Raw genomic sequence first — 57,671 nt, forward strand, 5'->3', positions numbered from 1 at the left:
ATAGTCTCTAGGTCAAAGAGATGAAACTTTTTGGCGGAGGCACGTGGACGCAAATGATCAATCGCAGAACACTCATCGGCGGGGGAGCGGGACTGGTCCTCGGCGGCCTGGCCATCCCCCTCTTCCTGGGCCCGGGACCACACCATGACCAGTCTCCGGGGACCGTGGGTCCCGGGTGCACCCCCACGGGCCAGGGCTTGCGAGCCCAAGCCGTGCCGCGCCAAGAGTGGGTGCCCGCCCTGGAGGCCGCGGCGCGGGTGGCGGGGATCCCGGCCCAGTTCCTCGCCGCACAGATCGAGGCCGAATCCGGCTGGAACCCCGAGGCGGTCAGTGCCGCCGGCGCCCGCGGGCTGGCCCAGTTCATGCCCGGCACCTGGGACCAGTACGGCAACGGGGCCGATCCCTTTGACCCCGTCGCCGGCATCCGGGCCCAGGGCCGTTACCTGCACGACCTGCGCGGGAGAATCGCGGGGATCACGGGGCAGGACCCGCAGCGTTTGGTGTTCGCCGCCTACAACGCCGGCCCGGGCACGGTGCTCAAGTATGCGGGGATCCCGCCATTCCGGGAAACCCAAAGCTACGTGGCCAAGATCCTTGACCTTGCCCAGCGCGTCTACAGCGCCGAGTGCGCCGGCACCGGGCCCCTGGAGTTGCGGCCCGGGAAGGGAGCATGGGTCCACCCGCTGCCGCACAGCCGGCTCACCAGCGGATACGGGCCCCGGCCCTGCCCGGCCGGGGCGGCCTGCAATCCGTGGACCACCTTCCACTTCGGCCTGGATTTCTCCACCGGCCGCGGAAGGGCCACGGGCCGGGGAGCGATGGTGGTTGCGCCCACCGCGCTGCGCATCACCCTCGTCCAGGAGCTGGCCGGAGGCTACGGGTCGCGCATCATGGCCCGCTGCCTGCTGGAGCCCGGCTACATCTTCGACTTCCACCACTTCGCCCTCGGCTCCATGCTCGTGCACCCGCAGCAGGAGATCGAGGCCGGAACGGGGCTGGGGATCGAGGGGAACACCGGGAACTCGACGGCGGCACACTTGCATTTCCAGGTGATCAAGCCCGAATCGAACGACCGGCAGATGATCCACGCCGACACCATTGACCCGACCCCGATACTCGTTGAAAAGGGCATCTTGTGAACCTCACCCGCCGCGCACTGCTTAGCGCCACGACCCTTGCCTTCCTGGCAGGCTGTGCACGAGAGCCGGACCCGCCACCGGCAGCACGACAGCCACCCGGAACCCCGATGCCGACTCACGGCGCCTCTCCAACCGGGCTGCAGGTTCCGGCCCAGCGGCAGGCCGCCCTCGAGGCCCTGGAAATCATGACGACCTGGCACACCGAAACGGACGCCACCCAGACGGAGGCGGATCTGCGGGCGCGCGCCTATTTCACCCGGGACCTGGCCGCCACGATCACCGCCCCGGAGCGCAACGGCGCCGGCGGGGAATGGTTCGCCCACCCACGCAGCGTGTCCGTGCCGCAGGTCATCGACGTGGAAGGAACCGATTCCCTCCAGCCAGGACTTCTGGCCTTCGAGGTCACCTGGGACTGGATGGATGCGGCAGGGAACACCACCCCCGGTGCCTCGGTCCGTCTCTACAGCCTCGCCATGGCCAACACTCCGCGGGGGTGGAAGATCAGCGACTACACCTATGAGGAATACCCCCGGCACGGCTGAAACCGTACTGAGGGAAGAGGCCCTCGAGCCCAAGATTTCGGCGAGAATGGGGGAACCCGCCCTGGCTTCATCCCAGCCGGCTACACACCAGCGGCGGCGCAACCTTTACCTGCCAACAGGAAGAGCCCGGATCGTGCCACCACCGACGACACACCTGCTGCCACGACTGGTGTCCCATGTCCTGGCCCCCACCGTCCTGGTTACCATCCTGCTGGCCCTGGCCCCGCTGCGGTTTCCCGAGGTTTCTTGGGGGCAGGCGTTGTTGGCCACCACCTTCACCACGCTGATTCCGTGGGCCGTCCTGGTGTGGGCGCGGGGCAGGGGCCGGGTCACAGATGTCCATGTGACCCGGCGCGAACAACGCTGGCCGCTGTTGCTGGTCGCGCTGGCCTCCATCCTGGCCGGCCTGGTGTTGCTGGTGGCAATGCAGGCCGAGCCGGTCATGATCCGCGAGGTCCTATTGATCCTGGCCGGGCTGCTGGTCACCGGTGCCATTACGCTGGCGTGGAAGATTTCCATCCACGTGGCCGTGGCCGCCTTCGTCTTCCTCCATGCCTTCGCCGAGCAACCCTACGGGCCCTACCTGGCGGTGGCCATGGTCGCGACCACCAGCTGGGCCCGGGTCCAGTTGAGCCATCACACCAGCAGCCAGGTCTTCGCCGGTGCCGTCATTGGCGCGCTAGTCGGGATGCTCGGCTTGCTGCCGGTGCTCCGGTGAGACATCCCCGTGGATTTGCCGGCGGGCGACAAAGGCCAGCGTGACGCCCGTGGCGACCAGGATGATCGCCGGATACAAGACCAGGTCAACAACCATCGCATAGCCGGGATCGAGTAGCTCACCCAGATGGGCCACGGGGACCAGGGGCACCAGCATGAACCCGATCGCCATGAACCGCTTTGCCGATCCCAGCAAGCCGGGACTTTCCACGGAGGCACGGAGCATCGGCCTTGCCAGCACGGCAGCGACAAACCCGGGGTAGAGGTAGCTCAAGACCTTGTACAGCACGATCAGGGGATCGTCCCGGAAGGGATTCAACCCCATGGCCGAGTATGCCGGAGCGGCGGCGATGAAGGTGGCCGTCATGGCCGCCGCTCCCGCGCCCAGGACCATCGCCCCGACGGTGCCGTGAAGCAGCCGGTGCAAGTCGCGGCGCCCCAGACCCAACGCGACCTCGGCCCCGCCGAGCCAGAAGATCACCAAGAAGCCGACGTGCGACAGAAGGTTGGCGATGTTCCTGCCGCCCAGCAGCGCATCGACCGAGAGGTAGACAACGGCGACGCTCAGCCACAGCACCAGGGCCATCACCACGTGGGCCAGCCACATCCGCACCCTGGCCGCCTCGCGCAGCGCGCCAGGGGCCCTGATGACGGCCAGGATACTGAACACCACGGCCAGAATGCCGGCGACCAGGTCACCCATGTTTATCACCCCAGGTGGTTGATAAAGTCCTGCGTCCGTTGTTCCCGCACGATGGCGGCATGGATTCGTGTCTCCACGAGTTGGAGGCGTTCGACCTTCCCCAACCCCTGGAGCCACTGCACACGTTCATCGGCCACCCATCCCGCCTCCGCAGGGGTCAGCAGGTGGGCTGCCGTGAACGCCGAAACCCTCGGAACATCAGCGTACTGCGCAGCGAGCAGCGCCAGGTCCAACCGCAACGGGCCATTGAGCATTTTCGAGAGCCCGGGGTTGCTGATCGGGCCGGCTGCCTGCAGGTGCTTGCGCAGCCCGCCGTCCGGGTCGATGCTGTCGATCCATTGCCGGCTGGTCTCCCCGAAATGGGTGGGACCCAGCGAGGACTCGCTGACCGGTTCGCCGAGTTCGAGCGCGGCACTGGCGCGCAGCAGGTGCTCCCACTGGATGAAGGCACCGACCTCGCGCCGGTCCGGGCGGGACGGTTCGAGATCTTCGTGGCCCTTGAAGGAGCGCAGCTGCTCGAGGGGGTTGAGGTCCAGGGCACGGGCGACCTTGATGATCGTCACGGCTTGGACCCGGTCACCGGCCAGTTGCTGGATGATGCGGATCCGCGAAAAGCCGGCTTGCCTGGATAGCACCGTCAGACCGATGCCGGGCGCGACCGAGTCGAGCCAGTGCACGACATCGGTCTTAGTCAGGATCACAATTGCTTCCCCTCGAGGAGCTTTTTCCTCTAATCTAGCCGATGGCATGCCCTTGCCGCGATACGGGAAGGGAGCCTTTCCGCGAGTGGTTTCCATGGCAGTAGTCTTGAAGCATTTGGCTCTCCGTCCCGGGCCGAACAGACAGAAGTAGCTGGTTCGCGGGAACCCATTCCAAAAGGAAGAAGAGGATACATCGGCGCCACACCGGTGCCCAGCAGGTAGCTGACCGGCAATTGGGACGCGGCGGACTCATGGTCCTGCAATCCGGGGCTGTGGCCAGATCTGTCCGATTCGTCGTGCCTCAGATAGGAATAGCCGTGTGGCGGCGCGTGTTTCTGGTGTTGTCTCATTGTCGTGGACATCGGTTCAAGTCGCTTCCTGGGCATCGGTGGTGTGCTGCTGATCAAGGGCTACCTGCGATATCTGCCCGAGGGGGATGTCGACGGGCCGAAGGTGTGGATCAGCGGATCCCCCCGGATCCGGGGTATTTCGACACTGTTCACCTGCCCGAAGGCACACAAGTCCCCCCCGGCGCATGCTGAGGGGGCAATCCAGCCACTGGCCTTTCCGTTGTTCCGGAGTATTTTCAGTCATTCACTGGTTCATCCCCGGGCAAGTCGGATCGATCTTTTTATCGGATGCGCAGCCCAACTGTTAAGACGTTGACCCTGGCCCGCCGCTGGTCTAGCGTGGCGTGAATCAGCTGCCCGTCCCGGGCACCGGAGGAAGAGAGGCCCAGCCATGACAACACCGACACAGACCATCAGCCCATGGCCGAGCACCCGAAAAGGGGATACCGCCCATCCGGTGCGGACCCTGCAGTGGCTGCTGCGCCAACACGGGCACCCGCTGCTGGTGGATGGAGACTTCGGTCCCATCACCGACGCCGCCGTCCGGGCGTTCCAGAGCAGCAAGGGACTGTATGTGGACGGGATCGTGGGCCCCAAGACATGGCCGGTGGTAGTGGTCACCGTCCGGCAGGGAAGCACCGGAGATGCCGTCAAGGGGGTGCAGGAGGAATTCCAGTTCCGCAATCTCTCGAGTGATCCGAACAAGGGACTGAAGATCGACGGCATTTTCGGGCCCAAGACGGACGGGGCTGTGCGCGGCTTCCAGTCGGCGCTGGAGTTGGTGGTGGATGGCATTGTGGGACCGATTACCTGGCGGGCACTGGTCAGTGGAATGCTGGCCGGCTGACGGCCGGCTCGGAATTCGATACTCATCCGGGTACTGCCCGGCGTGCGGGGTTTAACCCGGAGCAGGTCAAGGTCGCTTGAGTTCTCGTGATCGCTGCAACGCCCCGTCCCCAAAATCCGACGGTTAGACTGAAGTTACGTCAGGGATTTGCCTCGGAACCGCAAGGTTCCGGGGCAAATCCCCATTTTGGGCCGAAAAATGTAGCCACTAAAATATTCATGAAAAGCCTTCCAATCTCCACGCATAAGATGTAATTTGTTGTCATGGAACAAGGCACCAAGGCCATGCATGTAGCCATCAATACCTCCCGCAGGGTCAACAAGGCCGGCGTGGAGGTCGAATACCGGTCCGCCCTGGTGCGCCGGACCTACCGCGAAGGCGGCAAGGTCAAGCACGAGACCCTGGGCAACATCTCCTACCTGCCCGAACGCGCCATCCTGGACCTGAAGGCGTCCCTGAACGGCAAGAGAATGGTGGACGCCGAGACCCGGATGCAGATCCTGCGCACCCTGCCCCACGGACACATCGACGCGATCCACGCCATGGCCCGCGGCCTGCGCTTCGAATCCCTCCTGGGTCCCGCCTCCCGGAACCGCGACCTCATCATGGCCCTGCTCGCCGCCCGCATCTGCAAGCCGACCTCCAAGCTCGCCACCCTGAACTGGTTCGCCGACACCACCCTGGGCACCGACCTCGGCCCGGTCAGCTCCGATGAGCTCTACGCCGCCATGGACTGGCTCCTGGAACAGCAGCCCCGCATCGAAAAGCAGCTCGCCCGCACCCACCTCGGACCCGAACACAACCCCGAGGGCTTGGCCCTCTTTGACCTGTCCTCCTCCTGGGTCACCGGAACCCACAACCCCCTGGCAAGGTTCGGGTACTCACGCGACAGGAAACGCGGCTGCGAACAGATCGAATACGGCATGCTCGCCACCCGCGCCGGGTTGCCCATCGCGGTGCGCGTCTTCCCCGGCAACACCGCCGACCCCGCCGCATTCACCCGGATCGCCTCGGAAATCCAGGACCTCTCCGGCGTCCGGAACCTGGTCATGGTCGGGGACCGTGGCATGATCACCAACGCCCGGGTCGAAGACCTCAAAAAAGACACCGACTTCTCCTGGGTCACCGCGCTGCGCAACACCGACATCCAGCAGCTCGCCGGGGACAAAGGCCCCTTGCAGATGAGCCTGTTCGACCAGCTGAACCTCGCCGAAATCAGCCACCCGAAATACCCGGGCGAACGGCTGATCGCCTGCCGCAACCCTGCCCTGGCCGCCAAGCGCGCCCACAAGCGCACCAGCCTGCTCGAGGCCACCGAGGAATTGCTTGAAGCCATCAAGAAGTCCGCGGCCGCCGGCCGAGTCAAGGGCGCCGGGACGATCGGGGTGAAGGTCGGCAAGATCGTGGGCAAATACAACATGCAAAAGCACTTCGACATCACCATCGAAGACACCGCGTTCACCTACGAACGCAACGAAAAATCCATCAAACGCGAGGCAGACCTGGACGGCATCTATGTCATCCGCACCAACGTCCCGGAAACCGCCCTGGACGCCCCCGAAGCGGTGCGGACCTACAAGTCCCTGGCCAACGTGGAGAAGATCTTCAAGACCCTCAAAACCCGGGACCTGGGCATCCGCCCCATCCGCCACTACACCGAAAACCGGACCCGCGCCCACGTGTTCCTCTGCATGCTCGCCGCCCACCTGACCTGGCACCTGCGCACCGCCCTCGCACCGCTGACGTTCACCGACGAGAACCGACCCGTCCCCGAGGAACCGGTCGCCAAGGTGGCACGCTCGGCCACCGCGGCGCGCAAGGCCAGCACCCGGAAACTCGACGACGGGACCACCGCCWCCAGCTACCAGGACCTGCTCGCCCACCTGGGAACCCGCGCGCGGAACACCACCAGCATCCCGGGCACTGAGAAGACCTTCGAACTGCTCTCCCTGCCCACGCCCCGCCAACAGCGCGCCATGGATCTGATCGACCACCACATCCGAAACCACAGAAAGTAGCCAGAAACCCGGAACCGAAAACGCCAGGATCCCCGACAATCCGGGGATCCTGGCGTTCTGTTCAACGTAACTTCAGGTTAGACAGCGTCATTTTCACGAGTCGTCTGCATGGAATGCCGGGAGGCGCCTGCATCGATGGCTTCGCGGAAAATCCACCGTGACGTGGGCCCGGATTGGCGGCAACCGCCGTGCAGGCAATCCCCAAGGCCGGGGACAGTTCCCTTGTTTCGGCCATTGGTTCACCACTCCCCTGAACACGCATTTTTTTACCGATAATATAGATTACGTCAAGTGGATTTTATTTTATTTAAAATAGGCTAAAAATTTGATATTTAATAACACAATGTAGATTGTCGGCGTTTCCTAATGGTGGATTGACCAGGCGAAATGATGAAGATCGCACTGCCCATCCGCGAAGGCCGGTCAACGTCGTTTCAAGGCTACGGCCGCGGCAATGGCTTCTTCGGCCACAATCTCGTAGTTTTCCCGGGATGCAGAAAGCGGAACGGAATCCTCGCCGTATTTCTCATAGGCGATCCGCACAAGATCCGCGGGGTCGGTGATGCCCAGCGCATTGGCAATCCGCCCCAGGTCCTCGATGTCTTTTTGCCGTTCGGCGGCAAGCTTCATGGCCGCGAGCGTGGGTAGATCGGCAAGCCGTATCGCGGCGGAGGTTCCTTCCTTCCCGGCGACCCATGCGGCCTCATCCGGCAGGAACGCGGCGGCCTTCGAATTGAGCCAGCCTACCGGCAGTCCGTATTCATCGGCCATCTGTCGGGCGACCTCCTCGACCGCGGCGGCACTTGCGTACCTGGCATCAATGTCTTCCGTGGAACGATCCAGCAGCCCGTGCAACAGCAAGGCCGCACCGCCGACGATCTGGATATCCAGTGCCACGCCGCGGGCCGCAAGCCGCCGTTCCAGCTGATCGAGCAGCTCGACGATGCGTTCGGTGCTGAATTCCGGCGCATTCACTGTGTCGCCAAGTCGCGTTCCCGGATCCAGACGTTCAGCTCCGCCATTTCCGGAGGTGTCTCGCCTCTGATGAGTTCCTTCATCCGGTCCCCGACCGGATGAAGCTTCTCGGCCAGAAAGACAGGGTGGATGGAGGGTTTGGCGCGCTGGGCCCATCCGGGGACCGGCGTCCGGGTCTTGCGGGCCAGCCAACGGGTGATGGCTCCCAGTGCCGTCATGTAGTCCTTGTCGCGGATCTGGGGAGCCGTGGACATGAGCGCCCGGCCGGCCTCCAGAGAGGCCGTCGCGTACTCCCCCAGGATCCTCAGCGAGAACTCGTAATCCCCCTCGGACAGGATGGTCTCGAACGCTTCCTGGAACCGTGTCGTGGGAACTGCCTCGGCCCTCAGGGCTGGCCCATCAAAGCCCAATGCGGCAAGGGCCCTCAATGCCAACGTCAGGGACGCATGCTCCTTGCCTGCTTCCAGCTCCACGATGAACTTTCGGGACGTTCCGATGGACTCGGCCAGGGCCTGTTGGCTGTATCCGAGCGATTCCCGCCGGGCGCGCATCGCGCCTCCGAGTGTGGCCGTGTTCAGCTCGAGCAACTCCATATATCAATTGTGTCACCGGGCGGTTACACAAACAAGTGCGATCCCTCGCCAATTGGATTAGCCGCTCCCCCGGACCTACACTTTCGGCAGTAAATAGCACCACCAGAAAGCAGGACCGCCATGGCCCAGGATTACGACGAAGCACGCCCGGATGTTGCCGAGGCATCGGAGCGCATCCTCAAGGACGTCCAGAAGATGGATGCCCCCAACGCCAAGAGCGTCCAGGTCGACCTCGAGGAATCCGATTTCTTCGAGGGACAGGAGCTTCCCGGGGCCATCGTCCTGGACGAACTGGTTGTCGAGGTGGTCCCGCAAGGCACCGACGAGTTCGTGTGCGGGGAATGCTTCAGCGTCCGGCACCGCAGCCAAGCCGCCAAGGTGCGGGCGGACGTGACGATCTGCCGCGACTGCGAGGATCTCTAGGCCAACGGACTGACCCGCACTTTCGCTGGTCGGTGGGCGTCACTTTGGCCGCGGCCTCATCTGGATTGAGGTTCTCGGCGTCATTGGTGTCGTCGGATCCGGTGCAGTTGCGCGGCATATACGGATCGCACCTTTCGGTGTATGCGGCGAAAGATGAAGCACTTTCCGACCACTCCCCCAGTGGCGACACGCCCAAACGGAAAAATTATCTAGCCCGTTTATTGGAACCATTTGTACCAATATTGCCAATTGCCCCATAAGTTCTTGGCCCCAAAACAGCCATATCTGCCCGTCAGCACACCGAAAGAGCCAATGGTTCCATTGTTTCTATTTCTTCCTGAGCAGCACGGCCTCAGAAGCCACGCGCAAACTGAAACAGGTCCAAGAAACCGGAGTCACACGGTGGTAATTTCATGTGTAGCTGGAAAGTGAAACAGGGAAGCCATCGGGCCTACCAGACTCACCGACCGCTAGTCACCGTTGACCGAATCATTCAGGCAGCAGGCCGGAATGGGACACAAGCAGAGGACGAGCAGATGAGTGCAACTGGGAATCGTGGAGGCGGACAGCGAAGTAAGGGCGAACGCAGCTTCGTTGCCACGAGGGTGTCTGTGGAGTGCCGCGCAAAGCTAGATGCAGCGGCTCGCTCCAGCAACCTGTCTGTGAGCGAATACGTCGAAGCTTTGATAGCCCAGGCTGTTCGTGACGTTGACTTGCATGGATCGCGCCTGCAGAAAACCGCGTAAATGCAGAAAGGCCCGCTTTCGCGGGCCTTCCGAAGATTAGGTTCTTCGTACCTCTTTTGCCGGGACGAACGAAGAACTTGGATGGAGCGTCAAAAAGAACCTTGGTTCTTGGAGATCAGCGGACTGGCATCCGCTTAGCCCCAAAGGACGCAAACGAATCAAATCTCAGTAGAAGAAAGGACTCGGTGACTACACGGTATTCAATTTGATCCCCTAGACATCTGAAGCGGTTCAGTAACGGTTTCCCGACTATCTGAGCTCCGCCTCAGTCGTGCCATCCGAAAGGATTACCCCCATCTTACAACAGGCCCCATCGGGCGTGCCATACGAGGGCGCCCAAAAACACTGGCGTGTCTCAAATCAGCCGTCTTTCGAGTTCTCCACAGATCCCGACGCTCTGTGGGCCGAGTTCTCTCATCGCATCAGCGGCCAAGCACGGGTACGCGTTTCCCGCGACTCCGGCCGCAACTATCCTCAGCGGTACGAACGCGATCTGACGCGGGATCGTCCCAGCCAGCCGGCAGCCGTCATCATTCACGGAGTCGATGGATCCTGCCGCACTCTCTGCCTAGACTTCGACACCTCCAAAGGTGGACAAGAAGCAGTAGACGCCGATGTTCGAGCGCTCACCCAGTGGCTGCACGACCATGGCCTCAAGTGGATCCAGGATTACTCCCCGAACGGGGGGCGCCACGTCTACGTGCCGTTGAGTACCCCGATGCCTTTTCACACATCCCGCAACGTGGTCACTGCGCTGTCGCTCCGGCACAAAAGCCTAGACCCAACCCCGCACCAAAACCTCCGACACGGATGCATCCGTGTACCTGGCAGCTCCCACAAATCCGGCGGATATCAGAAGCTGGAGATGAGCGTTTGGATGGCCCGGTCCGTATTCGAATCTCCCGCGGATGAGGCGGCTGTCCAAACCCTGATCAAGGATCTTGAACCCGAGATCCAATCGATGGAGGCGGAAACACAGGACGAAGCAGTCCTCGTAAATTCCATGTCGACTCCCGGGTCCAGAATGTCACGAACCATGACCGTCCTCGCTAGCCAGGGAATCTATGACTCCGCACGCTACAACAGCCCATCGGAAGCCCGTCAGGCTGTTGTGCTGGCGGCTGCCGCTGCAGGGATGACCAGCACAGACATCGATCGTCGAACCAAGGATGGCACATGGCCAGGCCTTGCCCAGTTCTACGCCCGCTACTCCCCCGCCAACAGGTCAAAGGCCCTTCACCGAGACTGGATTTCCGCCCAAAGATTCATGGCGCAATCTCGAGGGAAGAAGAGTGTCCAGAAAACCAACACAAGCCCGCCCCCCACACAGGGGGGTAGTTACAGGGCTGATATCAGCAGTGCTGCAGCCGAACATCAGTTCATCAGATCCTGGCGCACTGCACTAAGGATTGCCGAACCCAGGTATGGCGCAAGTAAAGCCGGACTTGCTCGCCGCATGATTCTACGAGCCATAGGCGAAGCGGCCCACAAGACAGAGAGCCGAATAGTGGAATTCGGCGTAAGGTCGCTGGCGGTCGCATCAGGGGTCGAGCCTACGACCGTTGCAGCCCATCTCCGGGCCCTAAGAGCTGAACCTGACCCCTTGATTGCCCACACTGCCGAGGCAATTGGTGTGAACGCTGACCAATACACTCTGGTTATCCCGCGCCACATCGAAGTAGGTGCGAACGAGATTTCCTGGCGCAAGGGCAAAGTACATGCAATGCGGCCTGCCTTCCGCCTCTTGGGGATGCCTGCTGCCTTTGTTTACGAGGCAATCGAGCACTCCCCTGCTCCTGTCAAAGACATAATTGCCGAAACAAGGATGAGCCGGTCGACGGTACATGAAGCACTAGAAATTCTGGCGGCATGGAACCTCGTCAGACGATGCGCAAGCGGATGGGAGGCCGTGGCAAGCACCTCACTCGCTGCATTGGCCGAAATGCTCGGGGTCGTTGATTTCGTTGCCGACCAAATCCATAAGCACCGCGCTGAGCGCACCGCCTGGCGTCAGTGGCTCGCTCAGCGCCAGGCAGGACCGCTGCTACTACTCTCCCCCGGGGACGATTATCCATGGGAAGAATTCGAGGGCCCACCGGATGAGTGGACTCTTTCGGATATGATGCTCCGCAGAGCCTCTTAGGTTCCAGTTCTGGGGCCATTCGGACTCAATGGCAGAAATGGTTCCATTAGGTTGCATGCCACACGAGGGCCTACGCCGATATTTACCAGCCACGTTTGGTCCGGTCGTGCAACCACTCCCCTCGCACCAAACATCTGGAAACACTCGTCACACCTATGGAAACAATGGTTCCATTAGTTCCCGATCATGAGCCGGCATGCACAGCGACACTTTTGACTCGGTAGTCCCAAATTCCCCTCGCATCAAACGCCCGGGAACTATTGGCACCTATGGAAGCAATGGTTCCATAGGTGCCAAAAATTCAGCCATGAGAGCCCGCCGCACTATGGAATAGAAGGGAAATCGTGGACGCTCCTCCGCGGGTGTGAGGCTGATGGAACCATTGTCATAAATAGTTCCATATACGGCGGTATGGGGATACCGATCCCCCGCGCTCAATCAATAGGGAGAACCGTCGACACCAAATCAGGACGACGCAGGAACGAATGATCCGCCGCATCACAGCAACGCCTTTCCCCGCCACAGCGGAATGAATGGATCCATTTCTACCAATATTTCAAGAGTCGGCTCTCCGTCGCGTCACCCGGAGCATGCTGATGTTGTTAACCCGGCTCCTGCCCCTGGGGAGAAGGATTTCCTGTGCGTTGGTGAAAACATACAACTCGCCGTGCTCTGCCGGCCGGTTACTCGAAAGATCTTTGGAACCTATGGTTCAAATGGTTCCATCGCTATTAATGGTGCCAATACTACCATTTGACCTTAATGTAACCATTAGAACTATAAATGTCGTGGCAATAGGCAGGTTGACATTGGAAATAGTGGATCCGTGAGTGCCAGCAGTAAAAGGTTCCCAAGATGCCATGGACAATATTAGAAGTAATGGAACCATTGGTTCCGTCACTTTGAATCCGCAGCGCTGCCCTTCAATCGCTAATCGGCAGACAGCCCACCCGGCCGCCTAAGTGCCTTGTCGAGAACTCAGCACCAGCAAGCGCCCCACTGCGGCGTTGGGGCGCCTTCTGGCGAAGGTGGGCCCACACAAACGGTCGACCCCAATGGAACCCTTGGTGCGAAAAGTGAACCACGTTCACAAACGGAACCTATGGAAGTAATGTAAATATTGGTTCCATAGGTTCCAAGAATTTGTGAAAACATAAGTCCCCTGCCTGCCAATGGGGCCGGTCGCTTGGAACTAATGGAACCTTTTGCGCCGTCGAAATTTTACCAAAAATGGAACCATTGGAGCTTACGGCACCAATGGTTCCATTTCTTCCATAAACGGCCACCGCAAAGGCTGAAACAGTTTCCGGCGTGTCGAAGCATCAACACACCAAAGAGTGGGGGAGTAAGGCATATTGTGGCTGGTGAAGACTTCCCGTCGTAGCCGGACGATAGGGGCTATTTTGGCACCCATCTATCGGCTGCATTCACCGAAGCCCGACCTTTGGAGAAATAGTAGCCCCATGGCAGCCCGGATTATCGCTGTATGTAACCAGAAAGGTGGCGTCGGCAAGACGACCCTCGTCACTGGCCTCGCCGAGGTTCTCTCAAGGGACTTGTTGCTCAAGGTTCTTGTTATCGACGCAGACCCCCAGCGAAACACCACGTCCACCCTGGGAATCGTTGACCCGGAATTCACCCTCAACGATGTCCTGTATGGCGACGAAGAGCAGAAGCATAGGATTCTCCCAGGCGTAGCTGCGGATGCAGTTATGCCTGCTGGTGATGCATGGCAGGGGGAGCACCCCTCGCTTGACCTTATCGCCTCTGAAAGAAACCTGGCATCCCGCGAACGAGACTCCATGATGGCCCGCGAAGGTCGTTTGCGAACTGCCTTACGCGGTGTTGCCGATCAGTACGACATCGTACTCATCGACTGCCCGCCTTCTCTTGGGCTGCTCACAGTCAATGCACTCACTGCAGCCACCCATGCCTTGATGATCAGTGAGCCCCGCGTGGGGTCCGTTGAAGGGTTGACAGAAATTGTGACCACCATCGCTGAGGTTCAAGAAAGCTTGAACGAAAACCTAGACGTCGTTGGCATCGTGGTCAACAAAAAGAAGAAGAACCGCCTGGACCAAGACCGCTGGATTATGCAAATGCGCCAGGACTACGATGGGTTCGTTCTTGAGCCCTCCCTTTTCGACCGAGAAATCTACGCTAAATCCCAGGCAGGCTATGTGCCATTGAAGACCTTTGGATCTTCAAGCACGGTCGAACTGGCATCCCTGAAACGTCTAGCGGAAAACATCATGGAGAGGACAGCCCCATGACTCAGGATGCGCAACGCGGGGACCGAGGCGCTGCAGCCGGCAACATCTTGCGTGGGCTCAAGAAAGCAAACCGAACCAGTGTGATCGCTGAGATAGTCTCCACCGACGGAAAATTTCCGCCAAAGCAGGATCCCCCGATCCAAGAACCACCCGCTGTCGCCGCCGAGCCAGAAGCGAAGGAACCCGAGACTGCTCAGCCGCCCCAGGTAAACCCGCCCGCCCCGTTGGCGCAGAGCCCGGCCTACGTGCAACCGGCAACGATCTATCAGACGTTCGCTGCGCAACAGGCTCAAGCCCCTTCGCCTCCGGCTCCAGCGGAGGACCTCACCAAGAAAAAGAAGACTGGTATTTTTCAAACGCCCGAGCAATATACTCGGCTGCGCGCGACATTCGATGCGACCAGACACCTGACTGGTTACCAGACCATGTCCGAATACGCGGCCGCAGCCATCGACGCACTCAACGATCATATGGAACAGACCTACAACGGGGGAGAGCCCTTCACCGTCCGGCCCGGTGCGGTACGAGCCGGACGACCTATCAAGCTCGACTAGCTACCCCCAATCGCGACTTGCGACCTTGGGAGTGCCCGAAACGCCGGCAATCATTCCCCGAACGAAGTTCCGCATCTCCGGCTCAGACCAGCCATTGCCGACTCCAGCTAGGCCTCCTTGCCTGCGGGTGAAGACCGCTTCCATACCCATCGACATGATCTCGTTCGCTGGGTCATCGTAAAACTAACCCATCTAGCGGTTGACAAAATTGTCCGGACAACGGCGCTCCTTACCCTTGGCCAAGAGATTTTCGGTGCGCTCCACCCCGTTGTGAGCTGGAGAAAAGGATCAACCGGTTCGGCCACGAGGCTGCCACCGTTCCGGAGCAGCAGCAAGCCCCGCCGGCGCAGGCGTCCGCGGCATCGCGGGCAACGGTCGGATTCAATTTCAAGATGACTCCCGAGGATCACCAAAGGCTCAAGGACCTGTGTGCTCGTGAGGAGCGCAGCATCCAGTACATGCTCAACAAGATCGTCTGGCCGGCCGTTGAACGCATGCAGAATGAAGCAGGCCGAAACTAGCAGCAACGAGGCCGGACCGCCCTGCCTGCACCCCGCCGGGTCACGGCTCAGGCAGATGGAGTGCTGCCGTTCCCGGACAGCTGCAAGCCAAGGGCGTTGATGGCGGACAGCGCCCACATGCCTGCCGAGAGGCAACCGGCGTTTCTCGCATGAGGTACTAACCGCGGCCTTCCGGCCATAAGGCCGGGAGGCCGCGGCTATTTCCTGCCCTGGCCGGCGGGTGGATCGCAACCGCTGGCCCTCTGCGCGATTCGCCGGTACCTGTGCATATGCGGCCCCGTGGTTTTCGGCTTTGACAGGGATTTGCCTGCGGCCGGATTCCGGCCGTTCGTGGGCATCGATCATGCCCCCGGGTTCACCCCACAGGAGCGGAACGGATCAAACTGTGGGTGGCGGACGTATCCTTGAGGTGAATACTTGTTCCATAAACTTAGGTCGTAAAGTGACTATTCAGTACATACGTTCTGTCGAAGTGGGCGGCACTTCGGTCCCGCTGCTGGTGGCCCAAACCGCGGTCGCGGCGGGGTATCCCTCGCCGGCCCAGGACTACTTCGACGGCACGATCAACCTCAGCGAGCATTTGATCCACGACACCACGAGCACTTTCATCGTGCGGGTCTCGGGCTGTTCCATGGAGGGTGCCGGCATCTCGGACGGGGACGAGCTGATCGTCAACCGCGCCCGAAAGCCGGTGGACGGCTCGATCGTGGTGGCGGTCCTGGACGGGGAAATGACCGTCAAGCGACTGCGCCTGACCCCGCGGGGCGTGGTCCTGCAGGCGGAGAACCCTCAGTATCCGGATCTGGTGGTGGGGGAGCTGGCGTCCCTCACCGTGTGGGGAGTTGCCGAAACATGTCTGCACCAGCTCCTGGCCTGACCCTTTGCCCTCCACGGGAGCCCTCCGCGGAGGAGTACATCGCCCACGTGGACGTGAACAGCTTCTACGTCAGCTGCGAACGGGCCTTTGACCCGAGACTGGTCGGCCGGCCGGTGATCGTGCTGTCCAACAACGACGGCTGCGCCGTCGCCCGGTCCGACGAGGCCAAGGCCTTGGGCGTGGAAATGGGCGCCCCCTGGTTCAAACTCGCGCCCACGGCCACTTCCACCGGATTGGTTGCCAAGTCGAGCAACTACGAGCTCTACGGGGACCTCTCGGCGAGGGTCATGCAGCTTCTAGGCCGGCACTCGGCCTGGGTCGAGGTCTACAGCATCGATGAGGCCTTCCTGGGAGTCCGCGGGACCCTGCCCGAACTCCAGGCACTGGCCCGGCGCATGAAGCAGGATGTGATGGACCACCTGGGACTGCCGGTGTGTGTGGGGATCGCCAAAACGAAAACCCTGGCCAAGCTTTCAAACCAGTGCGCCAAAAAATTCCGCAACCTGGGCGGGGTCTGCGTGTGGGATGCCGTCACCGTGGAGGACCGCGAACACCTCCTGGGCCGGCTGCCCACGGTGGAAATCTGGGGCATCGGTCCTCGCCTGGCCAAGCGCCTGATGGGCCTGGGAATCCGGACCATGAAAGACCTCCGTGATGCCGACGCGGTGATGCTGCGCAACCGCTTCTCCATCGTCATGATGCGCACCATCCTGGAGCTGCGCGGAATCCCCTGCATCCCCCTGGAGGAGGAGCACGAAATCAAGGGCCAGCTGATCTTCAGCCGTTCCTTCTCCACTCCCATCACCGACACGCACGGCATGGAGCAAGTCCTGGGGATCTACGCCCAACAGGCCTCCGCGCGCCTGCACAAGCACCGGCGGCAGGCCAAGGTGCTCACTGCCTGGGCGATGACCAGTTACTACAACACCACGGACAACCACCAGCCTGCGGTGACCGTAGCCCTTCCGGGTCCGACCGCGGACCCGCTGCTGCTGACGCGCGCGGCCAAGGCGCTGCTGCCCAAGATCCTGGACGGGGTGAAATACGCCCGGGCCGGAATCGTGGTGACCGATATCCGACCCACCGGCGCCCAAGAGACCTTCGAGCCGTTCGTGAACCGGCACGAGGCCAAGGACATCGGCCCGCTGATCCAGAGGATCAAGCAGCGCCACGGGGTGAACGCGGTCGGTCTGGGCCTGGCGGGCATGAAGACCGGCCCGGAATGGACGATGCGCCGGGAGATGATGTCACCGCGTTACACCACCCACTGGGACGAGCTGCTGGTTGTGTACGCCAGCTGATCCATCCCCGTTGGATCCAGGTCTTGGGGACTATTGGGCCAGGGATTGGCGCTAAAGGATAGGAAGGCAGGTCCATGCAGCGCTGGCTCACCGCGGAGGGCATGGCCTACTGCTGGGGTTTGGGCTTGTCCTGTTTTTCCGATGGGTTCGCGGGCAGGGCGTTGTCCCAGTAGCGGGTCGCCTGCTCGGTGAGCACCGCCAGGCGTCCGCGCAGTTCCGCGACTTCCTCGCGTGCCTGGGCCGTTTCGGCCTGCGCGGCCTTCATCGCATCCTGTGCCGTGGCACGTTCGGACGCCTCCGCCTCGCGCAGGGAGCGGATCTCCGCTTCCAGCGCTGCAACCCTGGCTTCCGCCACATCGGCCCGCTCCGCTTCTTCCTGGACGCGGTGGGCCTCGGCGTCGACCAGGGCGCCGGCCTCCACGGCCTCCGTCCGTGCCGCCTCGAGGGCGGCCTGGGCGGCCTCCAGCTGTGCGGTGTGCCGGGCGTCGGCCTCGGCCACGGCCACGGCCCACAACCGGGCAAACGCCTGCTGCGCGGCCTCGGTGACCGCGACCACCGGGTGTGAACGCTGCGTGCGCCAGACTTCCACGGCGGAGCGTGCGGCTTCCATGGAGACCCCGGCGCGTGAACGCACCGCGGTGACCGTCACCTTGAGGTTTTCGGATTCCATTGCGTCGATTGCCGCCGCCGCGCGATCCATGGGGGAGTCGACCACCATCACCACATCCTAAGTAGTAAAAATATTACTATTATTATTACTACTAAATACGGTCCTGTCCATCCTCCGGCGGGCTTGGCCCGCCACCGCGGTGCCCGGTGCCGCGCCGAGCCCGCGCAGCTGCCGGACCTCCTTGGTGTGGGCACCGTGCTGGCCGGGCTGCGGCAGGGAACGGGGGAGGGCCACGCCGCCGGCGGGAGCCCCGAAGCCGTTGCGGAAGTGGGCCGGGGCGTGGAGGATGGCCTCATGGGCATGGAAGAACTCTCGCGGGCCCGGGAGCAAGAGCTCCACGGGCTGCGCCTTGATCTGAAGCGGCAGATTGCCTCCGCACCTCCGGGCACACCGCGTCATGCCGCCCTGGTGCGGCAGCTCGGGGCCCTGGACCGGGACAACGACGATGCCCAGGACCGCTGGTTCCAGGACTTCGTACGGGAGTATCCGCTGGGGGCGGGGAATCCTGAAAGCGTTTAAAGGCTCGAATGGTCGATACTGGCCGGACCCTCGGGCTGCAGGATGCCCTGAGGGTGATCGCCAGGTGGATGAGATCCCAGATGTAGTAGGCCGCAGAGGTATCGGATCCCCGAACGCGCCGGTTCTTCAGATTCCAAACGCTGCTGCGGCTGTCCATCGCGCCAAGGGATGTAGCTTCGCCGCAGGTAGGCCTAGGGTCAACCACGCCTGCCTGCCGGGGACTTGTGAACACCCGGAAGCGATGGTGGGTTGCACAGTGCAAAGGCTGGGGCAGAGCCAGGGTGCGGAAAAGATATCCATCCCCTATTTCATCGCGAGGGACATCCGTCTATGGGTTCTCAGGGGCTATGGGGCCCCCGCTGCCGGCGGGATGCAATGTTTTGCCTGGATGGGGGCATTGACGTAAGTCCATTGGATAGACTCAGTGAAATGGGGGTCTCATCAGAGATTTCATGACGCACCACTTCCTGGGGGATATCAGTGAAGACTCTCAACAGACACCAAAAAATGACCATGTGGACAGGTGCCGCGATATCGGCGGCCCTGGTGCTTTCCGGATGCAGCCAGTCGGCAACGCCGGCGCCGGCGCAAACCACGGCAGAGACCTCGACAACGCCTTCGCCCGTGACGGCAGGTTCGAGCACCCCGTCAGCTCCAGAGGCGACAGAGGGCACCTCGGCCAGCCCCGCCAAGGTGACGTTGGAAACGCACAAGATCGCCAACGGGCATTTCCAGGTCACGATGCCCTCGGACTGGAAACTGGTGAAACGTGCCAATGTTGCCGCACAGGTCCATGAGGACAGCACCGCAAGCTTCAAGATCGTGGCAGCGGACGATCGCGAACTTGCGGAACTCCGCACCGGTGGAGAAGATATCTGGGATATCGTCCCCCTGGCGGACATGGCCAGGAACACGATTTTCGAAACGGCCGGTTCAGGAAAGTTCGCAGGCATCAACTACGCCTTCCTTTCCTACGAGGGGCAGCCGGAGAAGGCCGAGATGATGCTCACCGCCCTGGAACCGGCCTGGGCCAAGACCTGGGGAGACCGGCTGGAGGGCCTCATTTACACCGGGGGTTCCGGGGAATTCAGCACAGAGCTGACCAGCAAGACCAAGCTTCCCGGCGTCGCCAATTCATTGAGGGGTGCAGAGCGTTTCAAGGCCTATGCCAAGACCGAGGAATACTCGCAGCTGAAGAAGGTGATGCTCTCCTTCAAGCAGCTCAAGGACATAGCACCGGCCAAGCCGGAGGCCTCAGCAAGCGGCCAATGCATCGGGGCCCAATACACCTACGAACTCGCCGACTCCGGGCTCTCCTGCCAGGAAGCCAAGACCTTCCTGACGCGAATGCTCAAGGAACCCATCCACACCGGTGCCGTAGACCGCACGGGGGTCGGGGCCTGCATGTTGGCGTGGCCAGACGAGCCGGGGTACTGCGATGTTGACAGTACCGGCGGCAGATTCAAATTCTCCCTGAAGTAGCCCCTGCCAAGTGCCGCCCGGGAGCACCCGTGAACCTGACGGGTGCTCCTGGACGTTATGGAGGCAGAGGCAAGCATTTACCTGGTTTCCGGGGTGCAACACCCGAAGCATCCCCACGTGGCTGCTGCATCCTACAGCCTGGCCAGCATCACTGGGTTGATGGACCCAGCTCCATGGACGGGACGGCGAAAGGCTCAAATGAATCTCACGCGCCACTGCCTTCGCCAAGACGTTCTAAACATGGATCCGACGATGAGAAAGGGCGCCCACCAGGTTTCCCCGGCCAGCGCCCTCAAACAAGACCTACTACTACTTCTTCACAGTCAACGTCTGCTTCAATGTCTTAGTCTGCTCCTTCGACCACACCTTGGTGATGGTCTTCTGCTTGACAGTCGTCGTCTTGTAGATGTTCTTCACGGCGTACACGTTGGTGGTGAACTTGGTGCCGACCTCCCACTTCAGTGCAGGACCGTTGGGGATATCGTAATGCCACCTGATGCCACCGTTTTGTTTCGTCGGCTTCCAGTCACCAAGCGGACTCAACGAATCAATTGCATGGGTTTCATAGACGCCCGGGAAAGCGCCCGTGCAGCTAATGTAAAGGACAATCACAGGGATGAGACCGACGCCATTGTGCTCATAGCCATCGACGACGCAAGACATCTTCGCAGGCTTCTTGGGCCCGGACACCAGCACCTTCTTTTTGACGTTCTTGGTGGTCGTCTTGTTCGTCCAGGTCTTGTACTTGGCCGTCGTGGCGACCGAATACTTGCCAACCTTGAGCTTGGCAGAAGACACGTTCTTGGCAACGGTCTTCTTGCCCTGCTTGACGGTGATCTTCGACGAGGTGACCTTGACCTTGCCAGTGGCCTTCACCGACGGCTTCACCGTGGCCCGCTTGGTCTTCTTGTTGACCTTAGTGGTTTTGATCTTGCTGATCGTGACCTTGTTCGGTGCAGGCTTGGCTGCCAGGACCTGTACAGAGGTATCCGGTGCGACCGTGGCCGCGGTGCCGGGCGCGGTGCCGGCTAAAACGAGACCGGCGGACATTGTGAGCGCCAAGATAGGCGTGAAAATGCGTCGTTTCATTGTTCCCCCAGTGAGTGTGAAAGTGACCTGAACAACAACTCTAACAGTTGGGCCTATTGGGCAGCGGGAAGTTCATGGAACTCGCGTATGCTCCCGAAATATACTTCACAGACTGGCATTCAAGCGACGCAAATGCCCGGATATATTGATTTCCCACGGCTCTGCCACTAAGCCCTGATGTAGCGCGTAGGTGGACTTGGCGGAAGGGAGCAGCCCTCCGATGAGCAGGGCGCCCGTCCGGAAATTGATTCTTTGGGCTGTCCTTGCACGGCTGCGGCTGGGGTTACGCACTGGCCTCCGCCCGAGGCTGTGTCTATTGGTCCTTGGGGCACTCGTCGATGCGTTCCCCGAGACGTTGAATAGCGATGCGTTGGTCAGGGTGTCACGGGTAAGCGCGTTGAGTGCGTAGCCCCTGTGAAGGCAAGAATGCGCCCGTAAGTTACCCGCGCAGCGCGCAGGGGTCGGGATTCGGACACGCCAAACGTATGTGCAATTATCGGTGATTAGGACCGAATTCTTCCGCAAATCATGTCTGTCGCAATAGACCGGCACGTTGTCCGAGACGGTTCACGCTGTCCACCTTGTGTACGGGGCAAGACCGGAGGATTATTCTTGCGCTGTGCACATGTGGTAATGGGGTCTGTATAGCTCGGCCGGAATTAAATGGTGGGTCCCAATCAGGAGGGATCGGAACCTACCATTAACGATCGGTAGTCTATTCGGCTGCTGCAATTTCAGCGCTTTCCTCAGCCGGTATCGTGGTGATTTGGTACGCGCCGTCCAAGCTTGATTCCACCCTTGGGTGGCCGGACACCAATGTGCGCTTCGGGGCGGAGAGCAAGGCCGCCGGGGCCGCCTACCTCTGATCGCTACATTCGTCGAGCGCTGGCCGCGGGCAGCCCAAGGCGCGGATTCAGGGGTTCTCTAACATGCAGGTCCAACGCATGCTGAGTCCCAAGACCAGACCTGACAACTCGATAGTGGCGATGTTGATTCTGGCGGGGACCCTTGATACGTTCGACGGCCAAGTACAACAAAAAGCGTCGTTAGGTGCGTTCTCCTTCATTTTGTTGATCCAACACCTGTAGAGCGATTCGCAACGCGAATTTGACGTGGGGATCCGCTAGGGGGCGACTGAATAGCCGCTCTATTCGTTCGAGCCGCTGAAGCACTGTATTTCGATGCAGTCGCAGCACCCTAGCTGTTTCCGCTAGACGTGACTCGCAGCGGAGATATTGGGTGAGCGTTGCGCGCAGATGAGAATTCTGCGGTTCCGCAAGGCCTTCAAGATACCGGGTAGCAAGTCTAAGAAGCCCGGGATCCGCGAGAGCGACACGGATTAATTGTGAAGAGGAGGATTCCCGTGCGTCAACTACAGCCTTCCGGCCGAGGGTTGTCCCCGCTTGCCGGACAAAGACCTCCGCTTCGAGGAGACTGTCCGCGAAACCCTCCGGGCCAAATCGGGGACGGGATATGCCGAAGACGACTCGTGAGCTTTCGTTTCCGCATGTACGTTCAACGGCCTCGATGAGCCGTCCGTATTCTTCTTTATTCGGTTGCGATTTGCGCGACTCCCACACAAGCCAATGTTCGGCGAAGCGATTTGATTCGACCTCATATCCTTGCGCTTCGAATGCAGCTTTCAGATGGATTCCGAAGTCTATCGATCTGTTGCGATTCGTCACCCGCGCGCTAATTACTGTATGCCAAGCCGAAAGGTTCCAGCCTACGCTGAGTGCCTGGGAGGCCAAATGATCGGATACTTGATGCGATGATGTTGCCAACTGCGTGAGGATCGCCCCTCGCGCCGAAGTGAAAAAGTCTCCTTCTATCCGCCGACGGGCATTCCAACCGGACAGTGCGACGGCGCTTAGCAAAAGAAGTTCGCGTGCCCCTGTTAGTTCGATGTCAGCTGCTAATTCAGGAAATACCGCTACGACCCAAAGATCTGTAGTACTTCGACGGTTCACTGCTGGCACAGGGACGGCAAGGACACGCGGATTAGGTCCTGCGTATAGAGGCACGGCGTCCATTGAGTCATCGGTTCGATTGAGCAAACTAGCTCCGATGGCATCGCGTAGAAGGCCAAGGGCAAGACCGTTCAGAGTTCCGGCTAGGACGAGCCCCAGAGAATCGACGACGGCGATTTCGGCGTGGATGTCAGCACTGAGTACCTGCCGGCAGAGCTCTGGTGTGAGTTCCTGCTGGGCGGCCAATCGTTCGTTGAGCGACAAAAGGTTTGCGGAACGCCGTAGGGAGTCGGAGTGTAGAAAGGCATGCAGAGCAGCAGCGATTGCCGTTACCGATGAGGCTTTATCGAGCATCACCATGGTGATGCCCAGCTTCACTGCTAGAGCCAAGGTTGAAGCGAGCAGTATCTCCTTAGCGCAGGACAACCTACGGTCTTGCACAAAAATTACAACACCGACTCCGTGTCGCTTAAGTAGTGGGAGCAATAACTCCAGCTCGTAGGAGGGAAGAACCGGGCTCACACATACCCCCCCTGCGGCGCGGGGGTAATTGAAGCTGTTTTCTTGGTCAATGCGTTCTATGTGGTTGCGTCCATCTTGGTCAAGTTCATTGACGCACAGAAAGACACAGCGATGATCTTTCACCGTATAGCCGGATATGGTGGGCATCGTATTCTGGCCGAAACCCAATGAAGGGCAGCGTAGTAAAGCTGACAAGGGCATACCATTGGTGCTCATGGAGACTCCACTAGGGGTATCCGGTAGCCGAATGTAGCGGGGTTAAGCATGCTGGAGCCTGCGCTGGATTGCCATTCTGATGGTGCTTGGAGGACTACAACTTCAACGCTGTAACCGGGGAGGATGCTCTCGGTTAGCAGGGGTCTGCCGGTGTGTGTATCAATGAGACAGATGCCCGCAGGAACAGCTGCTCGCACCATTCCATCTTCAATCAAAAGAAGAAACTCGTTCTGTGCCTCGATTCGAAGAAATTTCTCATGGTGGCCTTGTAGTCTAATGAGGATTGTGCCACGCGCATGGGCAGCTGGTTCCGCGTGTGTTGGCTCTTCCCACCCGACATGCACAACTCGTCCGCGTCCCGCATAATCCACTCCGGGGGCAGCGGCGCAGAAGCGTTGAACGGCTCCAGTGGGGGCACCGGGACTGATCCGAGATCGCTCGAACTCGCGACCTAGGGTGAGAGCCCTGGCAAGGCTGCCGCGAATACCGGTGGCATACGCTTGGTCCGCGTCCATTGCATATCCCGCAAAGGCGGACCAACCCCCGAAGACTTCCATAAGCAAACGCAGAGATCGTTCGCCGTCGGCGGGATCTAATCCGTCAAAGTGTACCGAACGTAGTGAACTGTCTACGAGGGTAAACGGGCTCATAGAGACTTGCCCGAGGGCAAAGGTAGTCAGGTCCAAGCCGGGAGCTGCTCGCCCCATCCCATCAAGATCGGCAATGGGAAGGCCGAGGGCAGCTCCAATAAGAATGGGAGCATAGGCGTTGATTCCGGCCATTTCATAAGCGCATACCAACAGGCGACAGCCGGGAAAATTGGCAGCGACGCTTTCGAAGGCACGAAAGAACGCGTCGGCTGGACCAGGTTTCTCCCCGAAGGCCATGACGGAACCTGCCAATCCGGCCGAAACGACTACATCCCCTGGGACCAGCTCGTTGGCCTCCACAATCGTTACGCCTTCTGATCTTTCGAGAAACGTACGGGTTAGGAGCGACATCGCATATGTATCGCCTGCCCCGCCCGAGGCGCAGAGTCGCGCGCCGAATTCGAAAGCCTCCAAGTCTTCAACGCCGAATATCCATGTCATGAATATTGCTGACCCTCCTTTAGGTGTTAGATATCCGCGATATGCCAGATAACTACTGCACTGGCAAAGTATGGGCTGAATGTACATTGCCTCCTTGTGACCCTAATCATAGTCTCAGTTCTGAACGATCCGGATTTGCGCACTTGAACAAGACCGTTCAAATCATCGATTCACATCGAACAAGGAGCCACAATGGCAAAGATGGTGACAGAAGACGCGGGGAACGACGACTACGCGCTCGAGAGGGTGCCCAAAGATGCCCGTTATGGCTGGGGGACCGTCGCTCTCCAACGTTTCGGGCAAGTCTCGGCACTTTCCCAGTTCCTTCTAGGGGCAGCGATCGGGTTTGGAATGAGCTTCTGGGACGCCCTACTTGCCCTCTTGTTGGGATCGGTGATTCTCGAGATCGTCGCTATCATGACGGGTATCATCGGTCAGCGAGAAGGGCTATCAACCTCCGTCCTTGCTCGGTGGACGGGTTTCGGCAAGTACGGAGCCAGTCTCATCGCCCTACTCATTTCGTTGAGTCTCATTGGGTGGTTCGGCGTGCAAAGCGGGGTTGCAGCCAACGGTCTTGTTGACCTCATGCCCGCACTTCCCGCATGGGCCTGGTCGTTAATCATCGGTCTTGCCGTCACCGTGATTGTGGTCTATGGCTTCAAGAGCATGGCATGGACCGCGTATATAACCGTTCCTGCCTTTCTCCTGCTCGCAGGGTGGTCGGTGTTCTCCGAACTCCAAAGACACGATATTTCCCGTCTCATCAACGAGGAACCCCCCGGGCCAACAATTAGCCTAGCTGCGGGTGCAACATTGGTTGCCGGCGGATTCATCGCTGGCATGGTGATTACCCCGGACATGACGCGATTTAACCGGAAGGCTTCCGACGTCGTCAAACAAACATTGATAGGTGTCACCCTGGGAGAGTTCACTGTAGCTTTAGCGGGGATTCTGCTCGCCCATGCCCTCAAAACGAATGACATCATCGCCATCGTGACCTCGAGTAGTGGATTCATCGGAACGATCATTATCGTGGCAGGCACGCTCAAGATGAACGACTGGAACCTTTACTCGGCCTCACTCGGGGTTGTGAATTTCATCGAGACAGTCTTCCACAAGCGTGTCGGGAGAGGCACTGTCACCGTCGTTGTTGGAGTTTTTGGCAGTGTTGTAGCTGCGGCCGGCATTCTCGACTATTTCGTAGGTTTCTTGATTGTTCTTGGTGTCGTGTTCCCCCCTGTAGCCGGAATTATGGCTGCGGAGTATTACGTGGTGAAAAAATGGCGCGCGGAACTCTCCGGATCCGCTCCGAGCCTGCCGCGCAAGGAACCGACTTGGGTCATCGGCACATTGGTGGTGTGGGCAGCGGCAGTTCTTATCGCCGTCGTATTGCCTTGGGGAGTTCCGTCAGTCAACTCACTCGTAGCCTCAGTTGTCCTTTACATTTTGGCCGGAAAGCTTGGCCTCATTAAGGGAACCTCAGAACACAACGTAACCCAACCGCCATTACATGAAGATCCACCGTTGCTGGAAAACGTAGTCAAGGAGACCAAATGAAAATCGGAATAGACGTAGGTGGAACGAACACCGATGCGGTACTAATGGAGGGAGTGAAAGTCCTGGCGGGCGTCAAGAGCCCCACTGTCAAAGACGTAGCGCATGGAATTGCAGAAGCTGTGCGCAAGTTGCAATTGGAGTTCCCCTTTGCGCCAGGTGATGTGGACGCGGTGATGATCGGTACTACCCAATTCATCAATGCCCTCGTTGAAGCCGATAGGCTCGCCCCCACCGCAACCATCAGACTGGGATTGCCGGCCACATCCGGATTGCCTCCCTTCGTAGGCTGGCCAAAAAGGATACGTGAAGCGGTGCAGGCAATGCCCTACATTTGCCATGGAGGGCACGAGTTCGATGGCCGTGAGATTTCTGCCTTCGATACGAATGAAGTGCTCGCTGCGGCGAGGGATGCCGAGTCGAAGGGAGCCCGTAGTTTTGCCATATCATCGGTTTTTTCTCCGGTGAATCCTGAATTCGAGCAGAGGGCCGCGGGCATCATTGCAGCAGAGTTTCCAGGACTTCCTGTCAGCCTTTCAAGCGAGATTGGACGTGTCGGGCTGCTTGAGAGGGAAAATGCGACCATCATCAACGCTTCCTTGCGTGAGCTTTCACAGCGTGTGTGTGCTTCCCTCGATGACTCGCTCTTGACACTAGGTATCGATGCGCCTCTGTTCCTGAGCCAGAATGACGGGACTCTCATGGATCTTGACTCCGCTCGTCAGTATCCGGTGGCCACTTTTGCTTCGGGGCCCACGAACTCGATGCGCGGAGCTGCGCATCTCTCCGGCCTCAAGGACTGCGTAGTGGTGGATGTAGGCGGTACAACGACGGATGTGGGTGTTCTCCAAGCAGGCTTCCCAAGGGAAGCAGCCACCGAGATTGAGGTTGCAGGAATACGAACAAACTTCCGTATGCCAGATGTCCTCTCAGTGGGAATCGGTGGAGGGAGCCGCATTCGATTCATTGACGGCAATGTCACGGTGGGCCCGGATAGCGTGGGATACCGGGTAGTGGAGGAAGCTCTTGTCTTTGGCGGAGATACGCTGACCGCAACGGACATCATGGTCGCCGCCGGTGTCGCTGACATCGGTGACTCGAGCCTTGTAGCGCATCTAGACCGTGGACTTGTTGAAGCGGCCAGGGTTGAGATCGGCCGAAGAATCGCTGAGACAGTGGACCGGATGCGCACAAGCTCAGAGCTGGTCCCCGTTGTGGCTGTGGGGGGCGGAGCGTTTCTTGTTCCGGATGTCATGGATTGTGCTAGCGAAGTCGTACGCCCAGATCATCCCGGTGTGGCTAATGCGATCGGCGCGGCGATAGCCCAAGTGGGTGGAGAGGTCGATCGAATCTTCGCCATTGCCCCAGGCCAGCGTGACCAGGTCTTGGAACAGGCGAAGGAAGAAGCTATTAACAAGGCGGTGGCAGCCGGTGCGGAAGCGAGCACCGTGGAGATTGTTGACATCGATGAATTGCCCCTTGCCTATTTGCCCGGAAACGCTTCCCGGCTGCGTGTCAAGGCAGTTGGCGAGCTTCCCACCGTTCGGTAACCCCAATTTTTATAACACTAGGAGTCAGAATGAGTTTCTTCCTTAAATCCCAAGACTTGCCTGATCTCGCTCGCGGAGCCGCTGTGCTCGGAACAGGGGGTGGGGGTGATCCACTAATCGGGCGTCTTCTTGTAGAAGAGTGCCTTAGGAATGGGCAACGCATCGAGATCATTGACCCACAAGAGCTGGACGACGAAGACTTCGTGATTTCCACGGCTATGATGGGTGCCCCCACAGTAGTGGTTGAGAAGACCCCATCGGGTACGGAAGCCCTGAATTCCCTGCGTGTTCTGGAGAAGCATCTCGGTAAGACAGCCGATGCCACGATCCCGATGGAGTGTGGAGGGCTGAATTCAATGATCCCGCTCGTTGTTGCTGCCCACGCGGGCATTCCCGTGGTGGATGGAGACGGAATGGGGCGCGCGTTCCCGGAACTTCAGATGGAGACCTTCGGGGTTTACGGTGTTTCAGGATCCCCGCTGGTCGTTTCTGATGAGGCGGGTCGCAGTTGCATTGTGGACACGGGCTCAGACAACCAGCGTATGGAATCCTATGCTCGCGCGGTTACCATCCGGATGGGGGGCTCGGCATACATCGCGGAATACCCCATGTCTGGAGCGGACGTTAAGCGCACTGCGATACCGAATACACTGACTCTCGCCCTCAACATCGGCAGAACCCTCCGGCAAGCCAAGGAAAACCACAGGGAGCCACTGGCGGAGCTTTCTGCTTTTCTCAAGGACACCATCTATGGATTCGGCACGGTTTTGATGCGGGGAAAGGTCGTTGATGTCGAGCGTTTTATAAAGGACGGTTTTACCCAAGGACAGGCGAAGATTACGTCCTTCGACAGTAGCGAGGAAATGACGATTCGATTCTGCAACGAGAACGTCATCGCCTACCGTAACGGTGAAGTAGTTGCTATCGTCCCCGATCTCATCACGGTCACCGATGTGGATCTCGGTCTACCTATTAACTCGGAAGCCCTGCGCTATGGCCAGCGGGTGGCCGTCTTTGGGATTGCGACACCGGCTATTATGCGCACCGACGCTGCTCTCGCCGTCTTCGGGCCGCAAGCCTTCGGATTGGATGAATCATGGATACCCGTTGAGGAACTCAACGCAGCACGGGTGCCGGTATGAGCGGCACCCTCGTTGATCGCGTTTTATCCGCTTCACCGATCTTCGACGGACACAACGATCTGCCTTGGGCGCTGCGCCAGAAGTTTGGTAACAGCGTCAGCGCAGCGGGTCTGGCGGGGGACCAACCATTTCTACACACCGATATCCCGCGGTTGAAGGCCGGGGGCGTGGGCGCGCAATTCTGGTCAGTGTTCGTGCCGTCCAACTTGAGCGCTGGCGAATCCGTGGTTGCCACGTTGGAGCAGATCGACTGTGTGCACAGGATCGTAGCTGCCCATCCGGATGTTTTTGAACTCGTTAGAACCGCAGCGCAAGTTCGGGACACCATAGGCAGAGGCAAGATCGCTTCACTTATCGGCATGGAAGGGGGACACAGCATCGCCGGGTCACTAGGTGTGCTGCGTATGATGCGAGATCTCGGGGTTCAATACATGACTCTCACTCATAACGACAATACTTCTTGGGCCCGTTCCGCGACCGGCATTGAAGTTGCGCACGGACTCACCTCGTTTGGCAAAGAAGTGGTCATCGAAATGAATAGGATCGGAATGATCGTTGACCTCTCCCACGTTGCCGAACAGACTATGGTCGACGCCTTAGAGTGCACTGTGTCTCCCATTATTTTCTCCCATTCGTCCTGCCGGACGGTTTGTGCTCATGTACGCAACGTTCCGGATGCCGTGCTCGAGCGGTTGCCCGCAAATGGCGGAGTTCTCATGGCGACCTTCGTTCCGGCGTTCGTTTCAGAGGAATGTCGGGAGTATCAGGCCCGCGCAGAGGCGAAGCGTCTTGAACTGGGGCTGGCCGTGGGCTTCCACGATATCGCTCCACAGGAAGACCTTGCAGCGGCTCAGGAATTCAAAGGCTGGGAATCCTCCCATCCTCCCCCCAGCGCGACGATCAACGACGTAGTCAGACACCTTGAACATGCCCGAGATATCGTTGGCCCCCAGCATCTGGGCTTAGGCGGGGACTTCGATGGGATTGCAGAGCTTCCCCAGGGAATGGATGGTGTAGCCGGCTATCGACCGCTCTTAGAAGCCCTAGCTCTACGTAGTTGGTCCGAGGGTGATCTAAGGGCGCTGACCGGTGGCAATATATTACGGGTTCTCGAGGAGGTTGAAGAGATGGCAGTGCGCGGTCCTCGGAAAGAGAGCGGTTTGGATGAGCGATTCCTCTTGAAACATTAATCGAGGGTGTTCAGTGCGCGGTGCTGGTCTTCGTACAGCACCGCGCTTTTCCTTCAGGAAGCCCTTCTGATGGACGTATGTGCGGTTATCGGCGGTTCACCACGACCGGCTCTGGGATTAAGAATCCAAAAACTACCGAATGGTCGCCGAAGGACCCGATGTCCGCCCTGTGCTGTATCTTGGCGTTTTGGGGCTAAGGCCGAAAAATCATTTTCAAGGGGGAATTGTTCGGTCTCATCTAACCTGTCAGTGCCGACATGGGAACTGACAGGTTAGATGAGACAAGAATGGCTCGTGGTGTCTCATTCATTCTGTCAGTGCCGTATGAGCAACTCGGCAAGTAATGCCGCGCGTCGATTGCCGATAGACGGCCGGGTCGCCGTACGGATGCGGGACTATCAGTAACTGGCTTCTTTGAACCGGGCTGACAGGTTAGATGAGACAGACCAGGAATTCCGTAGACTGACAGATTCAATGAGAAAACTGACAACTATGTTGAGAACGGACAGGGAATAGTGGCAAGGCGTGTACTTACGATTCACGAATTGACGTTTAGGGAAAAAGGTAAACGTGAGGGAGTAGGAAGGGAATTTGCTCCGTCCGATCTCCTTGGAGATGACCTACTGGAATTGTTTTACACATGGGTGGCAGGTCTGACCGAGTCAGATACTGCAGACCCGGGTACGCATACGTGGGTTACCGTCAACAACGTTTTCAAGTACGCCAGCCGTGTGCTTGTAGTAGAAACCTCCGTGGGAACTAGCGGCGAGTCGGGAGAGGTGGTGGATTCTGAAACCGGACGTACCGAATTCCAGCTTTCCTCTCGTCACGCTCCGACCGGCATCACCCGCACAGTGCTCCTCGTTCCGGAACGCGGCCGCTCTGCGTTTCTGATGTCGGAATGGTCCCGCCGAGGATCTGGCGGATCTCGCATACGCCAGCTGTTCGTCAAGCACTCGACCGAAAACCTTGGCTTGATAAAGATGGACTGCCACACTGTCTCTGAAGGTGAGGCGTGGGCCGAACACGCCAAGCTAAAAGAAGTCGAGCTACGAGTCGAGGGCCGCCCGGTAGACGTCGCCGATGGGCCGGACATCCAGGTCGGCATAATTTCGCATGTTGCTCGGCCCCCACGTCGCGGTTTCTTCCCACGAGATCTCATTGGCCAGCTCATTAGGGATAAAGATGCCGCCAAGCGGGTGGTGGGACTTCCGACTGAGGCGACGACGGAACGCGAGGACGTATACATCACTCTCGTTGAGGGACAACGACAAAAGAAGTTCCTTTTGGATGGCGGCGGCGCTCCTAGCTTCCGTCTGGTTCTGAACGAGGACGGTTCGGACCCACTCTCAACAAGTGAAATCGTAGCGAAATGCGTGGAACAGCTCGCCGAAATTGCGGGACGCACGGGCAAGGTCGAATGGGATCCGCGGTGGAGCAAGCAGCTCAAGGAGAAACGTGGGGAAAACCTCTCTATGGCGCATTCCGAGTGATCACTTTCGCACGCTGCGAAATGCACGGTCAGGAAAAATCTGGGGATGGGACTACGTCACACAAATTGGTATACCTGTAGCGCTGGGCATAGCAGCTTGGTTTCTCGGATTTCGCATGACCAGCGTAGACCACGGAGTCTCAGGGATTTCGATTGTCTCCGGGCTCCTGTTCGCGGTCGTGGTGTTCCTTTTTCAACTCCGCACCGCATTGCCGGATAACCCACTACTTACAAAAGATGACTTAGCGCTGGTCGACGAAGTCATGTTCAACTGCCTATGGGCAATCCTTTGGGGACTACTGCTCGTCTTCTACCTGGTTCTTTGCGGCACAGCCGGGTGGATTGCCGATCCTGCCCTAGATGTAGGACAAGGCACTGCAACTATTGCGCGGATCTTGTCTTCCATCGCCATCGCGGCCAGCAGCCATCTGCTCGTGGTCCTGGCCATGTGCCTCAAACGCATCCATCGGGCGTACGAACGAATAGCAATCGGCAAGCCGTAGTTCCCCTCAAAGTTCAATATGGCTGCGCGATCGGGCGTATCAACCGGAACTTCCCCTCAGGCCGAGGATGCAGGCTTGAAAGAGCGCACCCATACACGGCAGGCCGCGTCCGCCAGTTGTTCGGAACGGAGTTGGATGGTTGATTCATCCCATTGATCCGAAGTGCTGACAGCTTTGTTGAGCTGGAGACTGGATTGCAGTGAGAACTCGGGGCGCTTGGCGTCCCAGCCGAAGTTTGAAACACCCTGGTTGAATCGAGAGGTCACGAGGGTCAAGTTGCCGATGCGATGAACGGCTGAGCGGCGGTGCTGTGCGGCGAGTTCCAGTTGTGCTGGATCAAGTGCACCGAGGGGCCAATGTGTCTGCCAGGACTGCGGCATGATGTGCTCGATCTGCAGCCGTTCGTAGTCGAAATTGGCCGGCTCGGTTCGTGGATTCTCGGTCTGGAGCTGCTTGTCAATTGCCCCGAGGACCAAGCGGATCCTTTCCTGAGTGAATGAGTTGTAGAACTTGTTGGTGGCGAAGGCAGCGGCAACATCTTCATCGGTCGGCCACGCCAAAGCCGTTGAGGCGGATCCGAGGGCGTCGATCACGGCTTGGGAGACGCTGTTTCCTGCTTCCCGTGCGGTCTGTGCGGCCTTGAGCACCTCGACGAAGAATGTTCCGTATCCACGGGTGTTTGCACCGGTGATCATGCGCCGCATCACCCATGATTCGATGGCCGCAACAGCGGATTCGTGGTCGGCAAGCGTCAGGACCTCTGCCGGCAACGTCCGGAGCCACAGGAACAGCGGCACAGCGGTGAGAACACGGATACGCTCGATCCGCGAGTAGGCCTGGGACAAGACCGGGGATTCGGCCTGTTCGGGATGGTAGACGGTGAGGTACGCGGTTGCGTACTCGTTGAGCTCTTTCAGAACAGATTCCGTAGCCCTTGGATGATCCGTCAAGTAGGTGCGCACCTGGGAATAGAGGTGCCCGACGCTGGCTTCTTCCCCGGAAACGGCGGTGAGCCAGGCGGAGAGCAGAACGTCGCGGCGTCCTCGCGCGGCGTGTCCGGTACCCACGGTGGTCTTCCACCAGGGTTCATCGAACGGGGCCCAATATTGGTCGTAGAGCTGGTCCAATTCGGCCTCGCCGCTCAAGTCACCGCGAAGGAAGAGCAGGTTTTTGACAAGATCAGCCGCCGACAACGGGGTCTGCCGCCCGTTGAGGACTTCGAAGATTACCTGCGCCTCGTCGTTTTCCTCCAGATCAATGACGACCAGTTTGAAGAGACCCAGGAATGCATCCACGATCGCGTCGAGCAGTTCGGTTTCGGGTGCGGCCTTTACTGCGATGCGGGTCTGCTCGGCAAAGAAGGCCCGAGCCTCATAATAGGGGTGACCGGTGGCGACCGGGACTTCATCTGCGACAACGGAGGGCCATACCTCGCGGTCCTTGCGCCTGGGCCAAAGCTTGAACCGGTCGAGGGGGTCGATGGCTACGTCGGCGGGGTTCTGGATCAACCGACGTACCTGCGCTGCACGCGGGGACCCGGTTTCCAGGAGGACATCGAGGATCCCGCGGGCCAGCAGCTGCAAGGTTGTCAGTCGCTGCTGCCCGTCGATCACTGCCCGCTGATCCACGCCACCGGTGGAAGACGGCAATTGGTCGCAAACGATTGCGCCGAGGAAATGCGGGGTGACTTTCTGGTCCGCGCGAGCCCTGGGTTCTCCCAGGGCATCCGCCCGGTCTCTGGCCTTCAGCAGTCTTTCTGCGGCCGAGAGAAGGTCTTCGTGGAGGAGTTGCCATTGTCCGTCGCGGGTCCACTCGTAGTCCCGCTGAAACGTGGGGATGACGTATCTGCGCTCAAGACCCAGAACGGACTTTAGCGCCAAAGTGTCAGCCTGCAATTTTCCTCCAAATTCTCTGGGGACGTGGTTTCCCTTGTTCACTCTAACCCCGCGGAAAGAGTGGCATAGCCAAGACACTGGCCCTTAGGGGAGTGCGCACCGCGCGGCAGCACGATCTAGCCGAATCACATGGCCGCTGAGGACTGCGGGGCCCGAAGAAACGAAAATCAATCAGTTCCCGGGCAGCGATCGATGAGGGACGGCAGGATTGAAAAGCCCCAAGCTATACCGATGCCGAGACGTTTTCATGTTCACCCCGAGCTGCTGCTTGGATTGTTTTTCTATGCAGTCCTTTGGGCCATCGCTTCCATCTGCTCGATCACCAGCTTGATGGCCTCGGGCTGCTTGTCCGGCGGGTAGTCGTTGAGAATCAACAGGCGTTTAACCGATGACCGCAGCTTGGCGCGGACATCCTCGCGGACCGTCCAGTCGGTGCGTACATCCCGGCGCATCACGGCGACCAGCTGCCGGGCGATCTCGGCGAGCATGCCCGGTCCTTGTGCCTCGAGGGCGGACTGGTTCAATGCAACAGCGTCGTAGAACGCGAGCTCGTCCTCGTTCAGGGGCGGGGTGAATTGTTGTCCGCGGTTGGCCTCCTGGGCGACTTCCTTGGCCAGCTCGACCAGCTCCGCGATGACCTCCGCGGAGGTGAGCTGCTGGTTGGTGTATTTGTTCATGAGCTCGGTGATGCGGTCCGAAAACGCCCGCTGCCGGATGACGTTGTTCTTGGTGGTGCGCGCGGATTCGTCGGCAATGAGCTTGCGCAGCGCCTCGATGGCCAGTTGCGGGTTCCGTGCCTGCTGGGTCTTGGCGATGAACTCCGGGGTGAGGTCGCTGAGGGAAGGTTTGGGCATGCCGGCGGCCTCGTAGATGTCCAGCACCTCGCCGGTGGCATCCGTCGCGGTGGCGATCAGCTGCCCGAGCATGCGCTGGATCTCCTCCGGTACGGGCTCGCCTCGGGACTGCCGGTCCTGGGCATCGAACTTGCCCATCCACACCCGGATCTCCTCATACACCTGGATCTCCGGGCGCAGCTCCTCCAGCTTGCCAGACCCCGTGCACAGGGCCCAGGCGCGGGCCAACTGGCTGGCCACCTGCCGGTAGCGTACCGCCAGCGACGGGGCGCCGTCCTCGGAGGCGGCGTTGCCCGGCGTTTCGGGGGCGCGCAGGTAATTCACCGCCCCGGTGACGGCGTTCAGGAACGCCTTGGGCCCGGGCTTGCCCAGCACCGCGCGCCAGTCGTAGCCTGCCAGCAGCTCGCGGGCCGTGTTGACCAGCTCGACGGCCAGGGCGACGGCTTCGTCGATGTTCTTGCCGACGGGCTTCTGCGTCCGGTCGCTGGCGGTGTATTCGGCCAGGGCCTTGGCCAGGTTTTCGGCCAGCGGTGCGTAGGCGACCAGCAGCCCGTCGGACTTGCCGCGGAAGGTGCGGTTCACGCGGGCGAGCGTCTGCATCAGCAACGCGCCCTTCAACGGGCGGTCCAGGTACAGGGTGTGCAGGGGAGGGGCATCGAAGCCGGTGAGCATCATGTCCTTGACGATCACCAGCTCCAGCTCGTCCCCGGGGTCCTTGAGACGTTCCTTGATGGCGTTGTTCGCCGAGTCCCGGCGTACGTGGTCGGCCACCGGCGGGGCATCGGACGCGGTGCCCGAGTAGACGACCTTGATCTTGCCCTTGTCCAGCTCGTCCGAGTGCCACTGCGGCCGCAACGCGACGATGGCCGTGTAGAGGTTCGCGCAGATCTCCCGGGTGCCGCCGACGATCATGGCCTTGCCGAACGTGGGTGCGCCGGTGGTGTCGGCAATGAACGGGGCCACGGTGTCTCGGCGGTTTTCCCAGTGCTTGACTAGGTCCCTGGCCAGCTCCGCCAAGCGGTCCGGTGCACCGTAGACCGCGTTGACCACGGCGACCGACTGCTCGATCCGGGCACGTTCGGTGTCATCCAGCCCTGCGGTGGCCTCGTCGGCGTCGGCATCCAGATCTTCCAGGGTGCGGTCGTCGGCGAGTTGCACCTTGATCAGGCGCGGTTCGAAGTACACGGGCACGGTCGCCCCGTCATCGACGGCCCGCGAGAGGTCGTAGACGTCGATGTAGTCACCGAACACGTCGCGGGTGTTGCGGTCCTCGAAGGAGATCGGGGTGCCGGTAAACGCAATCAGGGTGGCGTTGGGTAGGGCGTCGCGTAGGTGCCGGGCGTAGCCGTCCAGGTCGTCATAGTGGCTGCGGTGGGCCTCGTCGACGATGACGATGATGTTTTTTCGGTCGCTGAGCAGCGGGTGTTCGGTGCCCGAGTCCTTTTCGTCCTTGGTCCGGCCGAACTTCTGCAGCGTGGTGAAGTAGATGCCGCCGGTGATCCGGCCGGAGAGCTCGGCGCGCAGTTCGATACGGCGGCGGATCTGCTTCGGCGTGTCGGGCAACAGCTGGGAGCGGGCGAAGCCGGAGTAGAGCTGCCCGTCGAGTTCGTTGCGGTCGGTGATCAGCACGACGGTGGGGTTTTTCAGGGCGGGGTGGCGCATGACCGAAGCGGTGTAGAGCTCCATTTCCATGGACTTGCCCGAGCCTTGGGTGTGCCAGACGACGCCGGCCTTGCCGTTGGTGCGCACCGCATCGATGGTGGAGCCCACCGCCTTGGTCACGGCGAAGTACTGGTGCGGCTTGGCGATGCGCTTGAGCAGGCCCTCGGCCCCGGCATCGAACGCGGTGTAGGAGCGCAGCAGCTGCAGGAAACGGGTGGGGTTGTAAAGCCCGGCGATCGCGGTCTCGATCGGCAGCACCGCCTCGCCATCGATGCTGTGCCCCGGAGATACCGGCACGCCGTCGTCGTCCACGTTCCAGGGGGAGAAGTGGTTCAGCGGGGTGAACGGTGTCCCGTACTTGGCATCGAGCCCGTCGGAGGCGAAGGTGAAGACGCAAAAGCGGAAGGCCAACGGGAACTCGCGCAGGTAGGTCTGCAGCTGGGCGTGCGCGGCGGCGACGTCGGCGGTCTTGGACCCGGCCTTCTTCAGCTCCATGATGCTCACGGGCATGCCGTTGCAGTACAGGACGAGGTCGAATCGCCGGTGGTGGTCGCCCGCAACCAGGGTGACTTGGTTGACGGCGAGCCAGTCGTTGTCGGTCTCCTGGGTGCCGATGATCCGCAGCGTGGGGTTTTGCTCGGTCCCGTCCGGATCCAGGTAGGAGATCCGGTGGCCCTCCACGAGCATCTTGTGGATGCGGTGGTTTTCGGTGATCGCGTCCTGGGATGTGGGGGCGATGATCTCGGCCAGGGCCTGCTGCAGGTACTGTCCCGGGACTCCGGGGTTCAGTCGGTGCAGCGCGGCGAGCAAACGCGGACGGATCAGGAGCTCATCCCAAGACTCCCGCTCGTCCGTGCCCGGGGCGATCACGTCCCCGTGGAGGGGGCGCCAGTTTTCGTCGCCGAGCTGTTCGAGCGCAAGCTCCTCCCAGTCGGCCTCGGTGAAGCTCGTTTGCATGGTCATCGGTTGTACGTCCCCCAGAACTAGTTTCTGACCTGAATCTATCGCTTATTGACCAATGGCGGGCAATGTTGAAGAGGGTGTCTGCAACAAAACCTCCGTCAGATTGCCGCAGCCACGACTGCTTCGGCCTCCTTCACACGGAGCCTGCCTGACATGAGTTGGGGAAGAAGGGCGTCGCGTGTCGCGGCCAAGGTGCGGTTTTCCCCGCGAAGCGAACCCAAGACATTGAGATTGACATCGGCCCATTCGCCGAATGTCCGGAGCGTGAAGGGATCGACTGGGCTCAAGGTGTGCCGAGCTAGATCGGCAGCTGACACCCGCTGTCTCCCGGATGTTCCCACTAGGTTTTGAATCGCAAAGTCCCGGAATCGTTCGCTAACGGCCATGAAGTAAGACAACCCGAGCGGCAGGTCTTTCTTTGATCTCATGACGATGAACTCTGTTGAACCGATTCCTACGTCTCCCTCATTCAGGAAATCAACGAATGCGGTCTTCCGGTTCTCAAGGCAGGGGGTAATCCTGGCGATGAGCGTGTCACCGTTAGCAAACCGCGCGCCACCCTTGCGTAAACCTGTATTCCACCGTTCAACCAGAGGCGCAGTCGTTGGAAGCGCTTGCATATCGATAACGGTCGGGCTTGCGGATACGACAGTTCGACGAGGATTGAGGTCGAAAACATCCCCCAGCAGGACTACCTCGTTGGACGGTTCGACATCCAGCCCTACGCGCGTGAATTTGGCCGATCCGAGAGCTTCTATCGTGTGTGCAATTTTGGTGTTGGCGGTGATCTTGTCGTCGAGGGCACCGAGAACTTCGGCGATGGCCTGCTGTTCTTTCAGTTCCGGAAGCACAACCTCAAAGTTTCGAATGATCGGCAATCGAAGGTGCGGCACAGTTGAACCATGGGCGAGTGCATGGAGCCTGGCCTGAACTAATGGCGATATGAGGTAATAACGCAGGAACCTGTTGTTGGCTTTTGATGGATCCGCCCGAAGCAGCATCGTCCGCTGGCCCGGGGCAATGCTGACGCCTTCTGGAATCTCGACCACGGGTCCAACAGGTGCTTCTCGCGCGAAGAGCAGATCTCCGGATTTTGGTGCTAAGCGAGCGGTCCACTCCGCGAATGTAGCATCATTGATGCGACGGGCTTCGTTCAAATCAATGATGTTGCCGCGCATGGCTGGTGTTCCAACCGCGAAATGTGACCCTTGTGGATCTTCGGGCGCTGTCCTGTTTTTGCAGTCAATAACAGCGCTACAAATTTCGCTAAGTGTTCCGCGTATCACGAAACCCTCCCCAATTGCTCGCGCACAACGGCCGCGAGACGCTCGGATTCCTCGAACTGCTCAAACAGGTCGTTCTTCAGCCGTGCGATTTTCTCTTCGATCGGTTCGCCGTCGTCTTCTATGTCGGCGGCCCCCACGTAGCGACCTGGGGTGAGTGCGTAGTCCGCGTCCTTGATTTCTGCCAGGGTTGCCGAATAGCAGAAGCCGGCCTCGTCGTCGTATTCCTTGCCTTCTGCCGATGGGCTGCCGCGCCATGCGTGGAAGGTGTCGGCGATCTTTGCGATGTCCTTGTCGCTCAGGGCGCGTTCGGCGCGGTCGACCATGTGGCCCAGGTTCCGTGCATCGATGAAGAGCACCTGTCCGGTGCGGTCCACCGAGCCATGGACGCCGGCGGTTTTGTCCTTGGCGAGGAACCAGGTGCATACCGGGATGCCGGTGGAGCGGAAGAGCTGGGTGGGCAGGGCGACCATGCAGGAGACCAGGTCGGCCTCGATCAGTTGGGCGCGGATCTGTCCCTCGCCGCCTGAGTTCGAGGACATCGATCCGTTGGCCATGACCACGCCTGCGGTGCCGCCGGGGGCGAGCTTGGAGATGATGTGCTGGATCCAGGCGTAGTTCGCGTTGCTCACCGGGGGGACGCCGTAGCGCCAGCGCGGGTCGGACTCGTTGCGTGCCCAGTCCTTGATGTTGAAGGGCGGGTTGGCCATGACGTAGTCGGCTTGCAGGTCCGGGTGCTGGTCGCGGGCGAAGGTGTCGCCCCACCGCGCGGCCAGGTTCGCGTTGAGCCCGTGGATGGCCAGGTTCATCTTGGCCATGCGCCAGGTGCGCTCGTTGAGTTCCTGCCCGTACACGGAGATCGCGGTGCGGTCCGCGTGGTGCGCATCCAGGAACTTTTCGGTCTGGACGAACATGCCGCCCGAGCCGCACGCCGGGTCATAGACGCGGCCGCTGGTCGGTTCGAGGACCTCGACGAGGACCCGGACGACGCCGGCCGGGGTATAGAACTCGCCGCCGCGCTTGCCCTCGGCGCGGGCGAACTTCTCTAGGAAGTACTCGTAGACCTCGCCGAGCAGGTCGCGGGCCCGGCCTGCGCCTTGGCCGGTGAAGCGGGCGGTGTTGAACAGGTCGAGCAGTTCGCCGAGGCGGCGCTGGTCAACCGAGTCCCGGTTGAAGATGCGCGGCAGGGTGGCCGCGAGCGTCGGGTTGGCGGCCATGACGGCGTCCATGGCGGCATCGATGAGCTCACCAATGTTCTTCGGTGCCGCACCGTCGATGGCGGGCAGGCCCTTGGCGTTCTGGGCCAGGTACTCCCAGCGGGCGTTCGCCGGGACCCAGAAGACGCCGCGGCCCGTGTACTCGTCGGTGTCATCGATGAGCTGGGCGATCTGGTCTTCGCTCATCCCGTCGGCGGCGAGCTCTTCGTGCAGCTGCGTGCGGCGCTCGGTGAAGGCATCTGAAACGTACTTCAGGAACACCAGGCCCAGGATGACGTCCTTGTATTGGGAAGCATCCATGGAACCGCGCAGCTTGTCCGCGGCCTTCCAGAGCGTGTCCTTGAGTTCCTTCATGGTTGAGGGTGTGGTCTCAACCTTTTTCTTCGGAGGCACTAGTTGCTTCCTTCCATGGTGGGTGATGTTTCAATGCGCAGGGCGGCTACCGCGGATCCTTCGGTGAGAAGGACGGCGAGTCGATCCAGGCGGGCAACGCGGGCAAGGGCCGATTGGCGTTCACCGGCGATCGCGTCCAGGGCAGCCTTGGTATTTTCAACTTGTTCTTCAGGGAATCGTTTCACACGCCACCGACGCCACGGACCACGCTGGCGACCATGGATGTCAGCAGCAAGCACGGATGCGATGAGTCCCGACGGGTTGGCCCTGGAGATGCGCAAGATGCGGGCCGGGTACTCGACGACGCTTGCACCCTGCGGATCCACCAACGCCGTTGTTCCACCGACATCGCTGAAAATGACATCCCCCGGTTCGGTGAGCTGCGCGCGCGGATAGTCCGCGGCCAGCACGAGCCTGTCGACGTATCGGGGCGTATTGCTGCCGCGCAGTTCGGGCAGCCCCAGCACCGTGAACCCCTCGCCGGCTCGGGAATCCGCGGCGTCCAAGCGGACCCCCGGGATCAATACCAGATACTTGCGGTGCAGCAAGTCACCGAGGGTTGCGGCCGGCTTCGCCAGGGCGTCGCCTGGTTCCACGGCGATATTGAGTCGACTGGGGCCGGCATCCGCGTTGAGGGCTTTGATCTCGTTTTCGGCCACCACGAGGAGGGCCACCGCATCGGACCCGGTTGCCGTTGACGAGCGCGTGGTCTGTGGAGCTTTACAGAGAATGCCGTCGCCGGCCAACAACAGACGGGTCTGCACGAGCCTGCCATAACGGAAGGCGCGGGCTCGGATCGCTTCCCTGCTGTGCATCGATGCCTGTAGGTCAGCCACCAAATCGTGGTGGCCGGTCTCGTCAAGGCCCGTGGTGGAAAGATCGGCGACCATCATCCAGCGTTCGGCGATGGGCACCTCGATCCGTTCCTTGCCGATGACCCACAACGCCATGGGTTGGCGCGGCCTGGAAGCGAGCAACCCTGCCGGGAGGCGAACGGCCGCGCGGATCTTTCCGGACCGCAGCAGCGAATCGCGGATGCGCGCCGTCGAGCCGGAGGGCAGGGCATCGGTGAGCAGCCTTGCGGGAGCAAGAATGACCGCAGCCTGGCTGGAATCCATCTCCAGGGAAATATCGTCGATGGCCGCCAGGATTTGTTGGTCGGTGAGATCTGGTTGGTCCCGGAAGGGGAAGTGCGCGACGGTGACCAGCCCGGGGATGCACGCTGCGAAACCCTCAAGACGGAGGTTCTCGCGACTGAAGACGTTGATCCGCAACCGCCGCAAGGCCATGCGCGACGAAGCCTGGAAGATCGGCGACAGGCCGAGGTCCACATTCTCCGACTCGTCGAACATGTCGGCAATGGCCAACAACACCTCACCGTCGTCGGGTGTCGCGTCGGCGAACGTCCTCGTCTCGCGGCCGAGCGCCACGGCCGCCGACGCCAGCAAGTCGATGGCTTCCGGCGCAAACACCGTTTCGGCGCGCTCAGTGCGGGATCGGTCGTCCATGAGTTTTTCGAAGGCCGCCAGCGGGGTATATGAGGCTTCGCTTAGTCGATCCGCGAGTCTCAGAAGCGGCACCAGGGATGCCGGGTTGGCCTCGATCTCCCTGAAGAAGCAGTCGTCGTCGGGGTCGATTTCCTCGGCACGGTCCAGGACGTCCTCCGGATCCATGCCGCCCAGATCCAGCCCGGTCAGGGCACGCAGGACCAGCAACGCGGAAAGGACCTCGATATTCTCGCGGGCGTTGCTCACAAACGCCGCCGCGTCCTCGGCCGCGTCGGGATTGTTTCCCCGCCCCGTTTGCCGGAGCCACGACACCACCTCGTCCGCGTCGAATAGCTCCTGTACGTTGGAGGTTTTCACCGGGTCGGGGAACGGTGTTGCCGTGTTCCGGCTGCGCGTGCGCCACATCGACACCACGGGGCGTTGCACCCGGGCCAGCAACGAGACGTCCACCAGGGAAAGCGTGAGGGTGGTTCCCGGTCTTTCCATCTGGCGTCTCCTTTCGTGCATGGCCTTGGGATCACCCTACTTGAAGCGGCATGCAGTGGAACGGCGGACACTGATAACCCCGGTTATCAGCACTTTGTTACTGCCATTCCCCCACTGCCCCATAGCTTGGGAACATGCCCGGAGCTTGGGGGAGACCCGGCGCTAGGGCAGGTGGGACCGCTTGGGGCGGTCCCACCTGCACGACACTTCACCGCAGCTTCCCAGGAGGAATCGACATGCAGGAACCAACGGCAACCGACGCCGAACCATGGGCCACCGGCGCCCACGCCGGCTCCCCGGTCAAGGCGCCCAAGGACAACCGCGCGTGGCTAATGGCAGCCGGCGGCCTGGCCGTCGGGCTCGCCCTCGGGTGGGGCATTGGTTTTTCCGCCAGCTCCGCACCCGCAGCCGATTCCCCCTCGGCGGGCATCACCCACGCCGTGCAGGCCTGCGAGTTGGTTGACACCCTCGGTGTCACCGTCATGGACGGGGGCAACAGCGTGACGCTGGAGACCGCGGGCAATGACACGATGGGGGCACCGTATGCGGATGTTGTGTGCGTGTTGGACACCTTGGGAATGCCCGAAAGCGTGAAATCGCGCATGGCCAGCACCAGGTCACTCGACGGCATGCAGGACGCCACCTGGTCCGGCTATGCGGCCAGCTGGCACTACCACCCGGACAACGGCCTGAACATCATCGTGGAAACCCAGGAGCAGCCATGAACACGCCAGTGGAACCTACTTCCCAAGAACCAAAACCACCTCTTGGCAAGTCCGGCAAGACCGTCCTTGCCGCCGTCCTGGCGGCCGGATTGATCGCAGGCGGTGTTTTCACCGGATTGGCCCTGGCCGACCCGACCACCAGCGATGAATACGCCACAGCCGTCAGCCACGCCCAGGTGGCCGGAGCCGACCGGGACAAGTACCGCGGCGCCCTGGAAGAACTGACAACCAAGCACGACACCCTCGTGTCCGAAATCGAGGACCGCGAAAGCGCACTGGCAGAACGCGAAAGCGCCGTGGGTGAAAAAGAAACAGAGGTCGCGGAAGCCGACGCAGCCATCGAAACCCGTGAGAAGGCCGTCGGCACGGCCGAAGCGGAAGCGGCCGCAAACACCATAAGCGACGGGACCTGGACGGTGGGGGAAGACATCAAGCCGGGCACCTACCGGGCCAAGGAGGCTGTGGGCTCACGCTGCTACTGGGGTGTCTATCGGTCCGGAACCAATGGAAGCGACATCATCGACAACGACATCCCCGGCGGCGGAAAGCCCACGGTGAAACTTGCCAAGGGCCAGGACTTCAAGTCCTCAAACTGCGGCAGCTGGCAAAAGAAGTAGGGGCACAGTGCCGGCCCGCCAGGATCAGCACGTACTCGCCTTTGCCTTCGCATCCCAAGACCATTTCAACGCCGCGACAGCGGCAAGGAGGACACCATGAGCACCACCAATCCCTACCAAACCCACCCCCAGCAGCCGATGCAGGACCACTTGGCACCCGCCCCAAGCAAGTCCTTCATGGCCACCTGGCTCCTCGCACTCTTTTTGGGCGTCTTCGGGGTCGATCGGTTTTACCTGGGCAAGATCGGCACGGGCCTGCTGAAGCTGGTGACCCTCGGGGGCCTGGGCGTCTGGGCGCTGATCGACCTGATTCTGGTGCTGGCCGGCAAGCAGCGTGACAAATCCGGTGCACTCCTGGCCGGATACGACAAGGGAAAGACTGTCGCATGGATCGTCACCGCACTCGTCGTCGTCATCGGGGCGGTCACGGGACCCAACGCCGGCGGGGGAGCAGCTGATGCTGGAAGCGTTGCCCCGGTGCAACAGGCGCAACCCGAGAAGCCGGCCGGGGAACCTGCGGCTCCTGCGGCACCTGCGGAGCAAGCGAAGAAATGGACGAAGGTCATTGCCCTGAAGGGCGGCAACGACAAGGCCAGCGAAACCTTCGAACTGACCGGGGCTGAAGCCCGGATCAGCTATGAATTCACCGGCGGCGGCGACTTCGCAGTGGGCGCCGTGTATCTGGAAAAGGAAGGCGTTGACATCGCCTCCGATGGCGGCATCCCGCTGTTGATGCTGGACAAGGCCGAAACGGCAGACACCGTGCTGCACAAGGCCGCGGGACGCTACTTCCTGGACGTCAAGGCAGCAGGCTTCGACGGGTGGACGCTGACCGTCGAGGAAAAACGCTAACCAACCTCATGCCGCGAGCACAGTAGAAAACCATTGCGGTGTCGGAGGCGTTCCACCGCATCCGACACCGCAGCAGGGGCGTCCGCTTTGGGGCTTGGCTCAGGACGGTTCGTTGATGAATGTTCCTTTATGCGTCCATCGAGGCGTACCCGTTGGGCATTCTCACTGTGGTCGGAAGCGTTTAAATGCTCTGAGTTCAACAAGTTCTCCCCCCACATACCAATGGAAAGAACCGGTGGAACCAGACCTGTAGGGCCAGTCGAACAACATGGGTCAGTCGGTCGGCTACTTGCGGGCGTCCGGGCTCGAACAGAAGCCTGCTAGGTAAATCGAAGTTCCTAAGACACATCATGAATTCGCCCCGTAATGTCCGTTACGGTGTGGAAAAGGGCGGTCTCTACGCTGCCGGGTATGTACCTCAATCGCCAAACGACACACAAATTCACTGAAAGGTTGTCCCCATGAACGAGATCATCTGCCCCGGTTGCCGCAAGGCGTTCACCATCGATGAGGCCGGCTACGCCGACATCTTGAAGCAGGTGCATGACAGCGAGTTCGAGCACGCCCTCCATGAACGGATCGAGCTGATGGAGACGGAAAAGAAAAATGCGGTCGAACTCGCCGAGACGAAGCTAGCGGCGGTTCTTGAGAAGGACGCGGCAGTGAAAAACGCCGAGATCGAGCGCCTCAAGGAGGGGCTCAAAGCCCGCGATATCGCGCAGCAGCTCGCAGTCACCGAGGCTGTACGTGCCCTTGAAAAGGAACGAGACACCCTTGCCCATGATCTCGGCGCGACAGTAACTGAACAGAAGGTGCTTCAGGAGCGACTCGAAGAGGCGCGCAAAGAGAAGCAGGGAGCCATTGAACTTGCGGAGGCGACGCTCACCAACAAGCTTCAGGCAGAGACCGCGGAAAAAGCTGCCGAGATCGGACGTCTGAAGGAAGAGCTGAAGTCTCGTGACGTCGCGAAGCAGCTCGCCGTCAAGGAAGCCGTGAGTGTGCTCGAGAAGCAACGGGACGACTTCGCACGGGATCTCTTGGCCAAGGAGACCGAGCAGCAGCTGCTTGAGTCAACAATGAAGGACACGCATGCCCTTCAGATCAAGTCGAAAGACGACATGATCGCCTACTACAAGGACCTCAAGGCGAAACTCTCCACAAAACTGGTCGGTGAGAGCCTTGAGCAACACTGCGAGATCGAATTCAACCGCATCCGCTCCGCTGGCTTCCCCATGGCCTACTTCGAGAAGGACAACGACGCTCGAAGCGGGAGCAAGGGTGACTACATTTTCCGGGAGGCGGACGAGTCCGGCACGGAATTCATCTCGGTGATGTTCGAGATGAAAAACGAAGGAGACGAAACAGCCACCAAGAAGAAAAATGAGGACTTCTTCAAGGAACTCGACAGGGACCGAATCGAGAAAGGCTGCGAATACGCGGTTCTCGTCTCGCTGTTGGAGTCCGACAGCGAGTTGTACAACGGCGGAATAGTCGATGTGTCCCACCGGTACCCCAAGATGTACGTCGTGCGCCCCCAGCTCTTTATCCCGATCATTACCCTGCTGCGGAACGCGGCGCTGAACTCCCTGGAATACAAGGCCGAGCTCGCCCGTGTCCGGGAGCAGAATGTCGACATCACCAATTTCGAGAACGCGCTCGATACCTTTAAGACCGGGTTCGCCAGGAACTACGACCTCGCCTCCCGGAAATTCAAGGAAGCGATCGACGACATCGATAAATCGATCGACCGCCTGCACAAGGTAAAGGAATCACTTCTTGGTTCCGAGAACAACCTCCGGTTGGCGAACAGCAAGGCCGAAGACCTCACGATTAAGCGCCTCACTCGCGGGAACCCAACCATGGATGCGAAGTTCACGGAGGCCGGCGGTGTCGGCGTCGCTACTGTCGAGGGCGAGGACGCATAGGCCACACCTCGGTCGCGGAGTTCGTGGTCAAAGGCGAGTATGTTTTGGGTGAATCTGCCGAGTCTGGACAACATCAGGACTCCAAGGGTGTCGCCATCGAATAGCGCGTCCAGCGCTTGAACGGCTTGAAGGTCGTGATGCTTGCGTCCCAGATACACCGTGACCAACGTAGTGGCCATCGCGTTGGAAGCCGGTGGCCACAAGATCCTACTGCTGTCGCTCGGTGGACTGCCCCCGCTTCGAAACGCCTGCCTATTCGGTCAATTTCCCGGTCGGCCGCTTCGATATCTCTCGTAAGTAACGGTGGATACAGCGATTCACCCAGAAGGTTTCGAGACATGGTTACGAGAATCGCTGCCCGCGAGCAGACGCGTAGGATTCCACAAATATTTCGGCAGGCGGCCAGTGGTGGTCTAGTTGATGAGACGCCTCGTATCCTTGCGGTTACGAGCACAACAAAGGGGAAATGCCACTCGTGCCGATATTAGCGTTGTTGATCGCATTTACCCAAGAAGTAGCTGCATTATAGTGTCGAGCGTTTCGACTATTGTGGCAACATACTTCAAATGCAACTGGCTTTGCCTCAACGGGCGATAAAACGTACTTGCTTCTGTCCAACGTGACGCGGGAGGACTGCCGGTGCAAAACAATAGGGGCCCATCGTGCACTTAAACAAAGCATTCATCAACGGATTCGGGAGAATTGCCGAGGGTTCGATTGATCTAACTCCACGGGTGGTCGCTGTCGTCGGACCAAATGAGGCGGGAAAATCGACGCTACTCGATGCACTCCATTACCTGAGTGACACATCATCAATTCTTCCGACTAGGCGTCGGTCCCGAACCGCGAAGCCAAATGATGACGCAATTGTCGTCAAAGGGCTCTATGTGCTCGAAGAGCATGAAATGCAGTCCTTCGTGGACCTGGACCTTGAGGAACTTCCGAGAAAAATGGAACTTTCGCGGAGGGCCGGAGACACAACTCGTTACATGCTGGTCGAACCACTCCCTGAACGATCGAGGAGCAAGGTCGAAGCTTTAGTTGCTCATTTCCAGCAAACTGTAACGAGAAGCTCCTTCTTTGATCTGACTCTTGCTGATGAACCAGAAGTGATTGAAGATTGGACGAAACGCAAAACGCAGGTGCTTGAGGGTTTGGACGCTTTGACCACACAGTTAATCGAAGCCGTGAGCGCAGACCAATTGCGCGAAGTTGTTCCTAGCCTGCGGGATCAACTTGCGGAATTGCAGGAATCAGCAGAAGCCCTCCAGGCCGAAACAGACGCTCAGCAAGCAATCGCTACGCTTCTCGAGTGGGTTGACGCAGACCACCCCGGCTCAGAGGTCCGACGCAGGCTGGGAGAAATGCTTCCCGTGGCCCTGTTCTTCTCCGAAGGTGATCGAACGCTACCTTCTACATTCCCTCTGAGTGAAGACACCCTGCGGGATCTGCCCGCGTCGGTCCAAAACCTCGCGAACATGGCCGAGCTTTCATTGTCCGAACTGTTGTCTGAGATTGAGGACGATCATCGAGCGGCGCACGGCACGAGGATCAGACGAGCAAACGCGGTGCTGCAGAGAAAATTCAATGCATCATGGCGACAATCAAATCTCTCAGTTGCGCTTAACCTTGAAAGCTCCACTATCTACATTGAGATCCTCCAGGATGACGACATTGTCACGCCCATCCATGAGCGAAGCGCAGGGCTTCGGATGTACGTAGCTCTAGTGGCATTTCTTGAGCAGCGAACACACGATATCAAACCGATACTACTCATCGATGAAGCCGAGACTCACCTCCATTTAGATGCGCAAGCTGACCTCGTTGCGTCATTTTCGCGACAACAAGAGGTCGCGAAGATCATTTATACGACGCACTCACCTGCCTGCTTGCCTGCTGATCTTGGCACCAACGTTCGCGCCGTGCTCCCGCACGCTACAAGATCTCAAGAAAGCACTCTCGAAAACAGTTTTTGGCGCAACGCAAGTGGCTACACCCCGCTGATGATTGCGATGGGTGCGGGAGCTTCCGCCTTTGCGGCAGCTCGTTATGTGGTACTTGCCGAAGGTGCATCCGAGATGTTGGTTCTGCCATCACTAATCCGTGCGGCAACCGACCTAATTGAGCTGCCCTATCAAGTTGCCCCGGGTCTGTCTGAATCTTCTCCAGAAGACTACGAGGACTTGGACTTGGAAGGAGCGCGGGTCGCATTTCTAGTTGACGATGATGCTGGCGGAGTAAGGCTGAAGAAGAAACTCATCGCAGCTGGCGTCTCCCCACACAAAATAGTGCAACTAGGAGAGCTAATGCTCGAACATCTCTTTGAACCTGAAGTCTATAAAAATGCATACGCCCAGCTGCTGCGTGAATGGAACCCCACTGCCACTATCCCTAATCCGCCTTCTTTCAGCGAACACAGCAAGGTGCCCCGCCCAAAGCAGCTAGACGCCTGGGCCAAGTCCATTCCGGATTTGCACATTCCGGGCAAGCGAGATGTAGCAAGCTTCATTGCAGAACACGGTAAAGCTATCCCCAGCGAGAACGGGGCTGCGAAACTCCAATCTCTTCATATCGGACTCATCGGTGCACTCGGCATAAAAACGAAACTTAAAACGGAGAACTGATCGTTGAAATTCTGCGGGACCTCCCTCTAAGTGGCCCAAAGCTTCCATACCTGCGGGATGTCGCTTCAATGGACAGAGAAGCGCATGGCGGAAAGCGAATCATCAGCGAGCCGGCCCGGTGTGTGATCAGCCTGAGGACGGACTACTTCATCCCTTCGATTCAATTTAGTGTCTTGAATCCTATCCGTCTCGAAACCCGTGCGATGCAAGACAACTTAAGTTCGGTTTAGCCATACCGGCGATCCCCGAAAGGCGCCACCAAGCGCTGAACTCCGCATATGGATGAGCTACGTGATTTAAGGGATGTGTACGTCCAGTCAAAGGATCGTTTGATGAGACTTCGGCCTTTCTTGGGTGCGGCGTTTTCGGCGCCCCCTGAACCGTTGAATTTTCAAGGGACTCGGATTCTCAACAATGTGTCTCGCGTATGCTTTCCCAGTAACGATGAAATTTAACCTTTAACGAGACCTGGGAGCCGGAAGTGGCCAGTATCGGATATGCACGCGTCAGCACGGTGGACCAGAACGCCCAGCTGCAACTGGACGCCCTAAAGCAAGCCGGGTGCGAGCGGGTCTTCACCGACCACGGAGTCAGCGGCACCCGGGCCAGCCGCCCCGAGCTGGACAAGATGCTCGACCACTTGCGCCCAGGCCAGGACGAGGTGGTGGTGTGGAAGCTGGACAGGCTGGGACGCAACACCCGCAACCTCCTGGCACTCATCGACGACCTGGAATCCCGCGACATCCATTTCCGGTCGCTCACCGAGGGCATCTCCACCACCGGTCCCATGGGCACGGCCATGCTGACGGTGATGTCGGCCTTTGCCCAGCTCGAGCGCGACCAGCTGGCCGAACGCACCCGCGCCGGGATGGCGGCTGCCGCCGCCAATGGCCGGCCGGCGGGCCGGCGGGAAATCACAGCGGAGCACGGGAAGGTCAAGCGTGCCCGGGAGCTGAAGGCCCAGGGGATCAAGCCCGCCGACATCGGCAAGATCCTGGGTGCCAGCCGCGCCACGGTCTACAGGTACCTCAGCCTGGGCAGGGACTGACCCCGGTGCCGCCGTGCACCAAGTGTCCCTGACAGGATTCCCGGATCCTTCGGGGAGCCGCGAGGAGATGTGTTCGTTGGCGTACCAAAGTACCGGGAAAGAATTGTATCCATGCCGTCGTCTTCGGTCCCCAGGGTTTTCCAAGAAGCCGGGAGCATCGTTGAACCGTTAGGTGTAGATCCTGATTAGTCTCAGTTGGAAGGCCATTTCGTCCGCGTAGTAGTCGCGGGCGCTTGTTGCCTGGTCGTAGGCGTCTTTCCACTGGGCGCCATTCCACCAGCGGTGTTGGTTGGCGATGAGGTCCTTGGCGAGTTGGTCTTTTTCTTTCCAGAGCCGGTGAGCCGACGCATATTTCCCTGAGAGTCCCAGGAGACGCATTGCATCGTCCATCTCGCTTTCCCATACGGTGGAGCGAATGATCTTGAGTTGCTTGGTGGCAGTCGCGTTTACTGCCGCTGGCCAAGGTTTGAAAGTGGCATCCAGCCGGTTTGCCTTTTCCCTTTCATGGTTCCGGACGGACGGGGCCATGCGCCAATGTTGCCTGAACTGCAGCATTTGGGAGCCTGCGGGGTTTTCAATGCGCAGGGAGAGGAATCCGGATCCGCCACCGTTAATCACGAGCTTCGCGCTGGTACTACTGGAGGAAACGATTTTTGCCGAGTATGCGCCCGCGAAGTCCCCGACCTTAATCCGGTGAAGGTTGGTTCCCGTCAACGTGATGGTGCTCTTTTCCAAGCGTCCGATCGTGGTCGTTGACAGCTTGGAGATTCTTGGTTTGAGCCATTTCTTCACCGTCAGGGTGGCGGTTGATGAGGTCACCTTGCTGCGCTTCCCGGTCACCACGACTCGGTACTTTGTCTTCGACTGGGATGACTTCGCCGCGGGTGCTGTGTAGGTCGCCTTGCGCGCTGCTGCTCCGGCGACGTTTTTCCATTTGCTGCCCGGGCGCTTGGACTGCCACTGGTACCTGAGGGATGATCCAGTCGCCTTGGCGGTGAACTTCGGACGGTCTGCCACGTAGACCGTTGTGCTCCGTGGCTGGGCCGTGATCCTCGTCTGTAGGGTCTTCTTCGCGACGGGGATTCCCGCAGGTGCCAGCGAGGAGACGGCAGTCATGGACGACGGGGAAGCCGTAGCTGGCACGGTGCCGAAGGAGAGCGAAGTGATCAGGAGTGTTGCCATGGTCCAGCTGATGAAACGCATAAAAGGTCTTCCCCAAGATTTGAATGCAGAGTTTCTCTAAACGCTATCATCGAGATCGATAATTATCATTTTTTATGACTATTCCACGGTTTTTTCTCTCGCACCGGATGGACTCCTGCCTGACTTGGCTTCCTTGTGGTCAGGTCTGGGTCCCTACGTTCACGTTATGACTGAACCATCGGGACACGAGCTCGCTCTCTGGCAGGGCATCCAACGATCAAGGCCCGACCCCTGTCTCGAATGATGAGGAGCGCCGGTGAGCAGGTAGCCATAGGGGCATCCAATCTGGGCAATCGTGCCACCCGGTTCCTGGAGAACCGGCCGGGAGCCCAAGCGGCCGTCTCCCGTGGGCAAAAGTTCGTGGGCAAGGGCGCCCAGGCGATCGGCACCGGACACCGCTACAGCCAGGCCACCCCAGGGCATCCCGAGTGGGCATGCCGCAAGCCAGGGATCTCGCTTGGCTTGGTGCCCAACCCCTCCAAAAACCCCGGAAACCTGGGGATTTGATTTTCTCTCGAAGCACTACTATATTTCTTGGCATGCGGGGAAGAAGAACGAATTACCCCCCCAGCTTGAGGGAGCTGCAGTTGCCCTCTTGGGGGGAAACCCGCACAGCAGTACCCGACCGTCGGACAGCTTGAGACGGCCACCGCAGTAGAGAAGTACCAGCAGTAGCAGCAGTACCCAAAGGGCGTGGTCCTCGACAGCTTGAGACGACCACAGCAGTACAGCAGTAGCCGGAGGGCGTGGTCGTCGGACAGCTTGAGACGACCGCAGCAGTTCAGCAGGACCAGCAACCCCGGCAGTACAGAAGTGCCAGCAGTAAAGCAGTACAGCAGTACAGCAGTAGCCGGAGGGCGTGGTCGTCGGACAGCTTGAGACGACCGCAGCAGTAGCAGGACCAGCAACCCCGGCAGTACAGAAGTGCCAGCAGTAAAGCAGTACAGCAGTACAGCAGTAGCCGGAGGGCGTGGTCGTCGGACAGCTTGAGACGACCGCAGCAGTAGCAGGACCAGCAACCCCGGCAGCAAAGCAGTGCCAGCAGTACAGCAGTACCTGGCCGTCGGACAGCTTGAGACGGCCGCAGCAATACCAGCAGTAGATCAGTAAAGCAGTACCCGGAGGGTGTGGTCGTCAGACAGCTTGAGACGACCACAGCAGTACCAGCAACACCGGTAGTACCTGCAGTACCGGGCCGTAGGACAGCTTGAGACGGCCACCATAGTAAAAATAAAACAACCCCCTATGGGCGGGCTGGTGGTGAATCCGTATTCATCACCGGCCCGCCCCTTTCCGTTCTTGCCAAAGTTGGCGTCGCTCACCCGTTGCGGGACACGGGGCAGGAACCGGAGCTGGCACCGTCCAAGAACGCGCCCCTTGCCTCCTCGAGTGTCCTCAGCAGCCCGCTGGGGCTTCCCCCTGGGGTTGGGGTTTTGGGTAGCTTCGCGAGGAATGGCGCGCCAAGCCACACGTGCCTGCATGGGGTATGCCCAAATCTGATATCGGAAAAGAACTTGGAACCGTCTGTTTAGGGTTCCATTTTCGCCATGCTCCCGGCCTACCTACGGAGGTCTATGAGGCGAAATGGACATGCCTCAGACCAAGGAAAGAGCGGACGTATGTGATGTTTCGGCGGTTCCTGAGGACGTGCCCTCCTACGCCGGAGCAGGCGGCCGAGCTAGCGCCCTGCGGCGTCCGGAGTCCCGAAGCCGACGCGGCGAACTGACGGAGCTTCGAAAGCGGATATCTCCGCCGGAACGCTCACCTCTGGGTAGGGCTTACCAAATAGGTCGCTAGGTTTTCGGCTATTAGGTTATGGCCTGTGAGTAGCCGTTCGATGTCGGTTGCATTTGTCCAGGTGATCGAGGCTAGTGCCTCGCTGTAAGAGCGCACAGCGGAGACGAGTTGTCCTAGGCCTCTTGGCGTGAGAATCTTCATTCCTGGGATCGCAGTTGCATTCGCATAGAGCATCTGGCTCGGATGAACCATCACGGGCACGGCGGTGGCGCTGGGATCGTACCGTCTACTAAACCACAACATTGCCTGGCCCAGTTGCGCGGCGTCGCGTTTGCCAATAGCAGTACTGGTCGCTCCACTTTTAGCCTCAACGATCCAGTAGGTGTTGTTCCCCAGTTGGAGTAAATTGTCCGGTCCCTCTCCCATCTCATGTTCAGGTCGTTGGGAGCCAAGTCCCAGAAGAATCCCTAACTGGAATAGAGCCTCTTCGAAATCTTCAGTCGCTTCAGGGTCAAATTTCAAATCGGCGAGGACTGCCTCGAACCCAAGACGCAATGCGGATGGATTGCCGAACTTTCCGGAATACGCTTGTGCAGCTCGTTCCGCCTGCATCCCTGTCGAGGCCAGTCTGCGAAATGTCACGCCGGATAGGGGACGCGTTACATGATTATTCTTAGCGTGTGCAACCGCCAAGAGGGATTGGGCTCGAGACGGATCTATCTGATCTAGGTATGCTGCTGCTTGTTCAAGCAGCCAACCTTTCGTCTTGAAGGTCGCCGTTTCATTGGCAATGGCTTCGAGACGCTGGACGGCCGTATTGATGTCACCTCGAAGGGCTGCGTCGAAGGCCTCCCTGCGCGCGGATGCGCTCTCGGATATGTGCCCTTCCTGTGATCCGATTCCTCGGAGGGAAAGCTTCGCAAGTTTTACCCAATTCGGATCGCGCTCAAGGGCTTGATTCGCAGTTTCTATGATTTTCGAAAGCGGCTGATTGTCCATCTGGCGAGCTACCTGTCGCGATAGTTTCAGCTGAGCCTGAGTGGCCGGGCTGAACCGTGATGAAGTCCTGGGATCGACAGTCAATTGGGCGAGCCTTGAGCCGATGAGAAAAATGAGACAATGATCCTCGTTGCTGCGTACCCCGCGGCCCATACCCTGCTCGATGCGCTGCACCTGACGGCCATCCACGCCGTTTTCATAGCTGGTTAGCAAAGATTCCAGCCGTTCTTCGCCGCTAAAGGACGCAGGCAGCCCATCAATAACTAGTACTCTGCAGGCATCTTGCGGAAGATCTATCCCATCGTATTTATTGGCAAAGACAACCAACCCGAGATGCTTGCCTTCCTTTAACTGATCTACCACCGTTTCGATCTCATCCGCTGATGCCGAAACGTCTGCTTGCGGCCAGAGTGCCATGGCGGAATCACTCGGCACTAGGACAACGGTGTTATGCCGCTTGCTTAGCTTCACAATCTCGTCGCGTATTTGTTCCTCTGAAATACCCGGATTGATCTCTTGTGGGGCTAAAATCATGCGTTCGCCGATGTCGCCGGCGGTAAGTGGGGCGATCGCGTTTGCAATGCTCTTTGGATCGGCACCAAAATCCGTGACCAAAACGCTATCGTCTGCAAGGGTGGCCGTTAGATAAATCCGCCGGTTTGCTTGAGAGAAGGCGCTTACGTGTTTGACCAATGGGCAGGGTGGATTGATGGTGACTGACTTATTAGTGAAGACAGCCCGGCACAAGTGGAGAGCCTCGCGAACAGCCGGCCACTGAAAGTAGAGAGGATCATCAGCAGTAGAGGCCACGCTCCTCAAAATGTCCCTAGCTTGGTCTTTCTTGGTCCGCCACGACCAGAAAGGAACTCTAACGAGAGCAGCGTTGCTGTCTTCAACCAGATCCAGTAAGCCATCAGGTGATTGTTGCTTCAGGTCTTCTCGGAAGAGGTCCAGAAGGGCATGATAGGCCGCGTTATCGCGATCTATTGTGAGGGAGAGCTGCTTTCGTGTAGTAGCAATAGCGGCATGCGCATCGTCAATTACAACCACCCCGATCGGTAGCGGGGGTCTCGCGGTTCTTCCGTCCGAAAAGACAGTCCTTCCGTTAAAGAGTTTGTAGGCATTGACCACTGCAATGGCTTCGCCGGCCAGATAGCGCGAATCGTCGGGATCGTCTACCGTATCGATGCCTAACTTACGAGCTTCCTTTAGTACCTGTTTTACCAAATACTTGTCTGGTGCAACGTATAGCGCCGGGCCGAGGCCCTCGTTCAGGTAGCTCTGTAGCATAACCAGTCCGTTAATGGTTTTGCCGCCCCCCGTATTCACCTTCATGACAAGGTCACGTTCGTTGCGCCTATCATGCCAAGCGGTCAGGACCTGTGCCTGAACATCTCGCAAGTAGCCGTAACCCACTGCTTTGTTTGGCAACTGCCCATGGAGCTCTCGCGGTTCGATGACGGCACCCATCGCTTCTTCACGCAGCAAACTACCAAAATCCATGTTTCCCCCGATACTAGGTTTGCCGGTTATGGTTCCGGCAAGACCATCTCAGGCTACAACCAGACCGTTCTAAGTGACGCAGCGTTACTTGGGGTCCGTCAACCAACACAGTCGTCATATGGGTGGTCGGTGGCCGTGATGGAACACCAGATCCGCACCCCCCCTGCACACCCGCACCGGCGCGGCCCCGAACAACCTCGAGGCACGGCTGCCGGGCGAAGGTGTGTTTCGTCAAGTTTAAGTAGGCCATTAAAGCGTTCAAAAGTAGGCCACTTCGGCACGGTTTTAGGCCATTTCAGCTCCGGCCTTCCCCGGCACCGACCTGCGAATTTTTAAGTCACAGGTCAGCGCCGGGTTACCGGGGTCTCAGAACGGTGCAGGACCGTCGTTCGCGGCGGGAGGCACCCTCCACGGCGGGTCACCGGCGAACCGGGCGTCCGCCCAGCCGCCGGCCGGGTCCAGGAAGTCCTGGGGCCACGGGGCCGGTGCCCCCGATTCGTCCCACCAACCGGTCTCCTCGCCGGCTGCGAGCAACGCCAGGTCCTCGGCCAGGGTCCTTCCAAACGGGTGGTATCGCCCGCCTGCTGCTTCAACGCTCATCGTGTTCCTCATTTCATCAACGCGTTCTTCACCCGGTAGGACTGGCCACGGAACTGCAGCAGCCGCCCGTGGTGCACCAACCGGTCAATGACCGCCGCGGCCATGTTCTCGTCGCCGAAGACCATGCCCCACCGCTTGAACTCCAGGTTCGTCGTCAGCACCAGGCTGCGCTTTTCATACCCATCGGCGATGACCTGGAACAACAGCCGGGCTCCCTCGTCGTCGATCGGCAAATACCCGAATTCGTCGACCACGAGGAGCTGGTTCTTGGCGATCGAGGCCAGTTCCTTGTCCAGCCGGCCCTCGTCCTTGGCCCGCCGCAATTGCATCACCAGCCCGGCGGTGGTGAAGAATTTCGCCGGAATGCCGCGCCGGCACGCGGCCACGGCCAGGGCGGTCGCCAGGTGCGTCTTGCCGGTGCCCACGTCCCCGAACAGGATCAGGTCCTGGGCGTGGTCCAGGAAATCCAGGTCCACCAGCTGCTCTCGCCCGTAATCGGCGGGGAAGGTGATGGCGGTGAAGTCATACCCGTCCAGCGTCTTCACCGCGGGCAGTTTCGCGGCGCGCAGCAGCCTGGCCCTGCGCGACTCGGTGCGGGAGGCCTGCTCGGCCATGAGCAACTCGTAGAGGAACTCGCGCTGTTTCGGGGTGCCCTTGCGGGCGAACTCGTCCATGACGCTGCTGGTCAACGACGCGGCCCGGCCGGCGTCGACCAGGTCTTCGATCTCGATCGCGCTCATGCCACCGGCACCGCGTTGCCCAGCGGGGCTCCCGCGTCCGCCGCGGGTGCAAACAGCTGGTCATAGACGGCCAGGTCCACGATCCCCGCCTCGAATTCGGTGCCCTGGGCGATCCGGCGCGCGAGCATGCCCAGCGTCGGGCCCGAGGGGTCGCCGCCGTCGGCGACCAGCAGCTCCGCGGCATCCACCGCGGTGATGAACCCGGTGGCGGTGGACGCTTCCTCCAGCGCGGTGAAGAAGCGGCGCCGGTCCACGGCCTCGGCGGTGTCGATCCAGTCCCGCACCGGATCGGCGAATTCGGCGCGGATCGGTGAGTTCGCCCAGCCGCCGGGCTTGCGGGCCAACAGCCCCAGCACCGTTGACGGTTCGCTGATTGTTTCCGGATGCTGCCCGAAAACCCGCGGGAAGGACCGGATGACGGTCG

General features: G+C 59.9%; 44 protein-coding genes (1 of these 44 only partly in view). 26 read left to right on the plus strand and 18 right to left on the minus strand.

All coding sequences use genetic code 11. From position 1 onward, the window contains the following. Positions 1-53 precede the first annotated feature (53 nt). The 3 genes from BLJ79_RS17885 (at position 54) to BLJ79_RS17895 (ending at position 2,399) form a co-directional block, all read left to right on the plus strand. Positions 54-1,139 (plus strand): transglycosylase SLT domain-containing protein, encoded by a 1,086-nt coding sequence (locus BLJ79_RS17885; protein ID WP_071216138.1) that lies wholly within the window; start codon positions 54-56, stop codon positions 1,137-1,139. Between the two features lie 107 nt (positions 1,140-1,246). Further along, complete coding sequence (locus BLJ79_RS17890; protein WP_071216139.1) at positions 1,247-1,681, plus strand: hypothetical protein; 435 nt, start codon at positions 1,247-1,249, stop codon at positions 1,679-1,681. A 133-nt stretch (positions 1,682-1,814) separates the two neighbouring features. Then, on the plus strand, positions 1,815-2,399 hold the full coding sequence (locus BLJ79_RS17895) for a phosphatase PAP2 family protein (protein WP_139194954.1): 585 nt from the start codon (positions 1,815-1,817) through the stop codon (positions 2,397-2,399). Here the strand turns inward: BLJ79_RS17895 and BLJ79_RS17900 are convergent. Both BLJ79_RS17900 and BLJ79_RS17905 read right to left on the minus strand, forming a co-directional pair. Continuing rightward, positions 2,361-3,101, minus strand: a complete 741-nt coding sequence (locus tag BLJ79_RS17900) for a hypothetical protein (protein WP_071216140.1) — start codon at positions 3,099-3,101, stop codon at positions 2,361-2,363. The two genes, BLJ79_RS17895 and BLJ79_RS17900, sit on opposite strands and share 39 nt — an antisense overlap. Positions 3,102-3,106: 5 nt before the next feature. Beyond that, the gene (locus BLJ79_RS17905; protein ID WP_071216141.1) at positions 3,107-3,802 is read right to left on the minus strand and encodes a hypothetical protein; all 696 of its coding nucleotides are present in this window, start codon (positions 3,800-3,802) and stop codon (positions 3,107-3,109) included. A gap of 741 nt (positions 3,803-4,543) precedes the next feature. Between BLJ79_RS17905 and BLJ79_RS17910 the strand changes: the two genes are divergently transcribed. Further along, positions 4,544-4,999: a peptidoglycan-binding domain-containing protein gene (locus BLJ79_RS17910; protein ID WP_071216142.1), complete on the plus strand. Its 456-nt coding sequence runs from the start codon at positions 4,544-4,546 to the stop codon at positions 4,997-4,999. A gap of 284 nt (positions 5,000-5,283) precedes the next feature. After that, positions 5,284-7,017, plus strand: coding sequence for an IS1634 family transposase (locus BLJ79_RS17915; RefSeq protein ID WP_071216189.1), 1,734 nt, complete (start codon positions 5,284-5,286; stop codon positions 7,015-7,017). Positions 7,018-7,440: 423 nt separating this feature from the next. On the opposite strand, the gene BLJ79_RS17920 is transcribed toward BLJ79_RS17915, so the two are convergent. Both BLJ79_RS17920 and BLJ79_RS17925 read right to left on the minus strand, forming a co-directional pair. Next, the gene (locus BLJ79_RS17920; protein ID WP_071216143.1) at positions 7,441-7,992 is read right to left on the minus strand and encodes a DUF6036 family nucleotidyltransferase; all 552 of its coding nucleotides are present in this window, start codon (positions 7,990-7,992) and stop codon (positions 7,441-7,443) included. Next, a complete protein-coding gene (locus BLJ79_RS17925) occupies positions 7,989-8,585 on the minus strand; it encodes a helix-turn-helix domain-containing protein (protein ID WP_071216144.1) in 597 nt (198 codons plus the stop codon). The genes BLJ79_RS17920 and BLJ79_RS17925 overlap by 4 nt, the downstream gene beginning before the upstream one ends. A 120-nt stretch (positions 8,586-8,705) precedes the next feature. On the opposite strand from BLJ79_RS17925, the gene BLJ79_RS17930 reads away from it, so the two are divergent. The 7 genes from BLJ79_RS17930 (at position 8,706) to BLJ79_RS17955 (ending at position 17,423) form a co-directional block, all read left to right on the plus strand. Beyond that, positions 8,706-9,008: a DUF4193 family protein gene (locus BLJ79_RS17930; protein WP_071216145.1), complete on the plus strand. Its 303-nt coding sequence runs from the start codon at positions 8,706-8,708 to the stop codon at positions 9,006-9,008. A gap of 1,611 nt (positions 9,009-10,619) precedes the next feature. Continuing rightward, entirely contained in the window at positions 10,620-11,897 is a 1,278-nt protein-coding gene (locus BLJ79_RS17935) for a helix-turn-helix domain-containing protein (protein WP_286135479.1), read from the plus strand. A 1,463-nt stretch (positions 11,898-13,360) separates the two neighbouring features. Then, the gene (locus tag BLJ79_RS17940; protein WP_071216147.1) at positions 13,361-14,170 is read left to right on the plus strand and encodes a ParA family protein; all 810 of its coding nucleotides are present in this window, start codon (positions 13,361-13,363) and stop codon (positions 14,168-14,170) included. After that, positions 14,167-14,724, plus strand: a complete 558-nt coding sequence (locus tag BLJ79_RS17945) for a ParB family protein (protein WP_071216148.1) — start codon at positions 14,167-14,169, stop codon at positions 14,722-14,724. The genes BLJ79_RS17940 and BLJ79_RS17945 overlap by 4 nt, the downstream gene beginning before the upstream one ends. Before the next feature lie 392 nt (positions 14,725-15,116). After that, complete coding sequence (locus BLJ79_RS23830) at positions 15,117-15,245, plus strand: hypothetical protein (RefSeq protein ID WP_286135480.1); 129 nt, start codon at positions 15,117-15,119, stop codon at positions 15,243-15,245. A gap of 448 nt (positions 15,246-15,693) precedes the next feature. Continuing rightward, positions 15,694-16,122 carry a LexA family protein gene (locus BLJ79_RS17950; RefSeq protein WP_502686113.1) on the plus strand — a complete coding sequence of 143 codons (429 nt, stop codon included), beginning with the start codon at positions 15,694-15,696 and terminating at the stop codon, positions 16,120-16,122. Continuing rightward, positions 16,098-17,423, plus strand: coding sequence for a Y-family DNA polymerase (locus BLJ79_RS17955; RefSeq protein WP_286135481.1), 1,326 nt, complete (start codon positions 16,098-16,100; stop codon positions 17,421-17,423). Before BLJ79_RS17950 ends, BLJ79_RS17955 begins: the two co-directional genes overlap by 25 nt. A 106-nt stretch (positions 17,424-17,529) precedes the next feature. Here BLJ79_RS17955 and BLJ79_RS17960 read toward each other — a convergent pair whose 3' ends face one another. Further along, positions 17,530-18,141, minus strand: coding sequence for a DNA-binding protein (locus BLJ79_RS17960; RefSeq protein WP_071216150.1), 612 nt, complete (start codon positions 18,139-18,141; stop codon positions 17,530-17,532). A gap of 246 nt (positions 18,142-18,387) precedes the next feature. On the opposite strand from BLJ79_RS17960, the gene BLJ79_RS22600 reads away from it, so the two are divergent. Both BLJ79_RS22600 and BLJ79_RS17970 read left to right on the plus strand, forming a co-directional pair. Beyond that, a complete protein-coding gene (locus BLJ79_RS22600) occupies positions 18,388-18,612 on the plus strand; it encodes a hypothetical protein (protein ID WP_083411451.1) in 225 nt (74 codons plus the stop codon). A 507-nt stretch (positions 18,613-19,119) separates the two neighbouring features. Beyond that, positions 19,120-20,094 (plus strand): hypothetical protein, encoded by a 975-nt coding sequence (locus tag BLJ79_RS17970; RefSeq protein ID WP_139194955.1) that lies wholly within the window; start codon positions 19,120-19,122, stop codon positions 20,092-20,094. Positions 20,095-20,403: 309 nt separating this feature from the next. On the opposite strand, the gene BLJ79_RS17975 is transcribed toward BLJ79_RS17970, so the two are convergent. From BLJ79_RS17975 to BLJ79_RS22610, 3 genes are all read right to left on the minus strand, one after another. Next, positions 20,404-21,144: a hypothetical protein gene (locus BLJ79_RS17975; protein ID WP_071216153.1), complete on the minus strand. Its 741-nt coding sequence runs from the start codon at positions 21,142-21,144 to the stop codon at positions 20,404-20,406. A gap of 1,085 nt (positions 21,145-22,229) precedes the next feature. Then, the gene (locus tag BLJ79_RS22605) at positions 22,230-23,891 is read right to left on the minus strand and encodes a PucR family transcriptional regulator (protein ID WP_083411436.1); all 1,662 of its coding nucleotides are present in this window, start codon (positions 23,889-23,891) and stop codon (positions 22,230-22,232) included. Continuing rightward, entirely contained in the window at positions 23,888-25,069 is a 1,182-nt protein-coding gene (locus tag BLJ79_RS22610; RefSeq protein WP_083411437.1) for a DUF917 domain-containing protein, read from the minus strand. The genes BLJ79_RS22605 and BLJ79_RS22610 overlap by 4 nt, the downstream gene beginning before the upstream one ends. 105 nt (positions 25,070-25,174) lie before the next feature. Here BLJ79_RS22610 and BLJ79_RS17980 point away from each other — a divergent pair, with 105 nt between their 5' ends. The 6 genes from BLJ79_RS17980 (at position 25,175) to BLJ79_RS18005 (ending at position 32,413) form a co-directional block, all read left to right on the plus strand. Then, complete coding sequence (locus BLJ79_RS17980; protein ID WP_217641933.1) at positions 25,175-26,539, plus strand: purine-cytosine permease family protein; 1,365 nt, start codon at positions 25,175-25,177, stop codon at positions 26,537-26,539. Beyond that, positions 26,536-28,086: a hydantoinase/oxoprolinase family protein gene (locus BLJ79_RS17985; RefSeq protein WP_071216154.1), complete on the plus strand. Its 1,551-nt coding sequence runs from the start codon at positions 26,536-26,538 to the stop codon at positions 28,084-28,086. Before BLJ79_RS17980 ends, BLJ79_RS17985 begins: the two co-directional genes overlap by 4 nt. Before the next feature lie 29 nt (positions 28,087-28,115). Next, positions 28,116-29,228 (plus strand): S-methyl thiohydantoin desulfurase family protein, encoded by a 1,113-nt coding sequence (locus BLJ79_RS17990; RefSeq protein WP_071216155.1) that lies wholly within the window; start codon positions 28,116-28,118, stop codon positions 29,226-29,228. Next, positions 29,225-30,418, plus strand: coding sequence for a dipeptidase (locus tag BLJ79_RS17995; protein ID WP_071216156.1), 1,194 nt, complete (start codon positions 29,225-29,227; stop codon positions 30,416-30,418). The genes BLJ79_RS17990 and BLJ79_RS17995 overlap by 4 nt, the downstream gene beginning before the upstream one ends. 782 nt (positions 30,419-31,200) lie before the next feature. Continuing rightward, a complete protein-coding gene (locus BLJ79_RS23045) occupies positions 31,201-31,911 on the plus strand; it encodes a hypothetical protein (protein WP_139194956.1) in 711 nt (236 codons plus the stop codon). 115 nt (positions 31,912-32,026) lie between these two features. Beyond that, the gene (locus tag BLJ79_RS18005; RefSeq protein WP_217641934.1) at positions 32,027-32,413 is read left to right on the plus strand and encodes a hypothetical protein; all 387 of its coding nucleotides are present in this window, start codon (positions 32,027-32,029) and stop codon (positions 32,411-32,413) included. A 56-nt stretch (positions 32,414-32,469) separates the two neighbouring features. Here the strand turns inward: BLJ79_RS18005 and BLJ79_RS18010 are convergent, their stop codons facing one another. The 5 genes from BLJ79_RS18010 to BLJ79_RS18030 form a co-directional block, all read right to left on the minus strand. After that, positions 32,470-34,350: a DUF262 domain-containing protein gene (locus BLJ79_RS18010; protein WP_217641935.1), complete on the minus strand. Its 1,881-nt coding sequence runs from the start codon at positions 34,348-34,350 to the stop codon at positions 32,470-32,472. 239 nt (positions 34,351-34,589) lie between these two features. Then, complete coding sequence (locus BLJ79_RS18015) at positions 34,590-37,787, minus strand: type I restriction endonuclease subunit R (protein WP_071216159.1); 3,198 nt, start codon at positions 37,785-37,787, stop codon at positions 34,590-34,592. A 98-nt stretch (positions 37,788-37,885) separates the two neighbouring features. After that, entirely contained in the window at positions 37,886-38,965 is a 1,080-nt protein-coding gene (locus tag BLJ79_RS18020; RefSeq protein ID WP_083411438.1) for a restriction endonuclease subunit S, read from the minus strand. A gap of 104 nt (positions 38,966-39,069) precedes the next feature. Continuing rightward, positions 39,070-40,680: a class I SAM-dependent DNA methyltransferase gene (locus tag BLJ79_RS18025; RefSeq protein ID WP_071216161.1), complete on the minus strand. Its 1,611-nt coding sequence runs from the start codon at positions 40,678-40,680 to the stop codon at positions 39,070-39,072. Beyond that, entirely contained in the window at positions 40,680-42,674 is a 1,995-nt protein-coding gene (locus BLJ79_RS18030; RefSeq protein WP_071216162.1) for a hypothetical protein, read from the minus strand. Before BLJ79_RS18030 ends, BLJ79_RS18025 begins: the two co-directional genes overlap by 1 nt. Positions 42,675-42,910: 236 nt before the next feature. Between BLJ79_RS18030 and BLJ79_RS18035 the strand changes: the two genes are divergently transcribed. The 6 genes from BLJ79_RS18035 (at position 42,911) to BLJ79_RS18060 (ending at position 50,465) form a co-directional block, all read left to right on the plus strand. After that, complete coding sequence (locus BLJ79_RS18035; RefSeq protein WP_083411439.1) at positions 42,911-43,399, plus strand: hypothetical protein; 489 nt, start codon at positions 42,911-42,913, stop codon at positions 43,397-43,399. Then, positions 43,396-44,016 (plus strand): Rv1352/Rv1906c domain-containing protein, encoded by a 621-nt coding sequence (locus BLJ79_RS18040; RefSeq protein WP_071216163.1) that lies wholly within the window; start codon positions 43,396-43,398, stop codon positions 44,014-44,016. Before BLJ79_RS18035 ends, BLJ79_RS18040 begins: the two co-directional genes overlap by 4 nt. A gap of 96 nt (positions 44,017-44,112) precedes the next feature. Continuing rightward, complete coding sequence (locus BLJ79_RS18045) at positions 44,113-44,868, plus strand: TM2 domain-containing protein (protein WP_071216164.1); 756 nt, start codon at positions 44,113-44,115, stop codon at positions 44,866-44,868. Between the two features lie 461 nt (positions 44,869-45,329). Beyond that, positions 45,330-46,793 (plus strand): DUF2130 domain-containing protein, encoded by a 1,464-nt coding sequence (locus BLJ79_RS18050; RefSeq protein WP_071216165.1) that lies wholly within the window; start codon positions 45,330-45,332, stop codon positions 46,791-46,793. A 662-nt stretch (positions 46,794-47,455) separates the two neighbouring features. Further along, positions 47,456-49,417, plus strand: a complete 1,962-nt coding sequence (locus BLJ79_RS18055; protein WP_083411440.1) for an AAA family ATPase — start codon at positions 47,456-47,458, stop codon at positions 49,415-49,417. 481 nt (positions 49,418-49,898) lie between these two features. Then, positions 49,899-50,465, plus strand: a complete 567-nt coding sequence (locus BLJ79_RS18060) for a recombinase family protein (RefSeq protein ID WP_071216167.1) — start codon at positions 49,899-49,901, stop codon at positions 50,463-50,465. Positions 50,466-50,633: 168 nt separating this feature from the next. Here BLJ79_RS18060 and BLJ79_RS23050 read toward each other — a convergent pair whose 3' ends face one another. The 5 genes from BLJ79_RS23050 to istA all read right to left on the minus strand — a co-directional run. Beyond that, the gene (locus BLJ79_RS23050; RefSeq protein ID WP_139194957.1) at positions 50,634-51,668 is read right to left on the minus strand and encodes a DUF8696 domain-containing protein; all 1,035 of its coding nucleotides are present in this window, start codon (positions 51,666-51,668) and stop codon (positions 50,634-50,636) included. A 1,761-nt stretch (positions 51,669-53,429) separates the two neighbouring features. After that, positions 53,430-55,907: a helicase C-terminal domain-containing protein gene (locus BLJ79_RS18085; RefSeq protein ID WP_071216172.1), complete on the minus strand. Its 2,478-nt coding sequence runs from the start codon at positions 55,905-55,907 to the stop codon at positions 53,430-53,432. A gap of 366 nt (positions 55,908-56,273) precedes the next feature. Further along, positions 56,274-56,507, minus strand: a complete 234-nt coding sequence (locus BLJ79_RS18090) for a hypothetical protein (protein WP_071216173.1) — start codon at positions 56,505-56,507, stop codon at positions 56,274-56,276. 8 nt (positions 56,508-56,515) lie between these two features. Next, positions 56,516-57,247 carry an IS21-like element helper ATPase IstB gene (gene istB / locus BLJ79_RS18095; protein ID WP_083411442.1) on the minus strand — a complete coding sequence of 244 codons (732 nt, stop codon included), beginning with the start codon at positions 57,245-57,247 and terminating at the stop codon, positions 56,516-56,518. Beyond that, positions 57,244-57,671: the 3' portion of an IS21 family transposase gene (gene istA / locus BLJ79_RS18100; protein WP_071216174.1), read on the minus strand. 1,057 nt of this gene lie beyond the right edge of the window; the window shows 428 of its 1,485 coding nt (coding positions 1,058-1,485); its start codon lies beyond the right edge, outside the window — the gene reads right to left on this strand; its stop codon occupies positions 57,244-57,246. Before istA ends, istB begins: the two co-directional genes overlap by 4 nt.

The sequence above is a fragment of the Arthrobacter sp. UCD-GKA genome (assembly GCF_001863355.1).
Lineage (GTDB): Bacteria > Actinomycetota > Actinomycetes > Actinomycetales > Micrococcaceae > Paeniglutamicibacter.

Bases quoted from the DNA above. Each gene is read 5' to 3' on its own strand.
- BLJ79_RS17885 (WP_071216138.1), top strand. From the start codon at position 54: ATGATCAATCGCAGAACACTCATCGGCGGGGGAGCGGGACTGGTCCTC.
- BLJ79_RS17890 (WP_071216139.1), top strand. From the start codon at position 1,247: ATGCCGACTCACGGCGCCTCTCCAACCGGGCTGCAGGTTCCGGCCCAG.
- BLJ79_RS17900 (WP_071216140.1), bottom strand. From the start codon at position 3,101: ATGGGTGACCTGGTCGCCGGCATTCTGGCCGTGGTGTTCAGTATCCTG.
- BLJ79_RS17910 (WP_071216142.1), top strand. From the start codon at position 4,544: ATGACAACACCGACACAGACCATCAGCCCATGGCCGAGCACCCGAAAA.
- BLJ79_RS17925 (WP_071216144.1), bottom strand. From the start codon at position 8,585: ATGGAGTTGCTCGAGCTGAACACGGCCACACTCGGAGGCGCGATGCGC.
- BLJ79_RS17930 (WP_071216145.1), top strand. From the start codon at position 8,706: ATGGCCCAGGATTACGACGAAGCACGCCCGGATGTTGCCGAGGCATCG.
- BLJ79_RS17935 (WP_286135479.1), top strand. From the start codon at position 10,620: ATGAGCGTTTGGATGGCCCGGTCCGTATTCGAATCTCCCGCGGATGAG.
- BLJ79_RS17940 (WP_071216147.1), top strand. From the start codon at position 13,361: ATGGCAGCCCGGATTATCGCTGTATGTAACCAGAAAGGTGGCGTCGGC.
- BLJ79_RS17945 (WP_071216148.1), top strand. From the start codon at position 14,167: ATGACTCAGGATGCGCAACGCGGGGACCGAGGCGCTGCAGCCGGCAAC.
- BLJ79_RS23830 (WP_286135480.1), top strand. From the start codon at position 15,117: ATGACTCCCGAGGATCACCAAAGGCTCAAGGACCTGTGTGCTCGTGAG.
- BLJ79_RS17955 (WP_286135481.1), top strand. From the start codon at position 16,098: ATGTCTGCACCAGCTCCTGGCCTGACCCTTTGCCCTCCACGGGAGCCC.
- BLJ79_RS17960 (WP_071216150.1), bottom strand. From the start codon at position 18,141: ATGGTGGTCGACTCCCCCATGGATCGCGCGGCGGCGGCAATCGACGCA.
- BLJ79_RS22600 (WP_083411451.1), top strand. From the start codon at position 18,388: ATGGGCATGGAAGAACTCTCGCGGGCCCGGGAGCAAGAGCTCCACGGG.
- BLJ79_RS17970 (WP_139194955.1), top strand. From the start codon at position 19,120: ATGACCATGTGGACAGGTGCCGCGATATCGGCGGCCCTGGTGCTTTCC.
- BLJ79_RS17975 (WP_071216153.1), bottom strand. From the start codon at position 21,144: ATGTCCGCCGGTCTCGTTTTAGCCGGCACCGCGCCCGGCACCGCGGCC.
- BLJ79_RS22605 (WP_083411436.1), bottom strand. From the start codon at position 23,891: ATGAGCACCAATGGTATGCCCTTGTCAGCTTTACTACGCTGCCCTTCA.
- BLJ79_RS22610 (WP_083411437.1), bottom strand. From the start codon at position 25,069: ATGTACATTCAGCCCATACTTTGCCAGTGCAGTAGTTATCTGGCATAT.
- BLJ79_RS17980 (WP_217641933.1), top strand. From the start codon at position 25,175: ATGGCAAAGATGGTGACAGAAGACGCGGGGAACGACGACTACGCGCTC.
- BLJ79_RS17985 (WP_071216154.1), top strand. From the start codon at position 26,536: ATGAAAATCGGAATAGACGTAGGTGGAACGAACACCGATGCGGTACTA.
- BLJ79_RS17990 (WP_071216155.1), top strand. From the start codon at position 28,116: ATGAGTTTCTTCCTTAAATCCCAAGACTTGCCTGATCTCGCTCGCGGA.
- BLJ79_RS17995 (WP_071216156.1), top strand. From the start codon at position 29,225: ATGAGCGGCACCCTCGTTGATCGCGTTTTATCCGCTTCACCGATCTTC.
- BLJ79_RS18005 (WP_217641934.1), top strand. From the start codon at position 32,027: ATGACCAGCGTAGACCACGGAGTCTCAGGGATTTCGATTGTCTCCGGG.
- BLJ79_RS18015 (WP_071216159.1), bottom strand. From the start codon at position 37,787: ATGACCATGCAAACGAGCTTCACCGAGGCCGACTGGGAGGAGCTTGCG.
- BLJ79_RS18020 (WP_083411438.1), bottom strand. From the start codon at position 38,965: ATGCGCGGCAACATCATTGATTTGAACGAAGCCCGTCGCATCAATGAT.
- BLJ79_RS18030 (WP_071216162.1), bottom strand. From the start codon at position 42,674: ATGGAAAGACCGGGAACCACCCTCACGCTTTCCCTGGTGGACGTCTCG.
- BLJ79_RS18035 (WP_083411439.1), top strand. From the start codon at position 42,911: ATGCAGGAACCAACGGCAACCGACGCCGAACCATGGGCCACCGGCGCC.
- BLJ79_RS18040 (WP_071216163.1), top strand. From the start codon at position 43,396: ATGAACACGCCAGTGGAACCTACTTCCCAAGAACCAAAACCACCTCTT.
- BLJ79_RS18045 (WP_071216164.1), top strand. From the start codon at position 44,113: ATGAGCACCACCAATCCCTACCAAACCCACCCCCAGCAGCCGATGCAG.
- BLJ79_RS18050 (WP_071216165.1), top strand. From the start codon at position 45,330: ATGAACGAGATCATCTGCCCCGGTTGCCGCAAGGCGTTCACCATCGAT.
- BLJ79_RS23050 (WP_139194957.1), bottom strand. From the start codon at position 51,668: ATGCGTTTCATCAGCTGGACCATGGCAACACTCCTGATCACTTCGCTC.
- BLJ79_RS18085 (WP_071216172.1), bottom strand. From the start codon at position 55,907: ATGGATTTTGGTAGTTTGCTGCGTGAAGAAGCGATGGGTGCCGTCATC.
- BLJ79_RS18090 (WP_071216173.1), bottom strand. From the start codon at position 56,507: ATGAGCGTTGAAGCAGCAGGCGGGCGATACCACCCGTTTGGAAGGACC.
- istB (WP_083411442.1), bottom strand. From the start codon at position 57,247: ATGAGCGCGATCGAGATCGAAGACCTGGTCGACGCCGGCCGGGCCGCG.